Raw genomic sequence first — 57671 nt, 5'->3', positions numbered from 1 at the left:
GGCTGAACATCTCTCTGGAGAGGTTTTAGACTGGCTGATTTATAACACCCGTAAGATTTAATCTTCTTCCATGACTGAGGCAGAATCGTTTTTTATTTCTAAAGAAAAGCCTATTCTGCCTTGATTGTTTTCATCCCTATTTTCAAAGTACTTGGATACCCGTTAAAGCTTTTTCCTGCAAAGTTGTAATGAATGAAATAGTTAAACTGGTCACTTCATTTTTTGTTATATTAGCCACCTATTGAGGTGGCTTTATTTTATATGTACTTTACCAATATTGAGTATCAAATTGAGTACCAAAACCGCATCAATAAAAAATATCATTTAAATTCAATAGGTTGAATATAAAATGCTTCTAATGATCGACAATTACGACTCTTTTACCTACAACATCGTCCAGTATTTTGGCGAGTTGAATCAGGAAGTAAAAGTAGTTCGCAATGACCAAGTCTCATTAGAGGATATTGAACGATGGCAGCCAAAATATTTAGTGATTGGACCGGGGCCATGTTCTCCAAGTGAAGCAGGAATTTCTATTCCAGCGATCAATCACTTTGCAGGAAAAATTCCTTTATTGGGCGTGTGCTTAGGTCATCAAGCAATTGGACAGGCATTCGGTGGAAACATTATTCGCGCGAAAACCGTAATGCATGGTCGCTTATCCGACATGCATCACACAGATAAAGGGATTTTTAGCAATCTCCCTTCTCCATTTGCAGCGACACGTTATCATTCACTGGTGATTGAGCAAGAAACGTTACCAGAATGCCTAGAACTGACCTGCTGGACCAATCAGGCTGATGGCACGATTGAGGAAATTATGGGTGTTAAACATAAAACCCTTCCAGTCGAAGGCGTTCAGTTTCACCCTGAATCAATTTTGAGTGAGCATGGACATCAAATTTTTAAAAACTTCCTAGAGCTTTATGCTTAAACCAAAACTGACTTTTTAATTTCAGTATTAAAACAGCCTATTGCCATCCAATAGGCTGTTTTTATTTTGAACATATAAAAACAATATACAACTCATACAAACTGATTATTTTTTAAGCTTTAAAATTAAAAGACAATCTATTACTTTAAAACAAATCATTCTTTTTCAATAATTAATCCACTTTTCACAGAATAGAAAAAGTAAACGTGCGATAGGATTTCAGATTGAACACCGCCCTTTTTACTTTTTTAGATTAACTATAGTCATAGGAATGATTAAGTTTCAGGGCTGCTGGATGGTAGAATCTACGCCATTATTTTTAGCACTCCCTGAAATATCAATCAGGACAACCTATAGTGAATACCTTGGTTTTATTGAATATTATTGTTTTTGTCCTGCTTATGGCAGGATTGTTCTTTTCCTACCGAAAAGATTGGAGCCTTTCAAAGAAAGTTCTGATCGGTATGGTGGTGGGTATCATCTACGGTCTGGCACTTAAAACCATATATGGTGATGGTCAGATTATTGAACACTCTGTCGCATGGTTCAACCTTGTGGGTAATGGTTATATCCAGCTATTACAAATGGTAATCATGCCGCTGATTTTCGTTTCAATCGTCAGTGCCGTGGTGAAATTACATCAGACAACGTCGCTTGGAAAAATCAGTGTCTTAGTGATTGGCATCCTGTTAGCAACCACGGCGATTGCCGCGCTGGTGGGGGCTACCGTGACTAACCTATTTGGTTTAACCGCCGAAGGTCTGGTACAAGGTACCCAAGAAGCTGCTCGTTTAGCTGCGATTCAAAGTCAATATATTGGGCAAGTCACCGATCTAGATATACCAAAACTTCTGCTTTCTCTACTTCCTCAAAATCCATTTGCTGATTTAACAGGTATTCGTCCTACTGCCATTATCAGTGTGGTGATTTTCGCTGCATTTTTAGGTGTTGCGGCTTTAAAGCTGATGGATAAAGACCCTGTAAATGGCGAAAGAATCAAGCATGGTATTGAAGCATTACAAGCGCTCGTAATTAGTCTGGTTCGTTTGGTAATGCAATTTACACCTTATGGTGTGCTGGCCTTAATGGCCAAAATGGTCGCAACAGCCAATCTTGCCGATATCGTAAAATTGGGCGAATTCCTTGTTGCTTCATATCTCGGCCTTGCGATTATGTTCCTAGTCCATGCCTTGATTTTAGTGTTTGTACGCATCAATCCAGTCGACTTTTTCAAGAAAGTCTTCCCAGTCTTAAGCTTTGCTTTTATTAGTCGCTCAAGTGCAGCCAGTATTCCACTGAATATTGAAGCACAAACCAAGCAATTGGGTGTACCTGAAGGGATTGCCAGCTTCTCGGCTTCATTTGGTGCGACGATTGGTCAAAATGGTTGTGCAGGTTTATATCCTGCAATGCTTGCTGTCATGGTTGCCCCAACCGTTGGTATCAACCCGCTGGATCCGTTATGGATTGCGCAACTGGTTGTCATCGTAACGCTTAGTTCAATCGGTGTTGCTGGTGTAGGTGGTGGTGCGACTTTCGCTGCCTTAATCGTACTCCCTGCGATGGGCTTACCAATTACTTTAGTGGCTTTACTGATTTCAATCGAACCTTTGATTGATATGGGACGTACCGCATTAAATGTAAATGGTTCAATGACCGCTGGCACAGCAACCAGTCAGTTATTGGGGGTAAGGGATCCTCAACCCGATAATGATGCTTAAATCGTATTAAAATAAAAAAGCCAACAACAATGTTGGCTTTTTTATGGCTAGTAAATTACAACTTCAATTGTTGCACGATGGAGCCATCCTGTTTTGCAACTAAAGATTCACACAGCTGGATCCGTTCTTTGGTTTGATTTAAGCCGCGTTCGACCCCAACCAGTTCTTTGGTTCTCGGTGCAAAGAAATTATTCAACTGTGTCGCTTCCTGTTGAGTACATGCCGCGCCACTAAACAATGCAGGGAAACGTCCCGCAGAAGACTTCCCTAAACGGTCAAATACTGCATCATGATTTAATTTAAACCATGACCACAATCCACCTTGTTCACCGCTATAGTTATTGATGGCGTTAATCACCGTACGTACTTCACCCACCTTCACACGCGGATCAAGAACGAGCTGACGTGCCTGCTGACGTGTATCTGCCTGATTGGCTGAGCCTAAAGCAGATAGAATTGCCAGACGTTGTGTCGGTTGAGTAATCCGTTGTAATTCCCCTGCTAAACGATCAAATACAGGCTGCCCTTTTTCTTGAACCCGTACTGCCAGAATCGTGGGTAATAATTCTGGCGTGAGTTGGGCAAAGTTCAGTTGCTTCTGTTCAAATAAAGCATCCGATTGCTTTAAGAGTTTTTGACGAACTTCGGGTACCTGAATATCCAGTGCAAGGAACTGCGCCAACTCACTACGCCATAAACTATCTTCGGCAGATTCACCTGCTTTACTGGTATAACCCAACTGATTCAGTTTTGGTAAGTATAAATTCGCCAGAACCTTTCTCAAATGCTCACGTTCAGCGTCTGTTTTCAATACATGACGTTGTATCACGCTAAGCTGCTGAAATAATGCGGTACTGATTTGGCGGCTATTCGAGTGAGCAAACTTCTTCGCAACATCCACCACCGCCAACAAGTTAATATCACCATGATTAAATGCTGCCGAAATCGCATAAGCATAGGCCAATTGTTCAGTATTGGAGAGTTTTGCTGTTGCTGCTGTCAAACGAGCAAGTTCCTGTTGAGGTAAACTAAATTGGTAATAGCCTGCTGCATCTGCATTTGGAATATACCAACTCTTGATTGTTGCACCTTTGAGTTCAATTTTGGCTTCTGCTTGATCAATCAGTTCACATTGGACTTTGCTTGCCGCATTTGGAACTTCATAGCGTACACATAATGGTACGCCCCAAAGGCTATTTGCATCCCCTTTTGAACCGACTGGTAAATAGCGAGTTTGTTTCACATTTAAAAAGACTTTATTACCTTGTTGCTGCAATGAGGTATTTAGCAAAGGTACGCCCGGTTGATCAATAAAACTTTTTACCGCTTTGCTAAAACGCTCAGCCTGACCAGACTGTTCTGCAAGGGAACTAATTAAATCATTGGCGGTGGCACTACCATATTGGTGCTTGTTAATATAATTCCGTACACCTTGTTTGAACCTTTCCTCACCTAAATAACTTTCAAACATATTTAAAACAGCCGCGCCTTTCTGGTAAGTAATACCATCAAAAGCAGTTTGAATATCGGCATTACTTAAAATTGGCTGGCGGATACGGCGTACACTCACCAAGCTATCGCTTTTCATCGCGCCCGCCGTATCTACGACTCGTTCTAGATCAGCATTGAATTCAGGGTGCAATTGTTGGGTGATTTTACTTTGCATCCAAGTGGCAAAAGATTCATTCAACCACAAGTCATCCCACCACGGCATCGTTACCACATCGCCAAACCACAGATGTGCCAACTCGTGTGCATTGACATTAAAAGAGCTTTGTACAAATGACACAGGTGAATCTTTGTCTAGTAGCATCAAATAATCTCTAAAGGTAATCAACCCGGGATTTTCCATTGCTCCCGCAGCAAAGTCAGGCGCAGCAAGCAAGTCTAATTTGTCGAAGGGATAGCCAAAAGCAAAATAATCTTCTAGTGTTTTTAAAATTGCAGGGGTTTCCGATAAAGCATGCTGCATTTTTGCAGCCTTACCATCTGGTGCAATTCCGCGCAGTTGAATGGCGTCTTTGCGCCATTGTGTTGCAGTAATATCTGGCCCTTTCTGTAATTGCCAAGGCCCAACTGCTAGCGTAAGCAAATAAGTTGGTAATGGTTTGGTCGGTGCAAAACTTAAAGTTTTCCAACCTGACTGATCGGTCTGCTCTGATGTCTGATTGGTATTGGCAAAACCTGAATATTTCTCTGGAATGGTCAGACGAATATTAAACGGCGTTTTAAAACGTGGTTCATCGAAAGATGGGAAAGATTGACGGGCACTAATGGCTTCCATTTGAGTCATGACATAAGGTTTACCTTCAAACTCAATTTTATAAATACCATCAAGTTGCTGATCATAATCTGCATTAAAATCCAGTACTAAACGATATTGTCCAGCAGCTAAGGTCTTGGCAAATTTAATCACACTCACGCCATCAACTTCTGAAGCTTGCTCATATTTGGCTTTGGTTTTCTGCCCATTTACGGAGCTAATACTCGCCTCTTTTACCGACAAGGATTTGCCATGAATCCACAGATGGTCGGTCGCTTGAGTGAGTTTTAAATGAATGGTGGTTTTGCCCGTATAACCTTTTTGAGCAGGATCAATTTTAAAGTCTAAATCATAAGATTCAGGCACAACCCATTCAGGTAATTTTCCAATTGGAATTTGTTCTTTGCTATTTGATGCAAAAATCTGTGTTGCGGATAAAGAAATTAATGTCGTAAGTAGCAATCGTTTTTTTAATGAAGGTTTGACCAACATAGGAGATCTGTCCTCTGTAGTTTTTAAAATAAAAAGACGCAGCAAATGGTGTACCACTTCGCTGCATCCACACATCATTCTTAGAATTTATAATTAAACTCCAGCCAGCCCTGACGGCCGAATGGTGAATATGATCCTACTGGATAATATGGCCATCCGCCTGTGTCATCGCGTTTCACTTTGTCAAACAGGTTATTCACAATGATTGATGCAGAGGCTTTTGGAGAAATTTGATAGGTTCCGCTCCAATTGACCAAATAGGTCGGGCTTAAGTAAGCCGTTTGATTCCCGTTTGGAATCTTGCCATAGCGATTCACCAGAACTGTCGATGCCCAATCACCTCGATTCCAACTGAGGCTGGTATTGAAACGGTCTCTCCAATCTGGAATGGTTAAGTCTTTAAGATAATTATCTTTCTCGCCGTCTTTAGATTGTTGATATTCACGTTCAAGCACGCGGCTATAATTCACCGTCCACAGGAAATTACCCAGATTTTCAGTTTTCCAACGCCATTTGCTGGTGAAATCAATTCCTCGGGTATGATCTGAAGCAGCATTGATCGGCACAATATTGATATTGTTGATCACATTTGGATCAACCACTGCATTTGCTGGATTACGCTCTACACGTGCCAACGCATCAACACATTGTACTGAATTAATATCTTGCGCCCCTAAACGACAAGCAGCTTCTTGACGTAAAATTTTATCTTCACTTAAATTGGTTACCAGATTATCAATTTTGATATCCCAATAATCGACGGAAATATCAAACTTATTACTTGGTGACCAAACAAAACCTGCACCATAAGATTTACCCTCTTCAGGCTTTAAATCCTTATTGCCCGTTAAGGTATAGTTTGCTCCTGGTGAATAATCTTTAAAGCTACATTTATCTAAAGCTTGTCCCGTCTGACTGCAACGTAAATAATCGGTGGTACTTGGGAAATAACCTTTTTGTTTATTTAAAAACAGATAATTCATATCTGGTGCGCGGAAACTGGTCGCATAGTTACCTCGAACCAATAAGGTTGGATGTGGTCTAAACTCAAGTCCTGAACCAAACGTGAATTTATCAATACTGTTATCTGACAAAGCATACCGGTCATAACGTCCAGACAGCGTTAAATTTAATGGCTTTGCTAACGGTAGAAAGAGTTCCGTACCCAATGCCTGACGTGTACGCGCCCCACCATATTCACCACTGGAAGTCGCATTATAGAAGTCACCATTTTCTACCGCTTTATCCGGTTTGATTGTAAAACCTTGACGCCCAATTTCTGCCACAGCAGCCAGCTTGGCCGTTCCTGCAGGAAGTTCAAAAACATCACCATTGGCACTTAAAGTTAAGCTCTGTGCCCAAGACTTATCTTTTTCTTCTGTCGTGCCCGAAATCGTTCTAAATTCACTTACCGTCAGTGGTCGACTTAAACGATCCAGATTCGGTGAATAAATCGGAATGCCATCCTGACCTATCCCCAGTTGCTGGCCCAAGAAATATGCATCAACATTCGAGCGTACCAGACCTTGTTTGCGTAATTGACTGGTATAAATCGAGCCATTATAGGCAGCTTCATAACGCCAGCTGCTGTCCCCAATATCACCACGAATACCAAAATTTAAATTTGTAGAGAGCTCTTTCCATTTTTTATTGGCTTGCTCAACATCCCCTAATTCTTCTGGCGCAAAACGTCGTGTCCAGATTTCATAATTTCCTGTGTCTTGATTAAGAAAATAGCCGCTACTTGCACCTAAGGATGTCCATATCGGGCCACGGGTATTATTTTCAATTTGATTGGCACCAATCAAAACATCTGCGAATAATTGTGTTTTTTCATTCAGCTCATAATCCAAACCGAGATAGCCATTTTGGCTGCGATTCTTGGTTTGAACCGTCCAATAGGTCGGTCGTGCTAATCCACTGGCACAGTTATCTGCACCTGTTTTTCCTATATTCTGGACTGATCCTTTAAATAAATCATCAAATGCATCACAACCACCGATTGAGAGATATTGTCCTGTCTTGGCATTTTTACGTCCAACGATCGTGTCTGGCTTTTCCCCCAAACGTGTTCGGCTCATCATAAAGTCACGATCAGCTGCCCAAATCGGTTCACGCCCACTCAGTTCAAGTCCATACACCAGATTTAACTTATCTAGTGTTTTACTACCACTCAGTTGTAAACGTAGGTTCTCCCCACCTTCTTTGGTTCCACCTGCCTTGATATTAAATTGGTTTCCATCGGTTTTCTTTTTCAGAATAATATTCACTACACCTGCGATTGCATCTGAACCATAAATCGCGGAAGCACCACCGTTTAATATTTCGATTCGATCAATAATTGCAGTTGGGATATTGGCTAAATTGACAAAATTCACAGCGCCATCATATGGCACAGGATAATCAGCCACCCGATGTCCATTGATTAAAGTCAGGGTGTGATTCGGTCCTAAACCTCGTAAACTAATTGCATTGGCGGCAGGCGTAAAGGTATTGCCATAATCAGCTCCTTGCACAAAGCCTGTATTTTGGGTCAGGTTATTTAATGCATCGAAGGCATTGCTAAAGCCCTGCTTTTCGATATCGGCTGCGGTAATCACGGTTACACTGGTCGGGCCATCTTTTTGAGCTTTGGAAATACGTGAACCTGTGACTGCTACACGCACCACTTTATCCGATGTTGCCTTGCTTTGTGGCTGTTCTACATGGGTCTCAGCATAACTTTCTAATGGATGAAGGCATGCAATAAAGACAAAAACAAAACAACCTTTATTTTTAGCAGCCCCAAGATATTTCAAGTAATTTAGGTACATATTTATGGATGAATAAAATGAAGACCGACCTAATATATCCACTTTTATTTAGTTGATTTATACTCATTTTTTCTAGGGATATGTATGATTAAGATATACCAAAAGGTTAATTCCTTATCATAAAAACTCAGAATAAATTAAAACCTTTTTCCAGAAATAAATCGAGCTATTCAAAAATACCATATCAGAGAAGCAGCAAAATTTTTAAAACTATGACCGAACAACAAAAAACTTTGTTTATTTTCTGATAACATAGCTCGCAGCTAGTGAATCATGGATCACAAAAAGCCAAACCATCGACTCAGACAACTGACCTCACTCAAAATTTTAATCATTGATGCTGTAACTCATGACTATGAATATCCAACAGGCCCTTAATCACATTACCAAAAACATTCATCTTACCCAGCCTCAAATGGAAGATGTGATGCGCAGCATCATGCAGGGCGAAGCAACGGAAGCGCAGATTGGTGCACTGATGATGGGCTTACGCATGAAAGGTGAAAGTATTGATGAGATCACCGCTGCGGCACGCATTATGCGTGAGTTTGCCATCAAGATTGATGTCAGTGATATTCCGCATCTTGTCGATATCGTGGGTACAGGGGGTGACGGCCAAAATCTGTTTAATGTTTCAACCGCTTCTAGCTTTGTGATTGCCGCTGCGGGTGCAACTATTGCCAAACATGGTAACCGCGGTGTATCCAGTAAATCAGGTTCTTCTGATGTACTTGAGCAAATCGGGATTCAGCTTGACCTGGATATGCAACAAACTGAACGCTGCATCCGTGAAATGGGTGTCGGTTTCCTGTTTGCGCCAAATCATCATAAAGCCATGAAATACGCTGTTGGCCCACGTCGTGAATTGGGAATCCGCAGTATTTTCAACTTATTGGGACCATTGACCAACCCTGCTGGCGTGAACCGTTTTGTGATTGGCGTATTCTCAGACGAACTTTGCCGTCCGATTGCTGAAGTATTAAAACAGTTGGGTGCCGAGCATGTACTGGTTGTGCATTCTAAAGATGGTCTGGACGAAATCAGTCTGGCTGCTCCCACTGCCGTCGCTGAACTCAAAGATGGTGAAATTACCGAATGGACATTGAATCCAGATGATGTCGGCCTTCCATCTCAAACCTTGTCAGGTTTAGTGGTGAATAGTTCAGAAGAAAGCCTAAAACTGATTAAAGATGCACTAGGCCGTAATAAATCCGACATTGGCGAAAAAGCAGCAAATATGATTGCACTGAATGCAGCTGCAGGGATTTATGTAGCAGGCATTACCAAAACCTATAAACAAGCTGTTGAGCTGGCGCAGGATATTCTGTACGGCGGACAAGCGCTCGAAAAAATGAGTATCTTGGCTGAATTTACCAAGACATTGAAACAATATCAGGCAGACTAAGGACTTCTCATGATCGATATTCAAAATACCATTTTAGGTAAAATTGTTGACCGCAAACATGAGGAGCTTGCAGCACGTTTAAAACAACGTAGATTGCATGATGTTGAACAATGGGCAAAAGAGGCTTCACCTGTACGTGGTTTTGCCAATGCCTTGCAACATAAACGTCCAGCCGTTATTGCTGAAATTAAAAAAGCATCTCCGTCTAAAGGCATTATTCGTGCAGATTTCAATCCCGCAGAAATTGCTCAACAGTATGAACAAGCGGGCGCTGCTTGCCTGTCTGTATTAACGGATGTGGATTTCTTCCAAGGTGCGGATGAAAATATTGCTATCGCACGTAACCACTGTGCCCTACCAGCTTTACGTAAAGATTTTTTGATTGATCCTTATAATGTCATTGAAGCACGTGCTTTACATGCAGATTGTATTTTACTAATCGTGGCCTGCCTATCCGATCAACAGCTGGAAGAAATGTCGAAAACGGCATTTGAGCAGCAGTTGGATGTGTTAGTTGAAGTGCATGATGAATATGAATTAGAGCGTGCTTTAAAGCTGTCTGAACAGTGCATTTTGGGTGTCAACAACCGTAATCTTAAAACCTTTGATGTCGATTTAAATACCTCATTGCGTTTAAAGAAATTATTGCCTGCTTCTCGCGTTTTGGTGACAGAAAGTGGTATCGCCACGCCTGCTGATGTAGAAATGATGCAAGCCAATGATATTCATACTTTCTTGGTCGGCGAAAGCTTTATGAAACAACCTCGCCCAGATCAAGCATTTAATGAATTGTTTGGTCAGCCTGAGCAAATCTAAGCCAATAAGGTTCAAGGTAAAATTCTGCCTTGAACCTTTAAAATGATACTAGAACTAAAGATAAGTTCCGAATAAAGAATAAAATTGATGGAACAATATGAATAACTTTTTATTACTTATCGGGTTAATCTTATTAGTGGGTTTTCCTATTTATAGTCATTTATTTTTTTACGAAAAAATTCAGAGTTTTAAAGATCCAAGAGTTTTTTACTACTTAACGATCATTCCTGGCTGCATTTTGATTGGCATTGCAATGTATTCATCCCCTGCGCAGACTTTAATGACGTCTCAAGCATGTGGTGTAATCGAACAATATAAGAGATTTCCAAAACGAGGCGGTCACTTCGAACGGCTAGCAATTGTCATGGATCAATCTGGTTATATTCGCTATTTTGATTTTGATCACACTTTACCGCGTCTCCAAGCAAATCAGCATATTTGTTTTGAACTATATGATCGCTTTAAAAATAAAGGTTTAAATCAATCTCGAATGATAAAAATTATAAGTGAGTCATCATCTTAAAAATAATGCATTTTAATTTTCAATCCGCTCTAAAAAACTAATCTCCATAGTCTCCTGAACGTAATATAGTTCAAATCATCACAGATTCAGACTATAATTTCACACCTCTCTCGTATCTTGCCTATTTTTCTAACATTATGAGTAAACACGATTCATCGCTTTCTAAAGATCAGTTTAATTTACTGAAAGCCTTTAAAAAGCAAATCTCTAATCCTCAATCCAGCGCGATTGCAAAGCAAGCCGAATCAAAAAAGGCTCAAGCTGCTGCTGAAGAATTGGAAGATACAGAACTTTTTAAAAAAGCCCTACTTGGGGTCAAACCAATCGACAATCAAAATATTGCCGATACCAAAGTGACGCGTAGCAAAAAAGTTGATGCCCAAACCTTGGCAAAACGTGCAGCGGCAGAAGGTGGAGCTGAGCAAGAGCTTACAGAGATTTCAGATACCCAAGCGATCTTAAATCCTGTGGCTAGTCAAGCGGCATTAAGCTACCGCATCGCGACCTTACAGCACAAAGTCTTTGAAGACTTAAAAGCCGGTAAAATTCGCTGGTTCGAGGCTGTGGATCTACATGGTTGTACCGTTGAGCAAGCACGTGCAGCGGTTCTGCAAATCATTCAAATGGCAAAAGAAGAAAACCAGAATGTCATCAAGATCGTGCATGGCAAAGGTCCAGAAGCAATTTTAAAAACCTATGTCAATGGCTGGCTGAGACAGCATCGTGATGTACTTGCTTTTGTCAGCGCGCCTGAAAATCAGGGCGGCACAGGCGCTGTTTTAGTCCTGCTCAAACGTGCTGAAAAGAACCCTAAATTCAAACAGTAATCGGCATTTATATCAAAATTAAGATTTTTAATCGTTTTCTGATACAATTGCCGTTTTTGTTCAACCCACCTAAGTGAACATTGTTATGTCTATGCAGCAATCGTACGCAAATATCTTAACTGCCGTTGGCGAAGACCTAAATCGCCCGGGCTTGCAAGATACACCGATGCGTGCGGCGAAAGCTTTTTCTTTTTTAACTTCTGGTTATAGCAAAACGCTTGAAGAAGTTACGAATAGCGCACTCTTCCCTTCCGATAACCATGAAATGGTATTGGTTAAAAACATCGAATTTTATTCGCTTTGCGAACACCATTTATTGCCATTTTATGGCCGTGTGCATATCGCTTATTTACCTGAGGGTCAGGTACTGGGCCTATCAAAATTTGCTCGTATTACTGAAATGTTTGCGCGTCGACTTCAAGTTCAAGAGAACCTGACACAGCAGATTGCTGAAGCAGTTGCTCAGGTAACTCAGGCCCGTGGTGTTGCAGTTGTGATTGACTCTGCACATATGTGCATGATGATGCGTGGTGTGGGTAAGCAAGAATCAACCACTCGTACAGTTTCTTTTATCGGTGACTTTAAAACAGATAAAGATACGCGTCGCGAGTTCTTGAGCGCTGTACCAGAAAGCTATTAATACGAGTACTGCATATGTCATCCATTCAGTTAGCAGGTTTCGGTCATTTAAAAAATGAAGCCAGCGTTGATTACCCTCGACCAGATCGTCTGGTTCAGGGTAATCCTGAACGGCTCACTTATAGCTTGTATGAACATCCGCAGATGGACTGTGGCATTTGGCAGTGTGAAGTCGGTGCATGGAATATTCAATTTGCTGAGAACAAGCAAGAATTCTTTCAGATCATTGAAGGCATTGTGCGCATTCATGATGCAAAAACCAATTCCTTTATTGAAGTGACTGCTGGCCAGGCAGGCATTATCCCACCTGCATTTTTAGGAACATTTGAAGTGGTGGAAACCGTCAAAAAATACTACGTGATTGTAGAAATCTGATCACTGCGAATTGCACTGATCAAAGCTTTAGTCTCTCTAAAAAAACCGTACATATCCCAAGCCGAATTTATTCCAGTCTTTATGATCTTGCTGTTCGAAATCCCAATTCAAACGCACAGCATCATTTACACTTAAACTATATTGCAGTTGTGTGCCCACTCTTAGATTCCACTGGTTTAAATCTTGCCAATACGGCAATTCTATTTGTACAACACTGTTGATATTGTCTGACCATACATTCATGCACCCCACTGTAGGCCCAGCGCCAACACGCCAACCTTTATCCAAGTCCTTTCCACCTTGAATATGACTTTGTAATTGGGCATAGCATAAATGTCGACGATCATAATCCGCCAGACTATAACCCACCTGCATATTCAGATTCATCACACCATGTTGTTGGTCTTCACTAAACTGGCCTTTCTCAATGCTTTCCTGTTTCCAGCCTAGATTAAAGCCCCACGTTAAAGGTGATTTAAAAGGTTGAATCGGGTTATATGAATTGACAGATAAAAGATCTAAATGCTCCAGTTTAAGCTTGTCATCACGATATTGCAGGCTGCCATCCAGAAACAGTAATTGTGTGCCTGTCCGATAGCCGCCTTGGGGATCGATCAGATCATGATAAGCCTGACGGTGACCCAGCTCAATAAACTTCTGCCCTTGTACTTCACCTACATTTACCGACAAGTTACGCGCATGATGCCCTTCTACAGGCTGCTTTTTCGGACGGGCTGGTTCCTGACGCTGTTTAGGCACTTCTATCTGGCTACGCTGAGCCAGTAATTGGCGTAATTGTGGTTGAGCAAAATCTGCATCGACCTGATGGCTAATATATTGCAGATATAAATCGTCGTAGGCCATTTCTAGAATTTTAGCCTGCTCAGACGGACTGTAATTTTTTAAAACAGGTTCAGCTTGATTAATCTCAGTAAACGCAACCTGATGTGCAACTTTAGCTAAAGGCGTGCCATGCTGCTTGGCTTGAGCAAGTAATTGGGTTTCCAGTGCAGGACGATAGACCACTTCTTTAACCAGATTTTGTTGGTCAACAGCCTTCAAGGTTTCAATTGGAATGGCAGCATAATTAAACTGCTGTTTTAAGTTTAAATTCGGACGTACCAGATCAATCAGGCCGAGCAAGCGGTAAGCACAGTTATCGCTGACGAAATAGTAAGGAAAACTCACATGCTGCATTTCCCAGATATGCTCGACCAGAAAACGGGTTTCTTCAGGGGTTAAATTCAGCTCATATTCCCATAGATCACGGCTTTCAAAATCACCATATTCTTTGACCTTACGGTAGTACGGCATCAATGAATATTCACCAGGATACTGTCCAGTTAAGCCTTTCCATGCATAAGACCAGTTATCATCCCCTTTCACCGTTGCAGCGTAATTGACTGCATACGAGACCAAATTAAGCTGTTTCTGATCTTTAGGGTCTAGGCGCAATAAAGTATGCCCAAACATGGAACTTGGATTGCCCATAAAGTCAGTGGCATAAATCAAGGTGGCCTTATACGGCTTGATCTGATTAATCCAGTCCTCAAACTCAGTACAATTGGCTTGGGGAAGTTGTGTCGACTCAATATTCAACTGCTGCATCAACCAGCGGCTTCGTGCAGGGAATTTACATCGTATCGATTGATTATCGGCAGCTTCCAGAAATAAGGCTTTAATATCTGCTTGTAATTCGCTTTTTAAATTCATTTTGCCATCTTTGGCATAAAAGTAACCTGCATAACTGACTTCACTGTTTTGCTTTTGGTCAGCATACATCAAGCGTTGCCATGTGATTTGCTGGTCTAATTGTTTTTGTTGAGCAAAGTTTAAATATTGCTGTAAATCAGATTCAACCGAGGCATGTGCAAAATGGCACATCAAAGACGCTATCGCAAAAGTAATTAATTTCATTCAGCAGCAAATATTTTTAAATATAAGGAAAATAGCGATAAGAAAACCCTGCCATCAAGACAGGGTTTTATCATGCAGCAAATTAAACGTAAGCTTTAAGTACCGTGTCTTTTGCCATCACACCTTGTAAAGCGTCTAGAACTTGAAGTGAATTTGTATTTTTGCTTGAGTAAATTTCTGCAAAATTGGCTTTAGATACAGCAAAGAAACGTGCTTTATCATTGGCTTTAATTTGCATTAATTCTGCAAGAACATTTAAGCTTTCGCCTTGACCAACAGCCATATCACGCGCTAAAGCTTCAGCATTTTCATTGGTAAATGTCACCACTTGAGCTGTGACTGTTCCACCCTGACGGCAGCCTAAAGTACCGAAGGTAATACCGAGTAACTGGTTGGTAAAGATACCATTGGTTGTTGCAGCAAGAATTTTAGGTGCAACACCTTTTTTACCCGCCCAAACTTGTGTACCCACACCACAACCCACATCATTATCAGCCATTGCTACAGTTGAACCAGCGGCTAACAATGCAGCTAATGCAATTTTCTTTAACATAGGAACGATCTCCAGTATCAATTATTTTTAACTATTTGTTATCACTATTGTGTTGTGTAATTCTTCTTACACAGGAATTAAAATAACCAGCTTGACTTGTTTTAGCAAATAAATTTTTAAATATATCTGAAATATTTATATCAGGGGCAAAAGCCCCATTCTCTCGACAATTTTAATTTAAGCGCCATATCCCATGTTTATCTCGTGTACCAAGAATCTTTAATACCAAAACCAGACTCAGTAATAATAATAAATACCAAGAACCTAATTTGCCCCAGCCCACCATATGCCATGCATCTACCTGACTTGGATAGAGCCAGATTTGATAGAAAGTACTAATGTTTTCAGCAATCCAGATCAGGAAAGCCAACAACAGTAAAATCGGTAACATCGGCACTTTAAAACGATATTGTTGCAACTGAAAATAAAGTTTGGTCTTCCAGAAAATCACAACACTCCATATAAATAAAGCCACCCGAATATCTGGAATAAAAAACTTAGTCATAAAGTTTAAATAAGATAAAACCGCCAGACACAGCATATTTCCAAATTGCGGTAAAGACTCAAAAGAGACCTGATAAAGCCGTAATGACCGAGCGAAAAAACTGCCCACGGCTGAATACATAAATCCGGCAAAGAGTGGCACAGTCCATAATTTAAAAATGGCTGGTTGTGGATATTGCCAAGATGCAATCGCAGGATGGGTCAGGAATATCTCCATGCCCATTGCCATGATATGAAATAAAGCAATAACCTTCGCTTCTGCCCATGATTCTAACTTTAAATAAACCAGACAAACCTGAATGACTAGGGCATAAAACAGCAAATAATCATAACGAAAGAAGCCCCAGTATTCATGACTTCCCATGGGTGCAGTGACGGCAAATGCGATCAGCAACAATAACCCAAATAAGGCAGCCGAAGCTGCCTTAGTAATAAAACTGAGTGGTAATACAATAAACTGCACGAAACTGATCCTAGCCTGTTTAACGTTGAAGTGTCTGTTAAATATCAGCCTAAATATTTCGCGCTGTATTCATGTACTGTATCCACAAAAATTTTCGGTTGTGCCGGATCAACCCACTGCGTAATACCATGACCCAAGTTGGCGATATAACCTGTTTTCTCACCATTGGCATAGGCATCATCCAGCATGGCTTTGACCGATTTCTCAATCGAAGCAGCTGAACCATAAAGTACGGCTGGATCTAGGTTACCCTGTAAGGCAGCACGTCCTGCAATAACATCACGTGCGGTATAAAGCGGTGTAGTCCAGTCTAAACCAAATGCATCTGCACCCGTAGTCAGCATATTCTCTAACCACTGTCCGCCACCTTTGGTAAAGACAATAATCGGAATACGGCGACCATCTTTTTCTCTTTGCAATCCAGCAATGATTTTGGTCATATAGTTCAATGAGAACTCAACATATTCTCTATGCGCCAGCGCACCGCCCCAGCTATCAAAAATCTGGATCGCCTGAGCACCCGCATCAATCTGAGCATTGAGATAGTCAATCACTGAATCTGCAAGATGATCCAATAACGCATGCAAGACTTCTGGCTGCGCATACATCATATTCTTGGTGAAACGAAACTCTTTACTTGAACCACCTTCAATCATATAGGTGGCTAAAGTCCAAGGGCTGCCAGAAAAACCGATTAAAGGCACTTGCCCATTTAAAGCTGAACGAATGGTCGATACTGCATTCATCACATAAGCTAAATCTGACTTGGCATTTAATTTCGGCAGATTTGCGACATCTTGTTCGGTACGTATTGTTTTATGAAACTTTGGGCCTTCGCCAGTTTCAAAATACAGACCTAAGCCCAAAGCATCAGGAACAGTTAAAATATCCGAGAATAAAATTGCTGCATCTAGCTCATAACGGCGTAGAGGCTGCAAAGTTACTTCACAAGCAAATTCGGTATTTTTGCATAAAGAGAGGAAATCACCTGCTTGTGCACGCGTTTCCCGATATTCTGGTAAATAACGCCCTGCTTGACGCATCATCCATACTGGTGTGGTGTCTACAGGTTCACGTAATAAAGCTCGTAAAAAACGATCATTTTTCAACGTTGTCATTACCAATCTCTAAATTTTTTCATATAAAGCGCATGATAACAAAGTTAGCTTGGAATTTATAATTCGAATTCCATACAAAATTCATGACTTAAAATAAATTTTCGCTTTGACACAAAACTGCTACTGCAAGCGCGCTCATTTTCTGTAATACTTGCAATATCTTATATCTCAATATGAATAATTCATAAGGTTGAATTACATGTTTGTTCGCTCATTACTCGCTATGAGTTTAAGTTGTATTCTTGCTAATGTTGCTTTCGCTGCTCCAACAACTGAGCAACCATTAAATCCAAAAAAAATCGCTGGTTCAGTACAAGATCCGATTGATCCTCTGGCTATCGAGCGCCCAGCTTCAAGTGTTACTGCCCAGCCTGCCTCAAGTGTTGCAGCTCAACCCGCTTCGAGTGTGGTCGCTCAAGCGGCATCTGAGCCTCAAGTGAATACTGGCGCTGCTTCGGTTGTATCGCAAAAATTAGAAAATACATCTGACTCAACGACCTCAAAGACTGCTGCTCCTACAGCTAAAGTTTCATGGACGCTGGACAGCATGAATAATGCTGAATGGCCTGAAGGTTTACCGAAAGGACAACTACCAGCTTATGCACGTGCACATGTGATGTTAAACAATGCACATGCTTCACCTGGTGCTATTGATGGTTCAAATGGTAAAAATACCTTAAAAGCGATTGCGTCATTCCAGCAAATGAACGGTATTACCCCAACGGGTCAGTTGACCAAAGAAACATGGGATGCCCTCGTTGCCAAGCAAACTAAGCCAGCTTATGTAGAATACACGCTGACTGATGCTGACTTTAAAGGCCCTTATGCGGATTCAATCCCATCAGACTATGCTTTACAAGCAAAAATGAAAGGTTTGTACTACACCCGTGTTACAGAAATGCTGGGTGAAAAATTCCATATGGATGAGGCTTTCTTAAAGAAACTGAATCCTACGGCAACATTCAAAAAACCTGGTGAAAAAATTATTGTAGCCAATGTGCGCAATGATTTACCTGAAGATATTCATTTGATCGTGGCACATAAAGGCGCACGTCAACTGTATTTATTCAACAGCAATAACCAGATGATTGCCTCATTTCCTGCAACAATTGGCAGTACTGATACGCCTTCTCCGACAGGTACCTATAAAGTAGTGGGTGTAGCGAAAAACCCTTGGTATAGCTACTCTCCATCAAACTTTGTGCAAGGTAAAAACCTTAAACCCCTTTCTTTACCACCAGGTCCAAATGCACCAGTAGGTAATATCTGGATCGGTTTAAGCAAAAAATCATTTGGTATTCATGGTACGCCAAATCCGTCTTTAATCTCTAAAACAGCATCACACGGTTGTATCCGTTTGACTAACTGGGATGCTAACGACTTGGGCGCGAAAGTACGTTCAGGCGTGACTGTAAAATTCTTGGAATAATTTAAAATTATTCTAAACAAAAAACCGAATATCGATTCTGATATTCGGTTTTTTTATTGCTTAAATATTTTCTTCTAAGGTTGGTAATGGCTGATAGTAAATCTGGTTACGTCCCAGTTGCTTAGCACGATATAAAGCTTTATCGGCCGTATGAATCAGCATTTCCTGACTGATTTTTGCATTACCATTAAACACGGTAATGCCCAGACTAATGGTCACATAATGAGAAACTGTCGATTTGTGATGTGGGATCATTAAGCGGTCAATCGCGCGGTAGATATTGGTTGCCACCGCATAAGCGCCTTGAGCCGACGTTTCAGGAAGTAGAACCACAAATTCCTCGCCCCCGTAACGCGCCACAAAATCCATATGTCGAATTGAGCTTTTTATGGTTTTTGCAATTTCAGCAATGACCTGATCCCCCATTTGGTGACCATAGAAATCATTATAGTTTTTAAAATAATCAATATCGATAAACAGCACAGACAAAGGCTTATGTTCTTTACATGCTTGCTGATAATGATAGGTACACATTTCTTCAAAAGTACGGCGGTTTGACACATTGGTCAGTTCATCATGCTGACTTAAATGTAATAATTCGGAAGCCTGAAGACGGAGAATCTGCTCATCAATCTCCGATATTTTTGACTTGATAAATATTTTTCTTTCTTTGGAGGTCAGCATGACACTAATTGAAAAACCTAATAATAAACTTCCAATCAATGTCCTCCCGATCATGAGAAAATCACAGGGAATATGAAATAGATATAAAAAAAGTAGAATAGACATCGCTGCGAAAGAGCCAATCCACAACATATGTACAGGTCTAATGCCACTCAGGATAAAACCCAGCATATATAGAAATGCCACCAGCACCATAGCCTGATTTTGTAAGACGACATTCGACACACTCATCATGAGTAATGAGGTCAATACGATTGTAAAAAAAACAATCACACAGACGGCTGGATAGAATAAGGAATTGACTTGTTTAAAACGGGACACTGCCCAAAACAGGAAAAGCGCAGCACCCACCACAATCAGGCTCAGGATGCTATAAATAAAATCCAGAACAAAATTTTCGCTGTTTCGAATCACAATAAAATTAGAAGGTAATATCAACAGCACAAAAATAGTATAGGTAATGACGCCCTGTCCAAAAAACTGAATCGCATTAATTCGCGTTCGGTCGACATTAAACTTCCAGAATTCATTTTCCAGTGCTTGAGGTAAGGTTTGATGGGCATTTTTGGACTGGATATGCTGGGCAACAAGCTGCTCTAGATCTTCTTTTGACCGCCGTAATTGATCAAGATCATATTGGTTATCCATCCCGAATACTCTTTTTATAATGCACTATTCTTGTGCCGCATAAAAATAACACAATTTCTCATTTTGTCATGTGCTTTGCTTAACCACTTATCCGTAATTGTAGTTACCATTTTCACGGTTTATGCATTATTATTTGTATTATTTTTAAGTTTGAAGTAGACCTTGAATACTCTTACACTCTTGCAACCCGATGATTGGCACGCACACCTGCGTGATGGTTTAGCTTTAAAACGCACTGTCCCTGATTTAGCCAAACAATTTGCACGCGCAATTTGTATGCCGAATCTTGTTCCACCTGTTAAAACTGTCGAAGAAGCGTTAGCTTATCGCGAGCGTATTCTGGCGCATGTTCCTGAAGGTCTGAATTTTGATCCGCGCATGGTGCTTTATTTTACTGACCATACCTCTCCAGATGAAGTTCGTAAAATTAAAGAATCTGAGTTCGTTAATGCAATTAAGCTTTATCCTGCTGGTGCAACCACCAACTCGGATAATGGCGTAAGTGATATCCGTAAGGTATATGGCGTTATTGAACAACTTGAGGAACATCAGGTTCCTTTATTGCTTCATGGCGAAGTGACTCATAATCACGTCGATATCTTTGATCGTGAAAAAAGATTCCTGGATGAAGTCCTGTCACCGCTCCTCAAGCAATTCCCTCAATTAAAAGTCGTGCTAGAACATATTACAACAAGCGACGCGGCTAATTTTGTGCTTGAGCAGGATCGTAATGTTGCTGCAACAATTACCCCTCAACATTTACTGTTTAACCGTAATGACATGTTGGTTGGTGGTGTTAAGCCGCATTTCTACTGTTTGCCGATTTTAAAACGTCAAACCCATCAAACGACATTATTAGAAGTAGCGACCAGCGGTAATCCAAAATTCTTCCTTGGCACAGACAGCGCACCACATGCGCAAAATGCCAAAGAGAATGCATGTGGATGTGCTGGCTGCTATAGCGCACCAAATGCCATTGAGCTTTATGCACAGGCATTTGACCAAGTCGGTAAGCTAGAACGTCTGGAAGGTTTTGCCAGCATGTTTGGTGCTGACTTCTATGGCTTACCACGTAATACTTCAACAATCACCTTAGTGAAAGAAGAAAATACGGTTGCCGAGTCTTTTGATTATCTTGAAGATCAAAAAATTATTCCACTTCATGCAGGCAAAACACTGCAATGGAGAAAAGTGTGACACAAGAAGAAAACAAAGCTCCTGTAATTGGTCAGCGTTTTCGTGGATTTTTACCTGTTGTCGTCGATGTCGAAACAGCAGGTTTTAACTCACAAACCGATGCACTGCTTGAAATCGCGTGTATTCCAATTGTTTATGATGAAAACGGTCAATTTGTACCAGGCCCATCATTCCAAGCGCATATCAACCCATTCGAAGGTGCCAATCTGGATCGACGCTCACTCGATTTTATTGGCATTGATCCTTCTAACCCGATGCGTATTGCCATGGCTGAAGATGAACGTACTGCTTTACGCCGTATTTTCAAATCTTTAAATGAAGTCCGCAAGGCCCAACAATGTACCCATGCGGTCTTAGTGGGACACAATGCGCACTTTGATTTAGGTTTCCTTCAAGCTGCGATTGCACGCTCTGGAACAAAGAACCAGAACCCGTTCCATAGCTTTTCAGTCTTTGATACGGTGACGTTGAGTGCGGTGATGTTCGGGCAAACGGTGTTGGCGCGTGCCTGTATTCAGGCTGGAATCGAGTTTGATGGCAAAGAAGCACACTCTGCGTTGTACGATACACAGAAGACTGCTGAACTGTTTTGCTATATTTTGAACAAACTGTCTCCTCACCTTCTTGACACTTTGGTGACAGACCCCTAATATACACCCACCTCAAGAAGTCCCTATCGTCTAGAGGCCTAGGACATCGCCCTTTCACGGCGGTAACCGGGGTTCGAATCCCCGTAGGGACGCCAAATTCAAAAAAGCCACTGCATTATTTAGACAGTGGCTTTTTTATTTAATTAAAATATTTCCAATAGCAATTAAAGTACTTTTTGTTCATTTGATTCGGTTTCAAAAACAAAAGCCTCTGAGACTAGAACAGTCTTCTCTGGTACTTCAGATTCAATTATTGTGGTTTCTATAGAAGTTATTCCAAAATCTTTTTTGACTTGATCTATATCAGGTGTTCTTGGGTAGCGAATGATTCGATGTCCTGCTTCAATGATTAAACGATCTCTATCCGCATCTTTATCTTCTTTCCCTTTATGAGATGAGTCATCAAGCTCAACAATAGCGACAATATTGAATTGTTTATCCAATACAACAAAATCAGCAACTTTACGGTTAAATAAATTCCTAGTAGCGTAGCCCTGAGCTGTCATAAATGCACTAAACGAAACTTGTGCCAAAATAATATGCTCTGGTAATGCTTCTCTTAATCTGAAGAAAGTTGGTTGTTCGTTCATTGTTAGAATACGTTTACCCTTAATCGGATTACGCGCTCCACCTTTCTTTTCTTTCTTCACATTCCCTAAAACTAAAGCCATTATTGTAAACACAACAATTAAAATAATAATCCACGTCATAAATATCTCCCCTTTAATAAAAAGAACATTCTAAATGTAATTATTAAAAGAATTCTACTACGACGTTATTGATTAAAAATAAAAAGGACTCCGAAGAGTCCTAGAAAATATTATGCTGACTTACGCGAATTGACTCGGCCTTTCACCACAGCCTTGATATTTCCTTTTGCATAATTCAAGAAGACCAATAGCGGCGATAGTTTTGGATTCGGTTTTTTACCTTGCCCAATCGCCTTAAATTGCGCTGCATACCAAATGATTTCCATGATTGCCATTTTATCAACAAATGGAATCCCTGTTTTAATCTGATTTACCGCATAACGAACATCATGCCCTGCAATTAAACGCTCTGGCAAATCTGGTTCTACCGCTAAAGGACGCGCAATTCCAATGAAATCACAGGCACCGCTGGCCAAAGCTGCATTCATTCCTTCGACTGTACGGAAACCACCTGTCACCATCAATTTACATGACACATGCTGACGAATCTTTTCGGCAAATTCCAAGAAATAAGCTTCACGGGCAATGGTACTGGCTTTACGCTTTTCTGCTTTTGCACCCGCCATCGCAGGTGCTTCATAGGTACCACCTGAAATTTCAATAATATCGATACCTGCTGCATCAATCGCTTTAAATACAGTGATGACATCTTCTTCAGTAATGCCACCACGCTGGAAATCAGCCGAATTTAATTTAACCGAAATGATGAAATTTTCAGAGGTCGCCGCACGTACTGCTTTATAAATTTCCAGCAAGAAACGCATACGGTTCTCGATTGAACCGCCCCACTGATCAGTACGTTTATTGGTTAATGGTGATAAAAACTGGCTGATTAAATAACCATGTGCACCATGAAATTGTACCCCTTCAAAACCTGCTTTTTCACAAACAGCAGCAGCGGTCGCAAAACGCTGGATAATATCCAGAATTTCATCATGCGTCAGCTCACGTGGCGTTCCAAACATGGTTGCCAGTACAGGACTAAAAGGTACAGCCGAAGGTGCAACCGTTTCTTTATTTAAACCTTTCGGACACTGACGACCTGGATGTGACAACTGGATCAATTGCACCATACCGTGTTTTTTACCGACAGCAGCCCATTGCTTTAACTTTTCCAGATCACGCTCAGTTTCAATTGCCACCACACCTGGTTCATTTTTGGCGCCAATATTCACCATTACATTACCTGTAACGGCGCAACCTAAACCGCCTTTCGCCCAAGCTTCATATAAACCAATCAGCAAATCATTCGGTTGCCCTGCATCATTGGCAAGTGCTTCACTCATTGCCCCTTTAATGATGCGATTTTTAAATGTGGTATTACGTATCTGAATACTGTCTGCAATCTGACTCATGGCCATCCTCTGCTAAAATTAGAGTGTTTGCTCTAATTTAATCCGATTATTAGTGGTGTCAATAGCTGTTCCGACAAATTGACAATATCACATGTCAATTTATTTACAATGAGGATATTCACTGGCAGCAATCAGCTGACGGGTATATTCCGTCTGGGGCTGGGCAAATAAAGTCTCGGTTGCCTGATATTCCAAGGCTTTCCCTTCATGCATCACCAGCACTTTTTGACACAGGGCTTTAATGACTTGCAAGTCATGACTAATGAACAGATAACTAATTTGTTCTTGCTGTTGCAAACGTCTTAACAATTGAATGATTGCAAGCTGGGTAGATCGATCCAGCGCAGAGGTAGGCTCATCCAGAATAATCAGTTTCGGCTGCACCACCAAAGCTCGTGCGAGTGCAACCCGTTGCCGCTGACCGCCTGAAAGCTGATGCGGATATTTGTCTTTATCCTCGGGAGATAACTCAACCTTGAGCAAGGCTTCGTCAATTTTTGCAGCGTATTGTGGCTGGGAAATCTCTTGGAGTTTAAGTCCTTCACCAATACTCTGCTCAACGGTCATTCGTGGATTTAAACTACTAAAAGGATCCTGAAATACAATTTGAAGCTCACTACGAATCGGCCGAAGCTGTTTCTGGTTAAGCTGATTTAGATCTCGTGCCTGAAAGCTAATTTCTCCTTCACTCGCAATCAAACGGGCAATTGCCAAGGCAATTGAGGACTTGCCTGAACCACTTTCTCCAACAATCCCCAAAGCCTCACCTTGCATTAGAGTAAAACTGATTGATTCAGCAGCAACTTTATAGGCCTGAATCCGAGGAAATAAACCTCTTTTGACGGGATATTTTACCGTGACATTTTTAAGTTCAAGCAATGGTTCTGAGAGTTGTAGCAGCAAAGCTTGCCCAAAATCGTGATTCAATAAATTTTGCGTATAAACGCTCTGAGGACAGCTAAAAAGTTCAGTGCTGCTTGCCTGCTCTTCTAGCCGTCCCTGATTCAGTACCACCACATGATCTGCGTATTGCTGAACAAGATTGAGATCATGGCTAATTAAAATCATCGCCATCTGTCGTTGTTGCTGTAGTTTTTTCAGTAGCATCAAGACCTGTGCTTGTAACACCACATCTAACGCTGTCGTCGGCTCATCAGCAATTAAAATATCTGGCTCTAAAGCCAAAGTCATGGCAATCATAACGCGCTGACGTTGACCGCCTGACAGTTCATGTGGATAGCGCTTTAAAAGATATTCCGCTTCAGGCAAGCCCACATCTTCTAACAAACGCAACGTGTTTTGTCGTACCGCAGCTTTTGCAGAACCTTGTAAAAGCAGGCTTTCCCCTAGCATTCTTTCTACAGTATGCAAAGGATTCAATGCTGTCATGGGTTCCTGAAAAATCATGGCAATTTTCTTGCCACGTATTTGCTGCAACTGCGGTTGACTCAGTTTCAGTACATCCTGATCCTTAAATTGAACTGCACCTGTCACCTTTAATGTCTGAGCTAATAACCCCAACAATGCCAACGCAGTAATGGATTTACCTGAACCACTTTCTCCCACGATGGCAACGGTTTGGGTAGGATAGATTTCAAAACTGACATCCTCAAGCAACTTCTCAGCGCCATTACAAATACTCAGCTGCTGTACTTTGAGTAAAGGTTGATTTAGAGGCAACTTATCGTCTTGGATCAAATGCATCACGTGCCGCCTCCCCAATATAAATCAGTAAAGACAAAACGATTGCCAAGCTAAAAAAACCCGACAACACCAGCCACGGCGCATCCAGATTATTTTTCCCTTGTAATAATAATTCTCCGAGCGAAGCTGAATCAGGTGGCAAGCCATAACCCAGAAAATCCAGTGCAGTTAAAGCAATAATATTTGCCGTCAGCATAAAAGGAATCTGCGACAGACTAGAACTCATCGCATTGGGTAAAATATGCTTAAAGATAATCTTATCCTGACTAACACCCAATGCTTGCGCCGCACGAACATAATCAAGATTACGGGCACGGAGAAATTCAGCACGTACTAGGCCGACCAGCTCTGTCCAGCCAAAAAGCAACATGATCACAAATAACCAATACACGCTCGGGCTAAACATACTGACCAGAATCATCACAATGAAAAGCATCGGTAAGCCACCCCACACTTCCAGAATGCGCTGCCCAATCAAGTCAACCCAGCCACCATAATAGCCCTGTATCGCCCCGACCATAATCCCGACCACAGCAGAACACAATGTGAGTGCAAATCCAAATAAGAGCGAAATCCGCAGACCGTACAGGATTCGGGCAAATACATCACGCCCCTGATCATCCGTGCCAAGCCAGTTCTGTGCGCTCGGTGCAGAAGGAACAGGTACAGCCAAAGACAGATTCGGCGATTGATAAGAAAAAGCTACCGGAGGCGAAATCATCCAGCCATGCGTCTGTATCAACTGCTTTACCACTGGATCTTGATAATCCGTTGCTGTTTCAAACTCCCCACCAAATGTGGTTTCTGGATAATCTTTCAGAATCGGAAAATAAAAAGACTGCTCATAACGCACCAGCAAAGGCTTATCATTGGCAATCAGTTCCGCCAGCAAAGACAGCACAAAAATAATCAAGAACAGGATCAAACAGCGAAAACCCAGCTTATTTTGCCGAAAACGATCAAATCGCGCTTGCATTAAGGGTGACATCATTGTCCACCTCTTGATTCAAAATCAATCCGCGGATCAATGAGGTGATAAAGCAAATCACCCAGTAAACGTAAAATCATTCCGAACAAGGTAAATAAAAACAAGGTACCAAAAATAACAGGATAATCACGCTGGGTAATCGCCTCGAACCCCAATAATCCAATCCCATCCAGATTAAAAATGATCTCGATAAATAAATTACCGACAAAGAAAATACCCACCAACGTTTCTGGCAAAGCAGCAACCACAATCAAAATCGCGTTACGAAAGACATGCCCATACAGCACCTGATTTTCACTTAATCCTTTCGCTCGGGCTGTTAATACATAAGGCTTGTTCAGCTCTTCTACAAATGCATATTTTGTCAGGTAAGTACGTGCAGCAAAGCTACCGAGCAGCATACTCAGAATCGGCAAACACATGTGCCACAGATAATCTTTGATTTTTGCCAAGAAGCTTAACTGGGAGAAATTTTCAGACACTAGCCCTTGCAATGGAAACCATTGCAAATAACTACCACCCGCAAAAAAGACGATCAATAAAATGGCAAAAACAAACGATGGAATGGCATAACTGACCGCCAATAATAACGATGTGGATTGATCAAACAGCAAGCCATTATTTTTTGCTTTTTTAATGCCGAGTGGAATGGCAATCAAATAGATCAGAAAAGTACTCCACAATCCCAAAGACAAGGTCACAGGTAGCTTTTCATATAAGAGTTGCGTGACAGGTTTATCTTTAAAAAAACTGGTACCAAAATCCAGATGCATATACCCTTTCAGAATCAGCCAGAAACGTTCTGTTGCAGGCCGATCAAAACCATACTGGGCTTTGATTTTTTCAATCATTTCGGGGCTTAAACCACGTGCACCCTGATATTGTGCCAGATTCGCCAGATTAGACTGCCCGCTTGCTCCTGCGCCTAAACCTTGTGCATTCTGAATTTGCTGAATGGCCTGTTCAACTGGCCCGCCAGGAGCAATTTGCACAATCAAAAAATTAATCAATAAAATGAAAAATAATGTCGGGATCATCAACAACATTCTTTTTAGAATATAGTGAACCATTGAAATCGAACCCTTATTAATTTATTTACTAAGTTTTTATGAAATCTAACTTGAGAGAAAATACACGGAAAAGTCATCCACAACCTGCGTGTTTTAAACAAGATCATGTTTTTGCGAAATAATAAAAGAGGTCCAATAAGTAAACAGGTTTTGAGATGAACTGCGATATAGCAGCGCAAGAAGCCTTTCTTCCGCAGCGTAGCTTCTTACTAGGCGAAACCAAAGTCACTCCAGCTGAAAAACTTATCCTGAAATTAAGATGGGAACTCGATGACTCCGTAATATTAATCTAACAACTTCATCAAACGCTAGTCAAAACCATTCTAATTAATGCTTTTGTATAGCCTGCTCCTGTTTCTTCGCCTTATTTGCATCCATCCACCAATATTCCCATCCTACAGAAAGCTTTGGCTTCACTGCTGGCTGTTGATAAATATCCCAATAGGCAAACCAGCGTTCAGGTTTTCCATAAGTCAGAATCTGGTAATAACCCGCACGTAACAGACGATCAAGCACACGGGTATAGAGCACAACTTCTTCACGTGTTTTAGCCATAACAATGTTTTCGATCATTTGATCAATTACAGGATTTTTAATACCCGAATAGTTATAGTTACCCGATTCATCTGCTGCTGCACTTCCCCAAAACTGAGCCTGTTCTTTACCAGGTGTTAAGGTCTGTGGCAATTTCAACACCATCATATCAAAATCCTGACGGCGAATCCGTTCCATGTACTGAGGAACATCGACCTGTCTAAGATTAACCTGAATGCCCAATCTTTTCAGGTTCCGCACAAAAGGCATCAGCTCACGTTGCGGATTTTCCTGCTGCATCAATAATTCAATTTGAATGGCTTTACCTGAGCGATCATATAATTTGCCGTCGCGAATCAAATAACCCGCATCTTTTAAAATCTTTTGCGCAATCAGTAAATTGTTCCGATTAAAGCCACTACCGTCTGAAACAGGATAGCGCCAATCAGTCAATACGCCTTGTCGCATCAGCGGATTCAATTGTGCCAAATAAGGTTTGAGTATGTTTAACTCAGCAGCACTCGGGCGACCTTTAGCAGCCAGATCGGTATTATCAAAATAACTTTGTAAGCGCTGATTTTGATTAAAAAATAAAGCTTTATTCTGCCATTCAAAATCATAGGCATAGGTCAATGCCTGACGTAAGCGAATGTCATTTAATGGAGCGCGACGGATATTAAATACCAGACTTTGAATATCAAGCGGTGTGGCTAACCGTGCTTTGTATTTTTTGACCAAGCCTGATTTCGCAGCTGGAAAATGATAGGAGGTGACCCAATTCCGAATATTTTTTTCTTCGTATAAATTAAATTGCCGTGATTTAAAGCCTTCAAAACTAACATCTAAATTCCGGTAATACACGTATTTCAGCCGATCAAAATTATAACGTCCCTTATTAACAGGCAAATCTTTAGCCCAATAGTTCGGACTGCGTTTATAGGTGATACTGCGTCCAGCATCAATACGCTCTACCCTATAAGGCCCAGAGCCCACAATCGGTTGCAACGTGACACGGCTAAAATCTTTATTTTTCCAGTCCAGTTTTGAATAGATCGGTAAGCTCGCCACGATCAAGGGCATCTCGACATTATTCTTGGATTTAAAAATGAATTTAACCTGATGTCTAGACAGCACTTCCGTTCTTGCCAGATCAGACAAATACATCTGAAAGCCGAGATTGGCTTTGGTTTGATAGGTATCAAAGGTAAATTTGACGTCTTCTGCCGTTAACGGCTGACCATTATTAAAACGGGCTTTAGGATTTAAATGAAAGGTCACTGTTTGCAAATGGTTTGGATCATAACTGACCTGTTCAGCCAGTAAGGGATACATCACCCGCGGTTCATCCAGTGAACGATCCATCAGACTATCAAACAGATAATTCACCCCTTCAGTCGAACTTCCCTTGCCATTCATGCTATTTAAATTATCGAAGGTTCCCAGACTAGATTGGCTCAGCATCCCACCTTTGGGTGCATTGGGATTGGCATAAGGCATTGCTTTAAGCTGGGCATATTTAGGCTGCACATGCATGGCTAAATAGGGTGTGGTTTGCATGGCTGCAAATGAAAGCGGAGCAAAAAAGCTTAGTCCATACAATAGACTAAGCCTTTTTGTGCAAAGCAATAAGTTCATGCTGAATTACAGGCTAGGAACTTTAATCACATCACCAATGCGTAATTGAGTACTTGGGGTTAAGTCATTCATTTCTGCCAATGCGTTGGTTTCCATGCCATAACGACTTGCTAAACCAATCAGCGTATCGCCACGTTTAACTTTATACTCGGCAATGGTTTTCGGCACCAAGATATTTTGTCCACGTTGCAAACTGGCATTGGCTTTCAGATTATTTAAATCTGCCAACTCACGACCCGACATACCGAAACGATTGGCAATACTATTCAGAGACTCGCCTGCTTTTACGCTATAGCGCTCGGTATTACGGCTTGGTGCTGCGGCCTTAGGCGCTGTATCGACACTTGCTGTTTCAGCTTTAGGTGCATCGCCTGTCAATTTCAAACGCTGACCGATACGCACATTACTGGTACGGGTTAAGCCATTTAAGCCTGCCACATAATCCAGCTGTAAATTATAGCGGTTTGCAATGTTGCCTAAAGTATCACCTGACTTCACAGTATAGACTTCTGGCGTGCTGTCTTCTCTCGATTTTGTATTGCTGCTGGTCGCCGTTTTTGTAGGAACATCGCCTGTTAATTTCAAACGTTGACCTACCCGTACACCCGCAGTTCGTTCCAGACCATTCAGGTCAGCAACATAGCTCAATTGCAGATTGTACTTGGCAGCAATCGCATTCAGGCTATCACCCGACTGAACCACATACTGATCAGGGACTGTTGAACCTGCTGGAATCTTTAAGCTTTGACCTAAACGAACACCGCTATTTGTCTTCAAATTGTTGAGTTCAGCCAAATCGCTCAAACTGATCTTTGACTTGGTTGCAATACTGGATAAAGTATCACCACGTTGCACAGTATAATTTTCAGTTTTATAACTGGTTGATGCAGTTACATTTTCGTATTTAACAGTATTTTTAGCAGGCTCAGCAGCTTCTTCTGTTTGAGAAACTTCATGTAATGGAACATTGATTTTCTGTCCCACCAATAGACTACTGCCCGCAGTTAAGCCCGAGGTTAAAGAAGCCAATTCCTGATTTGACAATGCATAGCGATCAGCAATCAGTTTCAAGTATTCGCCACGTTTAACTGTATAAGATTTTGTTGCAACCTTAGATGTTGCAGTCGCTTTTGTCTCATTATTACGGGTACTTTGCTGAGCCGTACGTGAATTATTTTTAGGCTCAATCAGCGTAAGTCGTTGCCCAACAAATAAACCATCGGTCACAGACAGATTATTATAATCAGCGAGCTGCTTCAGGCTTAAATCAAAACGTGAAGCCAGATTGGTTAAGCTATCACCTGATTGCACCACATAGCTCTCAGGTTTCTCAGCTGCTTTTGGAGCTTCTGCTTGTGGTTTGGCATTGTATAAATACAAACTTGCGCCAACAAATAAAGTTCCGTTTGGATCAATCTGGTTCCACTGGGCGATATCGCGCCAGTTCACGCCATTTTTCTGAGCAATAACCGCTAAGGTATCTCCAGGTTGTACCACATAGGTACTGCGTTTGCCCTTCGGCGCAGTCACGACAACATCGGTATCTGTCTTGATATAAGGCTTGCCTTGGTTACGTTTCGCGTCATCACTATTTGCTGTGGCACTATCTTCAACCAGATTTTTTGGATAAGCAAAGCCCTTGCTGACTTCCTGACCTTTCTCATCGGCCACGGACTGGCTGGTTTGAATCGCAGTCAGTTTAATCTTGCCATCAAATGGATCAACAATCTCGGTGCCTTTCGGTGCAATTGCCTTAATTTCTGCAACGACCTGATCACGCTCAGCTTGAGTTGCTTGTGGCTCTAAAGCTTGAGCAACAGTTTCCTTTTTGCCTTCTTCCTTGATTGCAGCCGTGATTTTCTCACGCTCTTGCGCAGAAATTGGTGGCTCTGTTTTAACAGGCTTGATATTGGTAGCAGGTGTAATTGCCACTGGAATACGTGGTGCACTTGGAACATCTGCCGCTGCTGCAAATGAAGCCAGCGCATCAGATCCTCTAGGCGTATTCACTTTAGTCTTTGGGATTGTTGGGGTTGTGGTACGCGTTGTATTACTTGCTGTTAAATTCGGCGGTATCTTGGTCGATGGACTCACCGTTTGCGCTGTATTTGTTGTGGTACGAATGGTGGTTGATGTACTCGACGAATTATTTGCCATTGGCGGTGGCGTTTTGTTGCTTGCCCAGAAACCACCTGAACTTGATTTTCCAGAACGTAATTTGGCATCAATTGATGGGCTTAAATCCGCTGGAATTAAAATTCGCATCGGGCTGAGTGGATCAACCATTTCACCACGATAGCCCGGGTTCAATGCATACAGCTCAGCACGGCTCAAACCAGTAATCGAAGCAATCTGGTTTAACTCAAGTGGTGTCGATAAACTTACTTCACGGAAGTGAGGACGGTTGGCAATCGGCGGTAAACTCACGCCATAAGCACCTGGATTTTTAATAATTTGGGCAACCGCCAAGAAACGCGGCACATAGTTCATGGTTTCTTGTGGAAGTTTTAATGACCAGTAATCAGTTGGTAGACCCGCAGCACGGTTACGGTTAATCGCCTGCTGAATACGACCTGGGCCTGCATTATAGGCAGCAAGCGCAAGTTCCCATGAACCAAACTGGTTATACAAGCTTCCAAAAAACTCATAAGCCGCACGGGTTGACTCTACGACATCACGGCGACCATCATACAGGCTGGTTTGTTGCAAACCATAAATACGTCCCGTACTTGGAATAAACTGCCATAAACCTGCAGCCGCAGCACTACTGGTCGCTGCCGGATCGTAAGAACTTTCAATAATTGGAAGTAAAGCCAGCTCGGTCGGCATACCGCGACGTTCTGCTTCTTTTACAGTGTGATATAAATAACGACTGGCACGGGCGCTCAAACGGTCTAAATAAGGTTGACGTGAAATAAACCAGCTACGTTGCGCTTCAATACGGGAATCCCAATGATTCAAGTCCATCTTGAAACCGACTGTCATGCGTTTCCACACATCACCGTGTTTGAGTACCAGTAAACGGTCCCCTTCCACCGCACGCATATCGGTTGCAGAAAGTAAGTCTTCCAGTGAGTCTAAACTGCTTGCGTCCAGATAACCCGAACCCGCCTGTTTAGAAGATGATGTTTTTCCTGATTGAGGTGTTGAAGAACAACCCGTGGTAATTCCCAACGCGGCTAGAGCAGAAGTGAGTACAGTGATTTTGAATAATGATGTTGCAGATGTTTGCCACACCAATTTGCCCGATTTATACATAAAAACTTCCAGTCAACTCACGCTAGTTTTACTTTAGATTTGCCATTGTATTAAAGCATGTCACTTAGACAAGGTAATAATTTAACGTGATTTGCATGGAAATGTTACAAGAAATTAAAAAAGATGAGTTTTGTAACGTTCAAAAACAGAATTTGGCTTTACAATACCCCTTGGTGCATGGGGATGCTAAAATTCTCAAATGACCTGAACTCAAATAGAAATCTGGGTTCTGGTTGATTTGCTTAATTCGCAATTGAAGATTGGCCTTCTTTTTCGGATTGTAAATACTCAAATTTTTCACGCTGTTTATTTTATTGTTCAGGTTCAGATATGTCACAAACAATCACGCTTTACGTTGATGGCGCATGCAAAGGAAACCCAGGTCTCGGTGGTTGGGGTGCGTATGTCATTACCGAACAAGGTGAGCACAAACTTTGTGGCGGCGAAGCTCAAACAACCAATAACCGCATGGAACTGCAAGCAGCAATCGAAGGGGTTTCCTTTTGTCCTGTAGATGCCCATCTCATTATCTGGACAGATTCCAACTATGTAAAACAAGGCATCACCGAATGGATTCATGGCTGGAAAAAGAAAAACTGGAAAGATGTTAAAAATCCAGATTTATGGCAAAAACTGGATGCCGTCTGTGCCAACCGAAACATTGAGTGGAACTGGATCAAAGGTCATGCTGGTCATGAAGGCAATGAAATGGCCGACCAACTAGCAAATTTAGGTGCAGAACAAACGGCTCAACAATTAAAAAATGCAACACAGGCTAACGCTGATACAAAAAAGCCTGAAGCTGACTGGCTCTTAAATGATCCTTTTGGCTTAGATATAGATGCAGACGTGGATGATGTTGAGATGATCGAAGAAACTGAAAATAATGTTGCTGATGAAATCGAGACTACAGAAGAAATGTCTCCAGCACCCGTTGTTTCTAGTCAACATCCGCACATTGTTGTGACTGAAGCAAAATTAAAACTGCAAGGCCCACGTCAGCTCATTCTAGATACGGAGACCACAGGTTTTTACTTTCAGGATGGCGATCGTATTATTGAGGTCGGCGCGATTGAGATGATCAACCGTAAACTTACGGGCAGCTCGATTCATATTTATATCAATCCAGAAAAACCGGTTGGCGACTCTGAAAATGTCCACGGTATTAGCGATGACTTTTTAAAGGACAAACCGAAATACGCCGAGATTGCCGATACTTTATTTGCCTATTTAAAAGGCGCTGAAATTATCGCGCATAACGCAACCTTCGATATGAACTTCCTTGATACGGAGTTCAAACGGGTTGGCCTACCGCCACTCTCAGACGTGTGTGAAGTGACCGATACGCTGGCACTTGCCAAGAACAAGCACCCGGGACAGAAGAACTCATTGGATGCGTTAGTTCGCCGTTATGAAATTCCAGCACGAGATCGTACCTTCCACGGTGCATTACTCGATGCCGAGATTCTGGCTGATGTTTATCTTGCGATGACGGGTGGGCAAGTCTCTTTTGATATGGATGCCCTCTCTCAGACCGAAAAAAATCAGAATAAAACAACACGTCAACGTGTGCAGGTTGATTTACCCATCATCGAACCTTCGGAACATGAATTAAATGAACATGAGACTTGGGTCAAACAATACGAGCAAAAACATGGAGAGCCTTGCCTTTTCGCAAAATAAATTTACTGCTCAATGTAATTTTTTGTATTTCAAGTTTTAAAACTTACGTTATATTAACTATTAAAGATTTAGGCCTTCTCAACAGAAGGCCCATGGATATAACAACTCAGGAAAGGTGTAGGTCATATGTCTTACCAAACCTCGATTCACTTCGACCCAACGGCATTATTAATAATAAAAAATGAGATCGATAACTCGATTAAATTGGTAGAAACAGCAGTCAATACCCTTGCCGAAGAACAAGCCTTACCATTCGGGATTGATGATGCGCTCAACCAGTTTGAACAATGTACGCAAGTACTTGCTCTGATTGATATGCCTCACTTATCACAAATTACTCAATACTCTGCTGAGTTGATGCGTAAAATCATGGCTCAACCTCAACAGGTTCAGACCAGTGATGTGGTTGCTCTAAGCGAAGGCACGACCATGCTGAAGCGTTATATTGAGTTTATCTGCTTACGCGAAGTAAAAGTGCCGCAATTCTTGCTAGATACACTGAACCGTTTAGAAAAAGCATTAGGCCGCCCATTAACCAAAGAAGGCCAGACAGTTCAACCATTACTTGAGTTTATTACACCAAGTTTTAATTTGCCTCAGGCACCGAATCTGGAACAATCGCAATATATTCATCAGCTATATAAGCTTTGTCTAAACAAACTGATTAAACAATCAGAAACAGCGCTTGACCTGCAAGGCATTAAATTAGTGGGTGTTTATCTTGCTGGTTTAGCGGCAGGCCAACCAAGTCAGCAGTACTGGCAACTGGTCAACGTTGGCTTAGGTCACATTGATGAACTCTCAATTACCGAAGCACGTTTACGCACGTTGATCCAAATTGAAACCAATATCGGTAAATTTCTGGCACAGCCAACTATTTTCAAGAATAGCATTGCTGATCTGGCAGACATTTTATGCATTTGTATCAGTCAGGAAGATGAAGTTTCTGAACATATTCGTGAACAGCTGAATATTGGTGATGAATTACTCAGCGACACCCAGCTTCAAGTTCTGAGCCGTCATTTATATGGCCCTGACTATGAAACAGTGCACACCATTAGCCAGTTAATGACCAATGAGATGGTTCAAATTCGTAATGAAATTGAATATAACCATCAAAATATGTCACCTGAAAAGACACAGGAAATTCAGCAAAAGCTGACTCAACTTTGCAATGTTTTCAAGGTATTGAATCTCAACGAAGCTGCACGAGAATTAACCCAGCAAGCTGAAAAACTGAGTTTGCCAAATACCTTAACTGATGCCACTTCAGTGCAGCAGCTCATGAATAGTATTCTAGCGTCAATGAATTCTATTGGCATTCTAGAACGTAATTACACCTCGAGCCGTTTACAGTTACGCGTCAATAATATGCAGATCTCGCTGGATCGTTTAGATGAAGCGCATCAGGCCTTATTGACTGAAACCAAAACACTGGTGGAAACCTTAACCCAGACTTTAAGTCTCTACGTGCAAGACCCTAGCGCTCATAGTCTAGAGGCTTTGCCAGGCTATTTGAAAGAGCTTGCTGGTGCGGCTTTATTCCTTGGTAGTTCAGCACAACAAAATGCGTTGGTAGGTGCAGCACAATTCGCTCAGCATCGTCTGACGCAAAATCAGCCCTTCTCTGCGGAAGAAATTAATTGTGTTTTAAATGTTGTGGCAGGCTTGGATTTACTAGTTGATAACTTGAAGAACAAGCAACCAGTCTTGCAATCTATGTTTGATGTGGCATTATCAAACAGTCAGCAATTACAATCTAAAGCCGCATAATGACTCAACTATCACTTGCTTATATTTTTCAACACCAAAAACTTTTAGTAGACGAAAACTTTCAACTGCCAAAGGTTGAAAAGTTAGCAAGTGACCTCCCCATCCATCAGAATGATCACGTCATCGCACGTGATCTTCTTGAAGATGAAGCCATCCCAGAAGGCTACCAACTCATTCCGATTCGGGAACTTATTCAAAGCTGGTCAAGCAGTGATTTCTTGCAAGCCAGCCGTGCAGTTCAATTGCTGGAATGGCGACGCAATCACAAATTCTGTAGTCACTGCGGTCATGCAACCGAAATACATCCTAAAGAATATGCAATGATTTGCCCTGCGTGTGCTTATCACCAATATCCACGTGTTCAACCGTGTATCATTACCATTATCACCAAAGGCAAGGATGAAGTCCTGCTGGCTAAGTCAGCGCACAATAAAACCAATATGTATGGACTGATCGCAGGTTTTGTTGAAGTCGGCGAAACTTTGGAAGAAGCCGTACAACGCGAAGCATTTGAAGAAGTCGGACTGAAACTGAAAAATATCCGCTATATGTCGAGCCAGCCTTGGCCATTTCCAAGTAACCTGATGATTGCCTTTCATGCTGAATATGATTCTGGTGAAATCCAGCTTCAGCTTGAAGAAATCAGTGATGCACAATTCTTTAAATTCGATCAGCTGCCAGAAATTCCCTTTAAAGGCAGTATTGCGCATAACATGATTATGCAAATGATCGAAAACAAAAAGGTGGCCTAAATCCTTTCATTGGATTGATGTTTATCAGTATTGTCTGATCCACGAATGCCTTTGAGCCCTGCAATAATCGCCTGCATCTGTGCTGAATCAATATTCAACGCTTGAGATAATTGGTTCAGTACCTCATGTACCTGCTCATCTGTCCATTGCCGATAGAACATCAGGCTCAGCGTTTGTTGTATTAACCACTCATGCGTCTGCTGATCCAGTAGCTGTGAAATACTCACCAGTTGTGAAGCAATAAGTTTCAACATCATTCCAGATCTGGATTGAAGTATACGTTGAACCAGCTTTTGCTGGGCATCGGGATAATGGCTAAATAAAGATTGAATGACTGGGGCAAGTGTCGTCTCACACTGTCCATCTTCATTACGGATCAGAAAATGAAATAGATTTGCCAAGGTTGCAGGCACCACTTCTGGAGGAAATATTTCCGGTTCAAGTGGTTGTGGCGGTAAAAACAAGACATTCGGGATCGGATCCTCTCTCATCAACGCTTGTGCCCAATGTTTTATATCGCTGTTGCAATTCATATCCTCCATTCAATTGCACCTGCTTTCACATTCCTATTTAGCAATAAGAAAACTCGCCTTAATTGCGATTTTTTGTACCTGCTGCACAACATTGAATCACCCTCAAAGTATTTAATTTTTTATTGATCTATCACACATATTCAGATTTTTTCATGCATTACCCAACACCAGATTTGTACCTATTTTGGGTAATTAAGTCAATTTACCATAAATAGGTACAATGACAAGTAGCATTCATACCGATGAAATGAACATTTTGTGCCATTGGCTTAAGCAGCAGCGCAAAATACAACAATTGACTATGCGCGAATTAGCATCGCGCATGGCTAAGCCACACTCGTATGTACAAAAAGTAGAGCAAGGTGAACGGCGTCTAGATGTGGTGGAATATGTCTGGTATTGCGCAGCCTTGAGCATTGATCCGCAAACAGGGATTCATCTCATTCTTGATGCTATGCAATCAAACTAAAAAAGGCAGATCACTGTTCTCTCAGCAATCTGCCCTCACGATCCGAACGGATCAATCAGATCAAGATGTGTATTAAGGCTCTAATGCCTCATCCAGAAAATGCAGAATTGTACGTTTGGTTTTGAAATAATGGCTCATTAAACTTGCCAGTGTTGCCACAATCGTAATATGCCCTGTCTTTGGAATCACGGCGATATGACTATGATTGCCCTTTTCTCTTAATGCTTTATCCAGATCAAAGCTATTTTCTTTACCAACCAGTTGATCCTGTTCAGCCATCAATAAATAATGCTTAATCTGGTTCGGCTCAATAAAGTAATAGGGCATGACTTGCTGATACGACACTTTCTGATCAAAGGCATGCTCTGCCAGTGGGTCACCCTTATAATCGAAATGATAAGGGCCAGCCATGCCAACAATTGCACGGATCTTGTCTTTATATTTAAAACTTTGTGAATAAGCTGAATACACCACAGACATCACATTAAAAGCACCCGCTGAGTGGCCCATCAATATGATGTTATCTGTCGAAATATTGAGTTTGTCCTGATTCTGACTCAGGTAATGAATCGCTTGCGCAATATCATCAATAAAGGTGGGAAAGATATGCGCTGGTGCAAGATGATAGTTAATCACCGCAACATCATAGCCTTCTCTGGCAAAGCTTTCTCCAACAAATAAATAATCACGCTTATTGCCATGCTGCCAAGAACCGCCATGTACAAATACAATCAAGGGTCTTTGCTTTTTCGGATTTTTAGTCCGATACAGATCCAGACGCTGTCTTGCTTTGAGCCCATAGGCTAGATGCTCTTCTTTTTCAAAAGTATCTTTAGGCGTTAAATAGTTAATTGAATAACTGGCAAAATCATAAAGGCGAAACTCCTGATATAACGTTTTCGCCTTGATGACATTTTCTTGTACTTGTTGGATGAGTTGCTTCATAAATTAAGGATTAGTTGGAGTAATGGTCGCAGGGTCCGCCTGATCTGGGTCAATTGCAACAGGTGTCTCAACTAAAGGCTGTGTCGTCGCAGTACCCACCATTGGGGCTGCTGCTGTTGAACTCGCTACAGTACCTGAAGGCTGGTCCACATTGTCAATGAGCGTCACAATTTTAGTCACATTTCCAACTTTTTGTAAGACGTCATCCAAATCTCGTGATTCAGCTGTATTTAAACGTCCCATCACATAAAGTACGCCATTTTCTGTATGTACCAGTACTTTACTGTCCGATACCACTGGCGCTTTCATTAACAAGCCGCGAGTATTTGCAGTCACCGTCGCATCTTGCATGATGGTGTTGTAGCCAACTTTGTCGCCTACCGTAATATAGTTGTGTACTGCTTTAACATCCGTCATTGAGCGTAAGTTGTCTTCAGCCAGCTGTTTCAAATATGGATCAGGCACTTGTCCTGTCAATAAAACATTGCTGTGAAAACTTTCAATGTTGATACGTGACTGTTTAAAACGGTGGTCTAATTTATACAAATTGATATTTGCAGTACGCTTGATTGAAGAATCAATAAAAATCTGCCCTAGACTACGTTCACCACTATTTGTTCCAACTGGCGACGTTCCCGTACCACCAGAAATAAAACTCGCACATCCCGATAAACTTGCAGCGCAAAGCAACGTAATCGTTAAACGTTTTAACACTTGGCAAGACTCCCTAACTACAAACAAATTTGTTCAATTTCAATATTTAGCTTTAGACCGTACATTCACCCATCTAAAGTAAATGCATGTTCAATCCATTGCTGATCATACTGCAATTTTGAAAAATCTGGTTGTACTGTTTTTGCAATTTTCTGTGGAAAATCAAAACAAATCACATCAAAACGGCAATCAAAGTCATAATATTTAGGATATTTCTGTAAAAATAGCTGTGCAGTTTTAATAATTTTTCGCTGTTGAGTTGGGGAAATGACCTCACATGCTTCAGCATAACTTCCAGCCGATCTGGCTTTGACTTCAACAAAGACCAGCTCCTGCTGGCGCTGGACAATAAGATCAATTTCGCCATAACGTGAATGATAATTTTGCGTTACGCATTCATAATCATGTGATTGTAAAAAGGCAAGCGCTGTCTGTTCAGCCCATTGCCCTAAATCCTGAAATGTCTGTTGCATAGATCGGTCAACTTATTTCAACACCTGAATGCCATTTTTCTGCTGTTGATAACAATACGGTTGTCGGTAAATTTTACCATCCTTCACCTCAATTGCCCCAGTACGACCTTCAAAATTAAACTTGCGGTCAGGACTGCTGAGAAATTGCTGACTGATGGTCCAAGCATCTCCACCGAAAGCCAGTAAACGCTGGAAAGCCATATTTTCAGGTTGCTCTTTATAAGCTTTGACAACATCAGCCCAATGCCCATTATATAAAGCAGGCGTATCACAGAAGCTTAATCCTGTAGGAATCGGTTTATCCTGCTCAATACTCAGTGCTGTCGCATAAATATTCTTTTCTGGCAGTGTTCCTAATTGTTCTAGCCACTGATGATCACCGAGCAATAACAGCCCTTCTCGACGTGACAGTTTTTTAGGGACTTCATTGACCACATGAATATCCGAACCAAACTCGGACATCAATGCCATCATAAATAGCTCTGTTGCCGACTCTGTGCCCGCCTGACGCACCACCAGCAGCTTTTTAATTTTGTCTTTTTTCAATAATTGATTCAGCGCCACTGCATCATGCTGCTTGGCCAGACTGAACTGCCAGACATTGGTGGCTTGGGAATTCATATCATTCAATGCCAATACCGGAATCGCCGGATTACGCTGCATCACATTTTCAATATCAGGTCGAGCCAATGGACCAACAATCAAACGAGTTTTATTATTAACCCGTTTTTTGAAAATCGTATCGATGTTATTTTTTGCGGAATCTACAAAAATGATTTTTTCTTTGCTACCAGATGCTGTATAAGCACTCAAGAAACCGCGTTTGATGCTCTGACCAGCTCGCGCCATCGCACCAGATTCAGGTAGAATCACCAGTACGTCCGCATAAACTGGACTCACAATTGCTGCCAAACTGAGTAGCAGCCAATATTTTTTGTAATACATTAGGGAGTTACCTTTTATGAGTGCTCAATTATTTGTTGTAGCAACCCCGATTGGGCACTTAGATGATATGACCTTTCGTGCAATTGATATATTAAAATCCGTTTCGGTGGTTGCCGCAGAAGACACTCGTCAATCTGCTCAATTATTCAAACACTATAATATCTCAACTCCGCTAACAGCGTGTCATGATCACAACGAAAGTAACAAAATTGATCAACTTCTCCAAAAAATGCTAAATGGTGAGAGTGTTGCCTTAATTAGTGATGCTGGAACGCCCCTGATTAGCGATCCCGGTTTTAAACTGGTTCGTGCTGCACAAGAACACGGCATTCGCGTAATTCCTGTACCAGGTGCCTGTGCTGCAATTGCTGCATTAAGTGCGGTGGGTTTACCAAGTGACCGTTTTAGCTTTGAAGGCTTCTTGCCATCCAAGGCGTCACAGCGAATTGGCCAGCTTGAAAAGCTCAAAGATGAAACCCAGACCCTGATTTTCTATGAAGCACCACACCGTATTCTGGCGTGTATTCAAGATATGGTTCAGGTCTTTGGTGAAGATCGTCCTGTTGGTTTTGCACGTGAAATTACCAAGACATTTGAAACTATCAAGAAAATGACCTTAAAAGAACTGGTCACTTTTATTGAAAATGATCACAATCAAGAAAAAGGTGAAATCGTGGTGGTGGTCGGCGGTGCATCCGCAGAAAAAGACATGGAACAGGATAAACTGGATGAATTGCTAAAACGCTTATTACAGGATTTATCAGTCAAAGCGGCGTCGCAATTGGCTGCGGATTTGACTGGTATTAAAAAGAAAGTCGCTTACCAGCGTGCTTTGGAACTCACCCAAAATAATGAATAAAACATAAGGGGAGATTATAAAAATCTCCCCTTATCATTTAAATATGCAGTAAGAACAATATATTAAGCCTTAGTCATGATATTACCTTGATCCATTTTTCTTTCCGCCCTCGCCTGCTTAATTACGCTCAGCCCCGAAGACACACCAAGATAAGCAATCACAAAAGCGACCAATAAATCGGGAAACATGGTTCCTGTGCCTAACACACCAACAGCTGCGACGATAATCGCGATATTGGCAATTGCATCATTACGGCTGCACAACCACACTGAACGCATATTGGCATCACCATCACGAAATGCATAAAGCAGCAGCGCAGAAACCACATTCACCGCAAGTGCAAGTACACCAATCGCCCCCATAAGCATTGGTTCAGGTGTAACACCCAGCCACCATGACCAAAACACTTTAACAATCACAAAAATACCAAATGCCGCCATAGTAATCCCTTTAACTAAAGCTGCAGTCGCGCGCCAATACAAAGTCATGGATAACACTGCCAATGAGATGGCATAGTTAGCCGCATCACCTGCAAAATCTAACGCATCGGCCCATAACGATACAGAGCGTGCATGTGAACCACCAATAATTTCCACAAAGAACATCAGCGCATTTAGAACGAGCGCGATCCACAAAGCTCTACGAAACTTCGGACTAATCTTTTGTGTTGGTGAACATGTTGTGTTGCATCCACATCCTGCCATGACTTTTCTCACTTAATCTTTTATAATGATTTAAAACCCTAGAGTAACTCCAGAGTCAAGCATGATAAATTTTACAATTGGGCAATTGGCGAAAAAGTCTGGCGTATCTGTGGATACGATTCGTTATTATGAAAAAATTGGGCTGCTTCAGAAAGCCAAACGCACGGCGGGAAATTATCGACATTATTCTGAACAGATGCTGTCAGAACTCCTGTTTCTAAAGCATTGCCGTGAACTGGGCATTACCTTACAGGATATTCAAAAGCTCAAGGATATGTCAGAGAACCCGAATCAAACCTGTATGGAAGTAGATCATCTGATTGATCAATATCTTGCAGAAGTTTCTCAGAAGATTCGAAACCTAGAACATCTCAAGCAGGATCTAACGCATTTAAAACAACAATGCTCGCAACACCGGACCATTGAACAATGTGGAATTTTAAAAGAACTACATCAACCACTCGAATGTGAACATGAATCACATCAACACAAAAAAGCACCACAATCGTGATGCTTTTTTGATGTCTGTATTCGACTTAATCTTGATGTTCATCTGGCGGAACTTCGGTAATGCGTCCACCACGTGCAAGAAACGCAGCCACTTCATCTTCTAAAGCCTGACGTTGTTTCTGCTTTGCAGTCACCGTTAACGTTTCTGCTTCAGCAAGATCGGCATCATTGGCGCTCGACTCTTCGCTATCTGCACCAGTTTCTGCGGCTTTCGCCTCTTCGTCGTCTACAGCAGAATCTTCTGTGTTTTCGTCGTAATCATTCATTTCCGTCATATTAATCTCCCCACAATGACTAAATTTCTCATCATCGCTATTTGGTCATCAGAACTTGGTGAAATTTAGCAAGCTCTCGTCAATTCGCAAAGTACAATCTTGATTAAATCGTATTTTTTACGACCAAATTCACTCTGATTTATAAATGATTGTTTAAAAAATATCTACTATTTTTTAGCACGCATATTGTGTGTCTTTCAACACACCTAATCCGTTCGCCTGCTGCATAAAACGATCTTTGAACCAGTCGAACTGTTCCACCTGTTTAAGACCAAAATTTCGCGCCCACACAAACGGGAATAGCTCTGAACTTTCCAACCAGCCAATCGCAGACATGCTATGCATCATCGCATCATTCTGGCCTTTACGCTGGTGCTCGTAACGCAGCAAGGTTTGCTCATTGGCCCATACACCACGCTTTAAATCATGCAGTAAGACATCACAAAGTACGGCGGCATCCAGACAACCGATATTCACGCCTTGTCCTGCTAGAGGATGAATCACATGTGCTGCATCACCAATCAATGCCAGCCCCGATTTAATATAACGTTGCGCTGCGCGTGCTTTCAGTGGGAATTGTGCTCTGGAACGTACTTCAACCACCTCACCCAGCATCTGTAAACTTTCCTGAGTCAGCAATTGCATAAACTCCTGATCAGTAAGCGCTGAATATTCATCGGCATAATCATCGGGCAATGTCCAGACAATCGACTGCCAGTAACCATTTTCCTGCGCATCCAGACTTGCCATCGGTAAATAAGCCAATGGGCCTGTCGGCAAGAAAATCTGGCGAGCCACATATTGATTAGGCTGTGTAGTTTTAATCGCGCAACTGATTGCAGCCTGTTTGTAATCCAATATATCTAAATCGATATAGGCTTGCTCTCGGACAAAAGAGTTCGCACCATCTGCACCAATGAGCAACTTCGTTTTTAATGTTGTGCCATCCGCCAGTTGAATCGACCAGCCTTGTGGAATCTGTTCAATTCGAATCACCTTGACTTGAGTACGGTAATCTTTAAGCTGCTGCAACATTTTCTGTTGAATGGCAACATTCAAGACACTCGGTTCGACCATTGAACCTAAGGCTTGATCTGACTGGGGTGGCTGCTCAGAAGCATGTCCAAAATTGATTTCGCCATAGCCATTTTTATTCCAGACCTGCATGCCTGAATAAGGCATTTGGCGCGCTAAATCATTCCAGACATCAACCGTTTTGAGTAAGTGAATCGTCGCCTGACTAAGTGCCAATACACGAGGATTCATGACGGCCAGTGTTTTATCCTGATCAAGTACAGGCGCAGCATCCAGCACTGTAGCTTGTACCCCACCTTGGGCCAACAATAAAGCGGTTAAACCACCAACCAGACCACCACCGACGATGACAACATCTAACATTTCGCTCATGCTTTTAGTCCCATCGCATAATTGGCAACCAAAGGCTTAACGCCCGGAATCACATCAAATGCAATCAGTCCCGTATTGCGTAATAATTTAAGAATTGGATTCTGATTACTAAAACCACGCACCACCGAATCACAGAACTTGATCACACGTTGCTGATCCTTTAAACGGGATTGCTCATAGGCCAATAAATTTTCAGGTGCGCCAATATCATCTGACTTCGCCAATTGCTCCATCAGGAAACGAACCAGTACATCCGCATCACGCAAGCACAGGTTAAAACCTTGTCCAGCGACTGGATGAATCGTATGTGCTGCATTACCCATGAGCACCACACGCCCAACGGCCTGCTTATGCGCCAACACTTGTGCCAATGGATAGCTAAAACGCTTACCCGTTTTTTCAAATTTCCCAGCACGGTCACCATAGGTTTCCTGTAAAGCATCGAGGAAGTGCTGGTCGTTTTCTTCACCTAACCATTCTGCTTCAGTGCCCTTCTTCACAGGCCATACCACCGAGCGACGATATTCACCCGGTAAAGGTAAGAGTGCCAATGGCCCTAATGCGCTAAAACGCTCAAAACCAACATGCTGATGAGGTTTAGAAGTTTGTACGGTAGTCACAATCGCGACTTGGTCATAATCATGCTCATCCACACCTACCCCAATCGCTTGTCGGCAGAAAGAATCACGACCATCGGCAGCAATCACCAACTTGGATTTTAAGGAATGGATATATTCACCATTACGCATCGCTTCGATATGAACCTGATCCTCATTTTGCGTGAGTGAGGTCACTTGGACACCATCAATCAACTCAATCAACGGCTGTTGACGCACTTGGGTTAGCAATACACGGCCTAACCATGCGTTCTCAATCACTTGTCCGAAGCTTTCTACTTTTTCTTGTTCAGCGACGAGGCGTGCCTTACCAAAACTCCCTTGCTCAGTAATATGTACTTGCAGAATTGGTGTCGCATGTTGCTGTAAAGCATCCCACAGACCTAACTTTTGGTAAATCTGTACACTACGACGTGACAATGCGGTATTACGCGCATCAAAACTGGAATGATAAGGGGCAACATTTTCGTCATCGTAATTCGGATATTTCACAGCTTCTAATAGCTTTACTGCGATATTAGCTTTCGCCAACATTAGAGCAAGGCTGAGTCCAACCATACCTCCACCGACAATGATGACTTGTTGCTGCATAATATTATTCCTTATCAGTTTTTCATGACTTGATGTTAAGGGTCTGTTGATATTTCATCTATGGTTGCGTTGTTGGCTAAAACAACTTAAACGAGGCATGAAACGTAGGCAATGGCGAACTCCCTTGTCAAGTTTCATAACAAAGTTTAAGGAAGTTTTAGCCACAACCCTGTGGGACAGGGACATTTTTTGACGCTACGGCGTTATGGCTTATTTATTTAGAATGACTAAATTACATAAGCCATGCCTTGTATCACCTAAAAAATGTCCACTGTCGCAAGCATTTGTGAAATATCAACAGACCCTAGCCTATCTTACTCTAACTCAAATCAGGAAGGGAATTTGTACTTTGTTTGGTCTATGTTTTTAAAATATATTCAAAAGTTTGTTTTGAACATCAAAGCAAATAAAAAGGCCTATCTATCGATAAGCCTTTTTTTAAATCTCAACTTAATGACTCGCCATCAAGCTTTCAATTTCTTCAACGGTTTTCACCACATTCTTTGTTAGAACCAATGGCCCATTTTCAGTGACCATAATATCGTCCTCGATACGAATCCCGATACCACGCCATTTTGCATCGACCGTTTCATCATCAGGTGCAACATATAAACCTGGCTCAACGGTCACAACCATACCAGCTTCATAAACACGCCAGTCTTCGCCATTCTTATAAGTGCCGACATCATGCACATCCATACCAAGCCAATGCCCTGTACCATGCATAAAGAATTGACGGAATGCTTCGCTTTCAACCAGCTCATCCACATTGCCACTCATTAAACCAAGATCAACCAGACCTTGAGTTAAAATCTTCACAGCCACTTCATGCGGATATTTATAAGGATTGCCGATACGGGTTGCATCAATCGCAGCTAGCTGAGCATCAAGAACCACGTTGTATAATGCTTTTTGTTCAGGGCTGAATTTACCATTTACAGGGAATGTACGAGTAATGTCCGATGCGTAGAACTCATATTCACATGCCGCATCAATCAGCACTAAATCACCATCTTTTAATGGCTGGTTATTTTCAACATAGTGCAAAATACAGGCATTTTCACCGCCACCTACAATACTGTTATACGCTGGCACACAGCCATTTTTACCAAAGATATAATTGAGTTCCGCTTCAAGCGCGTATTCCATCATCTCAGGTTTAACCATTTGCATGGCACGGGTATGCGCTTCAGCACTGATATTCGATGCAATCTGCATCAACTCAATTTCTTGTGCCGATTTTTTCAAACGCATTTCATCAACAATACGATCAAGCTGAACAACTTCTGCTGGCGCAGTACCCCCACGATGTGCATCCGCCTTCTGAATCCACTGGCTGACACGCGCATCAAACTCGGCATTCTGCCCAATACGATAGTAAAGACGTTGTTTATTCAATAATTTATCGATGATTTCTTCATCAAGTAGATCAATTGCATAAGCTTCATCTGCATCATAAATTTCAATCGCACCATCAATACCTGCACGATAACCATTCCAGATTTCCATTTCACGATTACGTTCGCGGCAGAATAAGCTATAGCTATATTCCTCACCTTCTTCAAAGGTTTCGATCACGGCAACTGCTTCTGGCTCTGCAAATCCAGTCAGATAATAAAAACTACTGTCTGCACGATATTTATAATCCGCATCGCGGTTACGATACATTTCTGCTCGAGTCACAATAATGGCAATACTATTGCTACCTATCTGTTGAGCAAGAAGATCACGACGTAGTTTAAAATCGGCCTGACTTAATTTCATATTGTCCTTCTGATGAAGATGAATAATTGTAAGTATCTTTATTTATAAAAGTTTAAGGCACCGCCCGAGTTAACTCGGACGATGTGGGGTAAACATTTCTACCACGGTTTGCGGATCAGCTGGGTTATCCGAGTTTCTGCTTTTAGCATGAAAGTTTTGTAACAAAGAACTTTCAGCAACAGGAATCTTGGTACGGCCAATCGACAGGCTCACCGGAATCAAGCGTACAAACTCATACAATTCCTGATAGCTTTCTTCGCCTTCTTCATCATTGTCCGAGTCTTCAAACTCAACCGCTGCAACATCTTGTAAATGTTCAATCAGCTCTTGCTCCTCGCCACGAATATGACCTGAAGCTAAACCAAAACCAAGTACAACCCCTGCACACCAGTCAGCCAATGCCTGAACACGATCGACCAGCAAATGATTGTCATCTGGGAGCATTGGTAAATAGTCTAATTCATCATCAGATAAAGCATGCGCCACATCTTCTGCTTCATCTGTCAAACTTTCCAGTGCTTCTGGCTGTAAAGCAGGTACATTAAGGGTGTTTAAGATTTGTGACCATTCATCTGCGGTTGGCGCTTGTGTCACACAAACTATACCAGTGAGTAAACCATGTAACTCACTTGGACTTGAAATTTCTTCAATCCCATCAAAATGGGCATTCCATTCCGTCCAACCTGAAATATCGTCTTGCATTCGTTTATCCAATCTCTATACTGCTGTATATATTACCTTTGATTGCAACTCTGTGCGACCTTCGTTATGTTAGAACAATTACAGCGTCTACAAGCGCATATTGGTGTTTTAAAAACACGCCTACATCACTTTGAGCGAGAAAATACATCGCTCACTGAAGCTAAACAATTAGCTGAAACTGACCATCATGCACAAGTTGTGCAGAAAAATAGCATCATCACGCAAAAGCAGGAAGAAGTTGATAACTTAACTGAACAACTGACTCAGTTACAAGATCAATTTAAACAACTGAATCAAGATGCAACAACTTTAGCGGAACGTTATAGCCGTTTAGAGAAAAGCACCACTGATTTAAAAAACCGCTTCCAAGAAATCTTGGCTGAGCGTAATGACTTGCGTGTGAACAAAGAAAAATTACAAGCACAGCAACGTCATAGCCAACAAGAAATTCAGGATTTACAACAGGATCGTGATCGTTTGTTGCAAAAAAATGAACTTGCAAAATCTAAAGTGGAAGCCATTATCCAGCGTCTTTCTATTTTAGGTACGGCCCAAGATCAACATGCACAAGAAATTCAGCAACTCGCCCATCCAAATGCTGAAACACACGAGGAGACCTGATCATGAGTGAATCAATCGTTGTCGAACTTCGCTTAATTGAACAGACTTTTCGTTTAAACACGACTGAAGATAAACGTGAAGAACTGGAACGTGCTGCGGAACTATTGAATCAGAAGTTCCATGATATGCGTCGCAATGCACCGCGTGTAGAACACAACAAACTTGTGATTATGGTGGCGCTACAAATGGCGCAGGAAGTGTTTAGCCTGAATAAGTCTTTACAGGAATATGCCCACTGCGAACATCTACTCCAAACCATTTTGGAAGATGTCGAACAAATTGTTGAGTAAAATTGCACAAAGCCCCATCAATTAGTAAGTATCTTTACAGATAACTGCCTTGCAAGGATTGTCATCGTGTAAAGATCAGTTATACTAAAACTGTCTCTAGGGTGTTCGCCAGTACGTCTATTCCCCTGCCGATACTTAAATTTATGGATGTGTTCTGTGTATTTTGAGTGTATGCCTGCCTCGAGTAGGAAACCCGTTAAGTACGCGTCACCTCCACCTTGAACTCATCGGGTTCAGGGTAACGACCATGCAGCGGCACCTCTGGAGCATTATTTTAAGTATTCAATGACTTATGTTCATATAAAAACGATAATCTGGATTAAACCCCAACTCTATTTTGGCTTTTTCATTCAAATATAATTGTTCATCTTCAACAATTTGATAAATCCCCTCGCCCTTTTCAATCGCTAAATAAGCAGCATATGCAGCGGCATCGACGTGGACTTTACATAGCTGAGCAGCACTACATCCTGTCGCACTCCCATACAGTTTTGCATATCTCAGAATCACACTGTTCGATCCATAGCCAAGAACCTGTTGCTCCAATGTATAAATACTCTCAGCATTCAACTTCAATACAGGATTGACTGAATCTAGATCTAATTCTGTTTGTTCATCATAGTAAGGCTGATCTGGCACATAAGCAAAAGCGATGCTTTGGACAATTAACTTACAGGATTTGTTTGTTAAAGCCTGAATAAGATTGTAAGTTCCCACTTTTCTAATTTTTGCATTTCTAATGCGTGCTTGTTCCATTAAATCTAGCTGTAAACCATAAGGTAAATCTGTGAGTTGATGAATCACCACATCTGGCGCAACTTCACTTATTATTTCTTTAATCCTTTCCGCATCAAAAATATCTGCAATCCTCGGATGAACACCGATTGCTTGAAGAAACTTTGCCTTGTCAGCTGAGCGAGTCAAACCATAAACATTAAAGCCCTTTTGCTTGAGAATAAGACAAAGTTTATAGCCGATTGCACCTGTTGCCCCAGCAACAAAGACAATTGGTCGATCAGAATGATTATTTTTCATTTAAAAAGTTGCTTAATCGATGAACTGATAAAATAATGCCGATATTTTCTACACTATTCTATACATGCATCACTTTAATTGAGCTTAATCACTCATCTTTCAAAGCACATTCATAATTGCTCGGCTCTTGTGAACAACGTACCTGTTTTAACAACTTCATCATATCCTTGTCATAAAAGCCTTCTTTGGTCATTTGAATCCTCGCTTCACGCATCAAGCGCACATAGCCAGGCTTATCACTTTCATTCAGCTTTAACCAAAACTTGTCAGGGATATTAGCCTCAATTTTATCGACAAATTCAAAGGCTGGATTCAGCTGTTTGGAAATCACTTCACGTGCAATAGAGCCCATCCCTGCTGGAAATTTATTACGATGCATAATCAGGGTGCCGGTGACCTGTATCACAGGGAATTTAATGATGCCACCAACGGCTTTACCTGATTTATCAGTCATGCCTTTTTGTAGTTCCAATGGCTCAAATAAAATCGCTGGCCCAGCCATAATATCGACTTCTTTATTATTAAACTTTCCACCTACCGTCACCAAATCCACAGATACAGGTTGTGCTCCGACATTCTGCACCAGTTTTTTTTGCGTTTCATCGAACTGGAATACCGCTACTTTCTTACCAGCAGCTTTTGCCAAAGTATTAATATTACGATCGGTCACCATGATATAAGCCGCACCCAACGGCACGATACCAACAACCTCATAATCTTTATTCACCATCTTTTCATCGAATTTTGGATTAGCCAAAACCTGAATCACAGAACTGAGCTGTTTATAGGTTTGTAATGCACCAATCGCATCGATACTGCCTACAAATTTATTAAACTGTTTGGCTCGAAGGTTACTAATCCCCGCCCCATCACAACGCTTACTACGAAAATCTTCCGTAAGCACCGCTTCGTTGGTATAGACCTTTAGATTAACTAGAGTCGAGGCTTCTTTTTTTAATTTGGGATAATCAAAATCTAGCTTGAATTGCAGATGCGAAGGTCGGGTCACATTCATATTGACACCGAATTGCTTCGCGACACGAACCATACGGGGGATTTCAGTGATATAACTGGTGGCCTGTTCAAAAGCCTCGCTATGTTCACCATTGGGTGAAAACACACATAAAGTAACTTGCTTGGGAATCTGTTGCCATGTTTTTGGATCATTCAGCAGTTGTTTGATCTTATTCTGTGAATGTGTCGACAGCGTTAAATCCAGCTTTCCTTCTGGCGCTGCATAAGTGGTATTCATCAGCAATATCGAGCTTGCCAGAACGCAGTGCGTCAAAAAGGATTTTGTGAATTTGATAAATTTATTATTGTGCATAGACCGATCCATTTTTAGCTATTTCCCAACAGTTTTATTCAAGTTAAGGAGAAAAGATAAAAATAGAATTGACTGTATTTGGTCGGTGCGTGTCAATTGAGTCAAAATAAACAAACCGCCCCATTTTAGCCATAAAAGATGCTGAGCAGGTAAAGGATGTTGTGTTAGAAAAGGCGTAATACGTTTATCGGATATTTTTATTGGAAGGCCGAATTAACTGAAATATGCCGAATAAGCTGCTTTCTATGACATGAAAACAAGCAGCTTATCCAAGGTGTTTCAGATTAAATAAATGACCAAACCACATTTTCATCCTGAGGTTTCAATAAAAAGCTGGTCTGAGCATCATCTTCTACCACGATATGCTGGTTAGAAATCATTTTGACCTTGAGAAGCGTATCATTCTCATAGACTAAATCACGTTTACCTTCTTTTTTTAAGACAAGCATTTGATCCAGAACAATTAGATTTTTTGATTCAAACATCGTTTTCTCTCTAAAAAGTCATCGCAATGTGAAGTATTTTCTAAAGTCGCTAAACTTCTATCCCCGCAAATGGTCAATCCAAGCAGACCATTCCTGCTAAAAAATACTTATTTAATGGTTGAGATACATATAATTGACATCTAAAGCTGTTATCTCACGCGCTGCATTCTAGATCATTTATTAAGCAAAATTACACATTTTGTCTAACAGTTCACAAAAAATTAGATTTTCGTAAAAATTCATACAAAATATTTTTTACTTCATGCATCGGTTTAACTGCATTTTAGATTCCTTATTTCATAAAGGCATAAAAAAATGGCCACTTTAAAGCAGCCATTTTTTAAGATGAACTGGCTTACCAGCTTACGTTAACGCGTCGGTTTGGTGCCAAACAACCAACAAGTTTAGAGTTGGCTTTATTAGCCGCACATTGCTGATATAAGTCAGTCTGGCTATTTGCTTGAATTTGAATACGGCTTGCATCAACACCTTCATTTACCAGCAACTTCGCGACTGTATTGGCACGTTGTGCTGATAATTGATGGTTATAAGCAAATTTGCCTAATGGATCCGCAAAGCCAGCGACAAGGATTGGACCTGATGCATTGCTTTGCTTAATACGTTGTGCAATCGCTGATACCGAAGCCGAACCTTGTTCAATTGCATTGGCATTGAAACGGTCAAAGGCAAAGAATACGCTGCCAGAACGTGCAGTATTTAGGTTTGCATCGTTAGGCACCTGATTATTTGCACCCCAAGCCATTAAACCTTCACATGCTTCACCTTTCCATGACAATCTTTCTGACAAATATTTTTTGTCAAAATCGACGCGGAGTTGGCAACGTAAATAGTCTTGGCTATTCGGCTGGCGAATATCTAAAACATAGTTCCAGGTCTTAACAAAGAATACGCCTTCGCTAAATTGAGGATTCCCCAATAAATGACGAATCTGGTCTTTGGTTAAACCTGTATCTAAACGGGCAACATCGTCATATTCATAACGTTTTACCTGTTTTAAATAACTCTTTTCAACCGCAGGAAACTTGATTTCTTCTTGCTGAACTGGAGTTGTATCTTCATCTGCATAAGTCGCTACTGAGAAACCAGCAAGAGCTGCTACTGCTAAGCATTGAATCGTTTTTTTCATTTCATTACTCTCTTCATTTGTTGAGTAAGGAGAGCCTGCGCTCTCCCCGCCAGTTTCTTAGTTGATTACACCGCTGATACCGATACGTACGCTTGGATCACCTTGAGATGCCGCTGCAACACCACCGGTAATTGACCAGCGACCATTATCAGAAGTTTTACGCAAAGTTACGCCGACTGCATTTTCACCACCATGGTAAGCAGCACCCGCAGCATAGGTATATTTACCTGCAACAAATGGAGCTGCTTCTAATGCCATCGCAGCTGCAACACCAGCATTGGCTTTTTTCTCTACGCTATCAATACGTTGGTTGGTATCGTAGAACGCTTGTTGTAACTGATCACCAAGGTTAGTAATACGGTTACCCAATTCCTGATTTGACTGGTTCAATGTACCAATCGCATCATGAATCGTGTCTTTGCCTGTACCACCAATGTTGTTGGTTTTGATCGTACCGTCTGGATTAACCGTCGTGTTACCGCCAATGCTATTCTTGATGCTGTCAGAAATATTATGGATCTGACCACCATTCACTGCATCTTTAGAACCTTTTGCAATCGTTCCATCTGCGACACCTTTAACAACGCGGTCACCATCTTTACCAGCCATATTGACGCTCTTACCACCAGTATCTTTACCAACAGTAATTTCGCCATTTGACTCCTGTTGCTGAACAAGACCAGACTTACCATTGTTGATGTTGTTGATATTGTTCTGGATGTTCTGAATATCATTTGTGTTCTTGTCAACATTCTGTTTGACATCCCACAACTGACCACCATTCACCGCATCTTTAGAATCTTTCTCAACCTTACCATCAGCAACATTCTTCAAGTTAGTGCCCTTATCACCACCACCTAAAGTCACTGAGTTCTTATCAACATTGCCATCTTTATCTTTGTCATATTGAACCGCGTTATCTGAAAGATTACCGATGTCTTTACCGATCTGATCTTTCAATTTATTCAACTGGTCAACATTGACTGCATCTTTGCCATTTACGCCATCAGCAACGTTAGTAATTGTTTTATTACCCGCGTTGATGCCATCTTTGGTAATACTTGGGCCGTTTTTAATGACCAAGCCGTTATTGTTCAATACAGTATCGCCAGTGGTAATGCTGTCGAACTTCGCATCTTTCAACAATTCAATTTTGATACCATCTTCTGTGGTACGTGTGATCACGTTCTCACCGCTGGTCTTGTCTTCTGCTGTTTCTGCATCCGCACCACCCACGATGTTTAACTTGTCACCCAACTTACGGTGTACATCTTTACCCGCATTGCCAGCAAAGTTGAGACCTTTATTGGTTAGGTCATTCACACCATTAGTCACTTTGTCATCAACTGACTTGATCGCATCATTGATGTTGTTCTTGCCTGTGCCACCAATGTTGTTGGTTGTAATGCTACCGTCTGGATTAACAGTCGTATTACCACCGATGCTGTTCTTGATGCTGTCAGAGATATTCTTCACCTGACCGCCATTCACTGCATCTTTAGATCCATTGGCAATTGAACCATCAGCAACGTTAGTGATGACTTTATTACCTGCATTAATGCCATCTTTAGTGATGCTTGGACCATCTTTGATGGTTAAGCCATTGTTGTTTAATACGCTGTCGCCAGTCGTAACGCTATCTAAAGTTAAGTCTTTCTTAGTCGAAACTTCGTAGTTTGTACTACCATCTTTATTGGTGGTTTCTTTAACTACAATGTTATCGCCTTCAGTAACTGTCGTTTTCGCTTTAGTTGCAGCGTCTTTTACATGGCTAATCGCATCATTAACATTATCTTTACCAGTACCACCAATATTAGTGATTGCTCCGCCATTATTGATCGAATTGTCACCCGTGATAACTTTATGAAGTTGGTCAAGATTGACTGCATCTTTACCATTTACAGCATCGGCAACGTTGGTAATCGTTTTATTACCTGCATTGATGCCATCTTTAGTAATGCTTGGGCCATCTTTAATGGTTAAGCCATTGTTGTTTAATACGCTGTCGCCAGTCGTGATGCTGTCGAACTTCGCATCTTTCAACAATTCAATCTTGATGCCATCTTCTGTGGTACGTGTGATCACGTTCTCACCGCTGGTCTTGTCTTCTGCTGTTGCAGCATCAGCTCCACCTACGATGTTTAACTTGTCACCCAACTTACGATGAACATCTGCACCGGCATTACCAGCAAAGTTGAGACCTTTATTGGTCAGGTCATTCACACCATTAGTCACTTTGTCATCAACTGACTTGATCGCATCATTGATGTTGTTTTTGCCTGTACCACCAATGTTGTTGGTTGTAATGCTACCGTCTGGATTAACAGTCGTATTACCACCGATGCTGTTCTTGATGCTGTCAGAGATATTCTTCACCTGACCGCCATTCACTGCATCTTTAGATCCATTGGCAATTGAACCATCAGCAACGTTAGTAATGACTTTATTACCCGCGTTGATGCCATCTTTAGTGATGCTTGGGCCATCTTTAATAGTTAAGCCATTGTTGTTTAATACGCTGTCGCCAGTCGTGATGCTGTCGAACTTCGCATCTTTCAACAATTCAATCTTGATGCCATCTTCTGTGGTACGTGTGATCACGTTCTCACCGCTAGTCTTGTCTTCTGCTGTTGCAGCATCCGCACCACCTACGATGTTTAACTTGTCACCCAACTTACGATGAACATCTGCACCTGCATTACCAGCAAAGTTCAAGCCTTTGTTTTCCAACTCGGTCTTGGTGTTCGTGATCGTGTTGTTTAACTCAGTCTTGGTATCAGTAATCTGATTGGTTAACTGATCTTTAGTATTGGTGATCTGGTTACCCAAGTCTTTCTTCGCATCATCTAACTTGTTGTTGGTATCCGTGATCTTGCCATCTAAACCATCTTTAACATTGGTTAACTGGTCAACATTGACTGCATCTTTACCATTTACGCCATCAGCAACGTTGGTAATAACCTTGTTACCTGCATTGATGCCATCTTTAGTAATGCTTGGGCCATCTTTAATGGTTAAGCCATTGTTATTTAATACACTGTCACCAGTCGTGATGCTGTCGAACTTCGCATCTTTCAACAATTCAATCTTGATGCCATCTTCTGTGGTACGTGTGATCACGTTCTCACCGCTGGTCTTGTCTTCTGCTGTTGCAGCATCAGCTCCACCGATGATGTTTAACTTGTCACCCAACTTACGGTGTACATCCTTACCCGCATTACCAGCAAAGTTGAGACCTGTATTGGTCAGGTCATTCACACCATTAGTCACTTTGTCATCAACTGACTTGATCGCATCATTGATGTTGTTTTTGCCTGTACCACCAATGTTGTTGGTTGTAATGCTACCGTCTGGATTAACCGTTGTATTACCACCGATGCTGTTCTTGATGCTGTCAGAGATATTCTTCACCTGACCGCCATTCACTGCATCTTTAGATCCATTGGCAATTGAACCATCAGCAACGTTAGTAATGACTTTATTACCCGCGTTGATACCATCTTTAGTAATGCTTGGACCGTCTTTAATGGTTAAGCCATTGTTGTTTAATACGCTGTCGCCAGTGGTAATACTGTCGAACTTCGCATCTTTCAACAATTCAATCTTGATGCCATCTTCTGTGGTACGTGTGATCACGTTCTCACCGCTGGTCTTGTCTTCTGCTGTTGCAGCATCAGCACCACCCACGATGTTTAACTTGTCACCTAACTTACGATGAACGTCTGCACCAGCATTGCCCGCAAAGTTCAATCCTTTGTTTTCCAACTCGGTCTTGGTGTTCGTGATCGTGTTGTTTAACTCAGTCTTGGTATCTGTGATCTGGTT

General features: G+C 41.6%; 49 protein-coding genes, 1 tRNA gene, 1 other RNA gene and 1 pseudogene (1 of these 52 running past the window's edge). 22 read left to right on the top strand and 30 right to left on the bottom strand.

The features are described from left to right. The 3 genes from EC846_RS06450 to EC846_RS06440 form a co-directional block, all read left to right on the top strand. Positions 1-61: the 3' end of an aminopeptidase P family protein gene (locus tag EC846_RS06450; RefSeq protein WP_123774605.1), read on the top strand. 1742 nt of this gene lie to the left of the window's left edge; only the last 61 of its 1803 coding nucleotides appear in the window; its start codon lies beyond the left edge, outside the window; its stop codon occupies positions 59-61. Between the two features lie 288 nt (positions 62-349). Next, a complete protein-coding gene (locus EC846_RS06445) occupies positions 350-934 on the top strand; it encodes an anthranilate synthase component II (RefSeq protein ID WP_004773708.1) in 585 nt (194 codons plus the stop codon). A 356-nt stretch (positions 935-1290) separates the two neighbouring features. After that, positions 1291-2655, top strand: coding sequence for an L-cystine transporter (locus EC846_RS06440; RefSeq protein ID WP_123774604.1), 1365 nt, complete (start codon positions 1291-1293; stop codon positions 2653-2655). 55 nt (positions 2656-2710) lie between these two features. Here the strand turns inward: EC846_RS06440 and EC846_RS06435 are convergent. Further along, positions 2711-5483: pseudogene (locus tag EC846_RS06435) on the bottom strand (M1 family metallopeptidase). A 7-nt stretch (positions 5484-5490) separates the two neighbouring features. Next, complete coding sequence (locus tag EC846_RS06430) at positions 5491-8223, bottom strand: TonB-dependent receptor plug domain-containing protein (RefSeq protein ID WP_123774602.1); 2733 nt, start codon at positions 8221-8223, stop codon at positions 5491-5493. A 355-nt stretch (positions 8224-8578) separates the two neighbouring features. Between EC846_RS06430 and trpD the strand changes: the two genes are divergently transcribed. From trpD to EC846_RS06400, 6 genes are all read left to right on the top strand, one after another. Beyond that, complete coding sequence (gene trpD, locus EC846_RS06425) at positions 8579-9628, top strand: anthranilate phosphoribosyltransferase (RefSeq protein WP_123774928.1); 1050 nt, start codon at positions 8579-8581, stop codon at positions 9626-9628. A 9-nt stretch (positions 9629-9637) separates the two neighbouring features. Then, on the top strand, positions 9638-10444 hold the full coding sequence (gene trpC / locus EC846_RS06420; protein ID WP_123774601.1) for an indole-3-glycerol phosphate synthase TrpC: 807 nt from the start codon (positions 9638-9640) through the stop codon (positions 10442-10444). Positions 10445-10541: 97 nt separating this feature from the next. Continuing rightward, on the top strand, positions 10542-10967 hold the full coding sequence (locus EC846_RS06415; RefSeq protein ID WP_123774600.1) for a hypothetical protein: 426 nt from the start codon (positions 10542-10544) through the stop codon (positions 10965-10967). A 137-nt stretch (positions 10968-11104) separates the two neighbouring features. Further along, positions 11105-11794 carry a Smr/MutS family protein gene (locus tag EC846_RS06410; RefSeq protein ID WP_005258830.1) on the top strand — a complete coding sequence of 230 codons (690 nt, stop codon included), beginning with the start codon at positions 11105-11107 and terminating at the stop codon, positions 11792-11794. A gap of 91 nt (positions 11795-11885) precedes the next feature. Further along, complete coding sequence (folE, locus tag EC846_RS06405; protein ID WP_171062185.1) at positions 11886-12434, top strand: GTP cyclohydrolase I FolE; 549 nt, start codon at positions 11886-11888, stop codon at positions 12432-12434. A gap of 14 nt (positions 12435-12448) precedes the next feature. Continuing rightward, positions 12449-12808: a cupin domain-containing protein gene (locus tag EC846_RS06400; RefSeq protein ID WP_123774599.1), complete on the top strand. Its 360-nt coding sequence runs from the start codon at positions 12449-12451 to the stop codon at positions 12806-12808. Between the two features lie 36 nt (positions 12809-12844). Here EC846_RS06400 and EC846_RS06395 read toward each other — a convergent pair whose 3' ends face one another. The 4 genes from EC846_RS06395 to hemE all read right to left on the bottom strand — a co-directional run bounded on the left by EC846_RS06395 (position 12845) and on the right by hemE (position 17363). Next, on the bottom strand, positions 12845-14725 hold the full coding sequence (locus EC846_RS06395; RefSeq protein WP_123774598.1) for a DUF4105 domain-containing protein: 1881 nt from the start codon (positions 14723-14725) through the stop codon (positions 12845-12847). An 82-nt stretch (positions 14726-14807) separates the two neighbouring features. Beyond that, on the bottom strand, positions 14808-15278 hold the full coding sequence (locus EC846_RS06390) for a DUF3015 family protein (protein ID WP_123774597.1): 471 nt from the start codon (positions 15276-15278) through the stop codon (positions 14808-14810). A 172-nt stretch (positions 15279-15450) separates the two neighbouring features. Then, positions 15451-16245 carry a DUF817 family protein gene (locus tag EC846_RS06385; protein WP_123774596.1) on the bottom strand — a complete coding sequence of 265 codons (795 nt, stop codon included), beginning with the start codon at positions 16243-16245 and terminating at the stop codon, positions 15451-15453. Between the two features lie 44 nt (positions 16246-16289). After that, a complete protein-coding gene (gene hemE, locus EC846_RS06380) occupies positions 16290-17363 on the bottom strand; it encodes a uroporphyrinogen decarboxylase (RefSeq protein ID WP_123774595.1) in 1074 nt (357 codons plus the stop codon). Between the two features lie 199 nt (positions 17364-17562). On the opposite strand from hemE, the gene EC846_RS06375 reads away from it, so the two are divergent. Further along, positions 17563-18792, top strand: coding sequence for a L,D-transpeptidase family protein (locus EC846_RS06375; protein WP_004773728.1), 1230 nt, complete (start codon positions 17563-17565; stop codon positions 18790-18792). A 60-nt stretch (positions 18793-18852) separates the two neighbouring features. On the opposite strand, the gene EC846_RS06370 is transcribed toward EC846_RS06375, so the two are convergent. Next, a complete protein-coding gene (locus tag EC846_RS06370; RefSeq protein ID WP_123774594.1) occupies positions 18853-20124 on the bottom strand; it encodes a GGDEF domain-containing protein in 1272 nt (423 codons plus the stop codon). A 162-nt stretch (positions 20125-20286) separates the two neighbouring features. Here EC846_RS06370 and pyrC point away from each other — a divergent pair, with 162 nt between their 5' ends. From pyrC to EC846_RS06355, 3 genes are all read left to right on the top strand, one after another. Further along, positions 20287-21321, top strand: coding sequence for a dihydroorotase (pyrC, locus tag EC846_RS06365; RefSeq protein ID WP_004773730.1), 1035 nt, complete (start codon positions 20287-20289; stop codon positions 21319-21321). Next, positions 21306-21971, top strand: coding sequence for a ribonuclease T (gene rnt / locus EC846_RS06360; RefSeq protein WP_004773731.1), 666 nt, complete (start codon positions 21306-21308; stop codon positions 21969-21971). The genes pyrC and rnt overlap by 16 nt, the downstream gene beginning before the upstream one ends. 19 nt (positions 21972-21990) lie before the next feature. Then, positions 21991-22066, top strand: a tRNA-Glu gene (locus EC846_RS06355). A 69-nt stretch (positions 22067-22135) separates the two neighbouring features. On the opposite strand, the gene EC846_RS06350 is transcribed toward EC846_RS06355, so the two are convergent. From EC846_RS06350 to EC846_RS06320, 7 genes are all read right to left on the bottom strand, one after another. Then, the gene (locus EC846_RS06350; protein ID WP_123774593.1) at positions 22136-22681 is read right to left on the bottom strand and encodes a DUF2726 domain-containing protein; all 546 of its coding nucleotides are present in this window, start codon (positions 22679-22681) and stop codon (positions 22136-22138) included. Positions 22682-22791: 110 nt separating this feature from the next. Next, positions 22792-24036, bottom strand: coding sequence for an NADH:flavin oxidoreductase/NADH oxidase family protein (locus EC846_RS06345; protein WP_004773733.1), 1245 nt, complete (start codon positions 24034-24036; stop codon positions 22792-22794). A 99-nt stretch (positions 24037-24135) separates the two neighbouring features. Then, positions 24136-25740 carry a dipeptide ABC transporter ATP-binding protein gene (locus tag EC846_RS06340; RefSeq protein ID WP_123774926.1) on the bottom strand — a complete coding sequence of 535 codons (1605 nt, stop codon included), beginning with the start codon at positions 25738-25740 and terminating at the stop codon, positions 24136-24138. Then, a complete protein-coding gene (locus EC846_RS06335; RefSeq protein WP_123774927.1) occupies positions 25718-26728 on the bottom strand; it encodes an ABC transporter permease in 1011 nt (336 codons plus the stop codon). The genes EC846_RS06340 and EC846_RS06335 overlap by 23 nt, the downstream gene beginning before the upstream one ends. After that, the gene (gene yejB, locus EC846_RS06330; protein ID WP_123774592.1) at positions 26728-27798 is read right to left on the bottom strand and encodes a microcin C ABC transporter permease YejB; all 1071 of its coding nucleotides are present in this window, start codon (positions 27796-27798) and stop codon (positions 26728-26730) included. Before yejB ends, EC846_RS06335 begins: the two co-directional genes overlap by 1 nt. A gap of 327 nt (positions 27799-28125) precedes the next feature. Next, positions 28126-29967, bottom strand: coding sequence for an extracellular solute-binding protein (locus EC846_RS06325; protein WP_123774591.1), 1842 nt, complete (start codon positions 29965-29967; stop codon positions 28126-28128). Positions 29968-29973: 6 nt separating this feature from the next. Further along, positions 29974-33225: a lytic transglycosylase gene (locus EC846_RS06320; RefSeq protein ID WP_123774590.1), complete on the bottom strand. Its 3252-nt coding sequence runs from the start codon at positions 33223-33225 to the stop codon at positions 29974-29976. 330 nt (positions 33226-33555) lie between these two features. On the opposite strand from EC846_RS06320, the gene dnaQ reads away from it, so the two are divergent. The 3 genes from dnaQ to nudC all read left to right on the top strand — a co-directional run bounded on the left by dnaQ (position 33556) and on the right by nudC (position 37433). Continuing rightward, entirely contained in the window at positions 33556-34908 is a 1353-nt protein-coding gene (dnaQ, locus tag EC846_RS06315) for a DNA polymerase III subunit epsilon (protein WP_123774589.1), read from the top strand. Positions 34909-35034: 126 nt separating this feature from the next. Beyond that, the gene (locus EC846_RS06310; RefSeq protein WP_123774588.1) at positions 35035-36681 is read left to right on the top strand and encodes a chemotaxis protein; all 1647 of its coding nucleotides are present in this window, start codon (positions 35035-35037) and stop codon (positions 36679-36681) included. Then, positions 36681-37433 carry an NAD(+) diphosphatase gene (nudC, locus tag EC846_RS06305; protein ID WP_123774587.1) on the top strand — a complete coding sequence of 251 codons (753 nt, stop codon included), beginning with the start codon at positions 36681-36683 and terminating at the stop codon, positions 37431-37433. The genes EC846_RS06310 and nudC overlap by 1 nt, the downstream gene beginning before the upstream one ends. Here the strand turns inward: nudC and EC846_RS06300 are convergent. Then, the gene (locus EC846_RS06300) at positions 37430-37975 is read right to left on the bottom strand and encodes a hypothetical protein (protein WP_123774586.1); all 546 of its coding nucleotides are present in this window, start codon (positions 37973-37975) and stop codon (positions 37430-37432) included. The genes nudC and EC846_RS06300 overlap by 4 nt on opposite strands. A 211-nt stretch (positions 37976-38186) precedes the next feature. On the opposite strand from EC846_RS06300, the gene EC846_RS06295 reads away from it, so the two are divergent. Further along, a complete protein-coding gene (locus EC846_RS06295; protein WP_123774585.1) occupies positions 38187-38435 on the top strand; it encodes a helix-turn-helix domain-containing protein in 249 nt (82 codons plus the stop codon). Between the two features lie 72 nt (positions 38436-38507). Here the strand turns inward: EC846_RS06295 and EC846_RS06290 are convergent, their stop codons facing one another. The 4 genes from EC846_RS06290 to EC846_RS06275 all read right to left on the bottom strand — a co-directional run bounded on the left by EC846_RS06290 (position 38508) and on the right by EC846_RS06275 (position 41512). Then, positions 38508-39380, bottom strand: coding sequence for an alpha/beta hydrolase (locus EC846_RS06290; RefSeq protein ID WP_004773754.1), 873 nt, complete (start codon positions 39378-39380; stop codon positions 38508-38510). 3 nt (positions 39381-39383) lie between these two features. Continuing rightward, entirely contained in the window at positions 39384-40094 is a 711-nt protein-coding gene (locus tag EC846_RS06285; RefSeq protein ID WP_004773756.1) for a BON domain-containing protein, read from the bottom strand. A gap of 65 nt (positions 40095-40159) precedes the next feature. Continuing rightward, on the bottom strand, positions 40160-40567 hold the full coding sequence (locus EC846_RS06280) for a YraN family protein (RefSeq protein WP_005258881.1): 408 nt from the start codon (positions 40565-40567) through the stop codon (positions 40160-40162). A 12-nt stretch (positions 40568-40579) separates the two neighbouring features. Next, on the bottom strand, positions 40580-41512 hold the full coding sequence (locus EC846_RS06275) for a penicillin-binding protein activator (protein WP_004773759.1): 933 nt from the start codon (positions 41510-41512) through the stop codon (positions 40580-40582). A 16-nt stretch (positions 41513-41528) separates the two neighbouring features. On the opposite strand from EC846_RS06275, the gene rsmI reads away from it, so the two are divergent. Continuing rightward, positions 41529-42371, top strand: coding sequence for a 16S rRNA (cytidine(1402)-2'-O)-methyltransferase (gene rsmI, locus EC846_RS06270; RefSeq protein ID WP_005258885.1), 843 nt, complete (start codon positions 41529-41531; stop codon positions 42369-42371). A gap of 62 nt (positions 42372-42433) precedes the next feature. Here rsmI and EC846_RS06265 read toward each other — a convergent pair whose 3' ends face one another. Next, positions 42434-43075: a cation transporter gene (locus EC846_RS06265; RefSeq protein ID WP_123774584.1), complete on the bottom strand. Its 642-nt coding sequence runs from the start codon at positions 43073-43075 to the stop codon at positions 42434-42436. Between the two features lie 61 nt (positions 43076-43136). Between EC846_RS06265 and EC846_RS06260 the strand changes: the two genes are divergently transcribed. Beyond that, complete coding sequence (locus tag EC846_RS06260; RefSeq protein ID WP_123774583.1) at positions 43137-43586, top strand: MerR family transcriptional regulator; 450 nt, start codon at positions 43137-43139, stop codon at positions 43584-43586. Positions 43587-43611: 25 nt separating this feature from the next. Here EC846_RS06260 and EC846_RS06255 read toward each other — a convergent pair whose 3' ends face one another. The 5 genes from EC846_RS06255 to EC846_RS06235 form a co-directional block, all read right to left on the bottom strand. Beyond that, the gene (locus EC846_RS06255) at positions 43612-43860 is read right to left on the bottom strand and encodes a hypothetical protein (RefSeq protein ID WP_005258891.1); all 249 of its coding nucleotides are present in this window, start codon (positions 43858-43860) and stop codon (positions 43612-43614) included. A gap of 174 nt (positions 43861-44034) precedes the next feature. Further along, positions 44035-45267: an FAD-dependent monooxygenase gene (locus EC846_RS06250; RefSeq protein WP_123774582.1), complete on the bottom strand. Its 1233-nt coding sequence runs from the start codon at positions 45265-45267 to the stop codon at positions 44035-44037. Beyond that, a complete protein-coding gene (gene ubiH / locus EC846_RS06245) occupies positions 45264-46475 on the bottom strand; it encodes a 2-octaprenyl-6-methoxyphenyl hydroxylase (protein ID WP_123774581.1) in 1212 nt (403 codons plus the stop codon). The genes EC846_RS06250 and ubiH overlap by 4 nt, the downstream gene beginning before the upstream one ends. Positions 46476-46925: 450 nt before the next feature. Continuing rightward, positions 46926-48239 carry an aminopeptidase P N-terminal domain-containing protein gene (locus EC846_RS06240; RefSeq protein WP_123774580.1) on the bottom strand — a complete coding sequence of 438 codons (1314 nt, stop codon included), beginning with the start codon at positions 48237-48239 and terminating at the stop codon, positions 46926-46928. 69 nt (positions 48240-48308) lie between these two features. After that, positions 48309-48941, bottom strand: coding sequence for a UPF0149 family protein (locus EC846_RS06235; RefSeq protein ID WP_047429095.1), 633 nt, complete (start codon positions 48939-48941; stop codon positions 48309-48311). A 66-nt stretch (positions 48942-49007) separates the two neighbouring features. Here EC846_RS06235 and EC846_RS06230 point away from each other — a divergent pair, with 66 nt between their 5' ends. The 3 genes from EC846_RS06230 (at position 49008) to ssrS (ending at position 50124) form a co-directional block, all read left to right on the top strand. After that, positions 49008-49562: a hypothetical protein gene (locus EC846_RS06230; protein WP_004773773.1), complete on the top strand. Its 555-nt coding sequence runs from the start codon at positions 49008-49010 to the stop codon at positions 49560-49562. 2 nt (positions 49563-49564) lie between these two features. Then, on the top strand, positions 49565-49852 hold the full coding sequence (locus EC846_RS06225; RefSeq protein WP_005258901.1) for a cell division protein ZapA: 288 nt from the start codon (positions 49565-49567) through the stop codon (positions 49850-49852). Positions 49853-49942: 90 nt separating this feature from the next. Further along, a non-coding RNA gene (gene ssrS / locus EC846_RS06220) (6S RNA) lies at positions 49943-50124 on the top strand. A 10-nt stretch (positions 50125-50134) separates the two neighbouring features. Here ssrS and EC846_RS06215 read toward each other — a convergent pair. The 5 genes from EC846_RS06215 to EC846_RS06195 form a co-directional block, all read right to left on the bottom strand. Continuing rightward, entirely contained in the window at positions 50135-50887 is a 753-nt protein-coding gene (locus EC846_RS06215; RefSeq protein ID WP_123774579.1) for an NAD-dependent epimerase/dehydratase family protein, read from the bottom strand. An 88-nt stretch (positions 50888-50975) separates the two neighbouring features. After that, positions 50976-52214, bottom strand: a complete 1239-nt coding sequence (locus tag EC846_RS06210) for a putative solute-binding protein (protein ID WP_004773776.1) — start codon at positions 52212-52214, stop codon at positions 50976-50978. Between the two features lie 284 nt (positions 52215-52498). After that, positions 52499-52699, bottom strand: coding sequence for a hypothetical protein (locus EC846_RS06205; protein WP_004773777.1), 201 nt, complete (start codon positions 52697-52699; stop codon positions 52499-52501). Positions 52700-53054: 355 nt separating this feature from the next. Further along, entirely contained in the window at positions 53055-53846 is a 792-nt protein-coding gene (tpgA, locus tag EC846_RS06200; protein WP_123774578.1) for a trimeric autotransporter adhesin/peptidogylcan-associated protein TpgA, read from the bottom strand. A 57-nt stretch (positions 53847-53903) separates the two neighbouring features. Beyond that, positions 53904-57671: YadA-like family protein (locus EC846_RS06195; RefSeq protein WP_228200663.1), on the bottom strand; the 3768-nt coding region annotated here is incomplete at its 5' end.

The sequence above is a fragment of the Acinetobacter sp. BIGb0102 genome, from assembly GCF_003815055.1.
Lineage (GTDB): Bacteria > Pseudomonadota > Gammaproteobacteria > Pseudomonadales > Moraxellaceae > Acinetobacter > Acinetobacter vivianii.
The sequence above is the reverse complement of the archived record's forward strand: the minus strand, read 5'-3'. Positions and strand labels throughout refer to the sequence as shown.

What these genes read in the sequence shown, in the direction of transcription:
- dnaQ (WP_123774589.1), top strand. Translation starts at nt 33,556, where the DNA reads ATGTCACAAACAATCACGCTTTACGTTGATGGCGCATGCAAAGGAAAC.
- EC846_RS06235 (WP_047429095.1), bottom strand. Translation starts at nt 48,941, where the DNA reads ATGCAAGACGATATTTCAGGTTGGACGGAATGGAATGCCCATTTTGAT.
- EC846_RS06265 (WP_123774584.1), bottom strand. Translation starts at nt 43,075, where the DNA reads ATGGCAGGATGTGGATGCAACACAACATGTTCACCAACACAAAAGATT.
- trpC (WP_123774601.1), top strand. Translation starts at nt 9,638, where the DNA reads ATGATCGATATTCAAAATACCATTTTAGGTAAAATTGTTGACCGCAAA.
- yejB (WP_123774592.1), bottom strand. Translation starts at nt 27,798, where the DNA reads ATGGTTCACTATATTCTAAAAAGAATGTTGTTGATGATCCCGACATTA.
- EC846_RS06350 (WP_123774593.1), bottom strand. Translation starts at nt 22,681, where the DNA reads ATGACGTGGATTATTATTTTAATTGTTGTGTTTACAATAATGGCTTTA.
- EC846_RS06375 (WP_004773728.1), top strand. Translation starts at nt 17,563, where the DNA reads ATGTTTGTTCGCTCATTACTCGCTATGAGTTTAAGTTGTATTCTTGCT.
- EC846_RS06400 (WP_123774599.1), top strand. Translation starts at nt 12,449, where the DNA reads ATGTCATCCATTCAGTTAGCAGGTTTCGGTCATTTAAAAAATGAAGCC.
- EC846_RS06415 (WP_123774600.1), top strand. Translation starts at nt 10,542, where the DNA reads ATGAATAACTTTTTATTACTTATCGGGTTAATCTTATTAGTGGGTTTT.
- EC846_RS06280 (WP_005258881.1), bottom strand. Translation starts at nt 40,567, where the DNA reads ATGCAACAGACATTTCAGGATTTAGGGCAATGGGCTGAACAGACAGCG.
- EC846_RS06335 (WP_123774927.1), bottom strand. Translation starts at nt 26,728, where the DNA reads ATGTCACCCTTAATGCAAGCGCGATTTGATCGTTTTCGGCAAAATAAG.
- EC846_RS06430 (WP_123774602.1), bottom strand. Translation starts at nt 8,223, where the DNA reads ATGTACCTAAATTACTTGAAATATCTTGGGGCTGCTAAAAATAAAGGT.
- EC846_RS06260 (WP_123774583.1), top strand. Translation starts at nt 43,137, where the DNA reads ATGATAAATTTTACAATTGGGCAATTGGCGAAAAAGTCTGGCGTATCT.
- EC846_RS06210 (WP_004773776.1), bottom strand. Translation starts at nt 52,214, where the DNA reads ATGCACAATAATAAATTTATCAAATTCACAAAATCCTTTTTGACGCAC.
- EC846_RS06410 (WP_005258830.1), top strand. Translation starts at nt 11,105, where the DNA reads ATGAGTAAACACGATTCATCGCTTTCTAAAGATCAGTTTAATTTACTG.
- EC846_RS06225 (WP_005258901.1), top strand. Translation starts at nt 49,565, where the DNA reads ATGAGTGAATCAATCGTTGTCGAACTTCGCTTAATTGAACAGACTTTT.
- EC846_RS06290 (WP_004773754.1), bottom strand. Translation starts at nt 39,380, where the DNA reads ATGAAGCAACTCATCCAACAAGTACAAGAAAATGTCATCAAGGCGAAA.
- rnt (WP_004773731.1), top strand. Translation starts at nt 21,306, where the DNA reads ATGGAGAAAAGTGTGACACAAGAAGAAAACAAAGCTCCTGTAATTGGT.
- EC846_RS06300 (WP_123774586.1), bottom strand. Translation starts at nt 37,975, where the DNA reads ATGGAGGATATGAATTGCAACAGCGATATAAAACATTGGGCACAAGCG.
- folE (WP_171062185.1), top strand. Translation starts at nt 11,886, where the DNA reads ATGCAGCAATCGTACGCAAATATCTTAACTGCCGTTGGCGAAGACCTA.
- EC846_RS06445 (WP_004773708.1), top strand. Translation starts at nt 350, where the DNA reads ATGCTTCTAATGATCGACAATTACGACTCTTTTACCTACAACATCGTC.
- trpD (WP_123774928.1), top strand. Translation starts at nt 8,579, where the DNA reads ATGAATATCCAACAGGCCCTTAATCACATTACCAAAAACATTCATCTT.
- EC846_RS06310 (WP_123774588.1), top strand. Translation starts at nt 35,035, where the DNA reads ATGTCTTACCAAACCTCGATTCACTTCGACCCAACGGCATTATTAATA.
- EC846_RS06275 (WP_004773759.1), bottom strand. Translation starts at nt 41,512, where the DNA reads ATGTATTACAAAAAATATTGGCTGCTACTCAGTTTGGCAGCAATTGTG.
- tpgA (WP_123774578.1), bottom strand. Translation starts at nt 53,846, where the DNA reads ATGAAAAAAACGATTCAATGCTTAGCAGTAGCAGCTCTTGCTGGTTTC.
- EC846_RS06325 (WP_123774591.1), bottom strand. Translation starts at nt 29,967, where the DNA reads ATGAACTTATTGCTTTGCACAAAAAGGCTTAGTCTATTGTATGGACTA.
- EC846_RS06390 (WP_123774597.1), bottom strand. Translation starts at nt 15,278, where the DNA reads ATGTTAAAGAAAATTGCATTAGCTGCATTGTTAGCCGCTGGTTCAACT.
- EC846_RS06230 (WP_004773773.1), top strand. Translation starts at nt 49,008, where the DNA reads ATGTTAGAACAATTACAGCGTCTACAAGCGCATATTGGTGTTTTAAAA.
- EC846_RS06370 (WP_123774594.1), bottom strand. Translation starts at nt 20,124, where the DNA reads ATGGATAACCAATATGATCTTGATCAATTACGGCGGTCAAAAGAAGAT.
- EC846_RS06255 (WP_005258891.1), bottom strand. Translation starts at nt 43,860, where the DNA reads ATGACGGAAATGAATGATTACGACGAAAACACAGAAGATTCTGCTGTA.
- EC846_RS06295 (WP_123774585.1), top strand. Translation starts at nt 38,187, where the DNA reads ATGACAAGTAGCATTCATACCGATGAAATGAACATTTTGTGCCATTGG.
- rsmI (WP_005258885.1), top strand. Translation starts at nt 41,529, where the DNA reads ATGAGTGCTCAATTATTTGTTGTAGCAACCCCGATTGGGCACTTAGAT.
- EC846_RS06215 (WP_123774579.1), bottom strand. Translation starts at nt 50,887, where the DNA reads ATGAAAAATAATCATTCTGATCGACCAATTGTCTTTGTTGCTGGGGCA.
- ubiH (WP_123774581.1), bottom strand. Translation starts at nt 46,475, where the DNA reads ATGCAGCAACAAGTCATCATTGTCGGTGGAGGTATGGTTGGACTCAGC.
- EC846_RS06340 (WP_123774926.1), bottom strand. Translation starts at nt 25,740, where the DNA reads ATGCATTTGATCCAAGACGATAAGTTGCCTCTAAATCAACCTTTACTC.
- EC846_RS06320 (WP_123774590.1), bottom strand. Translation starts at nt 33,225, where the DNA reads ATGTATAAATCGGGCAAATTGGTGTGGCAAACATCTGCAACATCATTA.
- EC846_RS06250 (WP_123774582.1), bottom strand. Translation starts at nt 45,267, where the DNA reads ATGAGCGAAATGTTAGATGTTGTCATCGTCGGTGGTGGTCTGGTTGGT.
- nudC (WP_123774587.1), top strand. Translation starts at nt 36,681, where the DNA reads ATGACTCAACTATCACTTGCTTATATTTTTCAACACCAAAAACTTTTA.
- EC846_RS06205 (WP_004773777.1), bottom strand. Translation starts at nt 52,699, where the DNA reads ATGTTTGAATCAAAAAATCTAATTGTTCTGGATCAAATGCTTGTCTTA.
- EC846_RS06395 (WP_123774598.1), bottom strand. Translation starts at nt 14,725, where the DNA reads ATGAAATTAATTACTTTTGCGATAGCGTCTTTGATGTGCCATTTTGCA.
- EC846_RS06240 (WP_123774580.1), bottom strand. Translation starts at nt 48,239, where the DNA reads ATGAAATTAAGTCAGGCCGATTTTAAACTACGTCGTGATCTTCTTGCT.
- hemE (WP_123774595.1), bottom strand. Translation starts at nt 17,363, where the DNA reads ATGACAACGTTGAAAAATGATCGTTTTTTACGAGCTTTATTACGTGAA.
- EC846_RS06345 (WP_004773733.1), bottom strand. Translation starts at nt 24,036, where the DNA reads ATGAGTCAGATTGCAGACAGTATTCAGATACGTAATACCACATTTAAA.